Source organism: Ruegeria sp. CDSC002, from assembly GCF_059610905.1.
This window is the reverse complement of sequence record NZ_JBXWOM010000004.1, coordinates 111183-167574: the sequence shown is the minus strand read 5'-3', so window position 1 is coordinate 167574 and position 56392 is coordinate 111183. Positions and strand designations below refer to the sequence as shown.

The window sequence follows — 56392 nt, the reverse complement described above, 5'->3', positions numbered from 1 at the left end:
GCAAGAGTTATTGCGTCGGCTGAACCAGCCGTCTGGTGCGACGCAAGAACTTGTGGCTATGCGCGTTGATCTACTGCGATTTCTCAAATCTGATGCCGAACTCAAGCGAACCGATATTGATTTTGTCCATTTGTTGCGAAGCTGGTTCAATCGAGGCTTTCTTGTTCTCAAGCAAATCAGCTGGGATACGCCTGCCCGCGTTCTGGACAAGATCGTCGCATATGAGGCGGTTCACCAGATCAACGATCTGGACGACTTGAGGCGCAGGCTCTACCCACCTGACCGTCGTTGTTTTGCGTTCTTCCACCCTTCGATGCCCGATGAGCCGCTGATTTTTGTCGAGGTGGCCCTTACAACTGAAATCCCGGGCGCGATCGATACGCTTTTGTCTGAAGCTCGAGAACCGATTGAAGCAGAGCAGGCAAAAGTCGCGGCGTTCTACTCCATTTCAAACTGCCAAAAGGGTTTAGCAGGAATCAGTTTTGGGAACCTGTTGATCAAACAGGTTGTGACAGAACTTTCGCGAGAGCTAAGAGGGCTTGATACCTTTGTGACCTTATCGCCTATACCGGGCCTTAGCCGTTGGCTGGCCGGCGAAACAGAACATCCAGAGCATGGCCATACCGCCGAGGCCGTACTGGCAGCAACGGCCTCAGCGCAGGACGTGTGCGCGATGGCCGCCCGGTATTTGTTGCTTGCGAAGCGCAAAGATGGGATGCCGTTAGATCCCGTGGCCCGCTTTCATCTGGGCAATGGTGCTGAACTTCATGAGCTGCACGCTGACGCAGATCAGTCGCCAAATGGGCGCGCCCAGTCCGGAGGCGTGATGGTCAACTACCTTTACGATTTGAACAAAACCGAACGTCACCACGAAGAATTCGCGACACGTGCCACGATCCAAGCCTCGCGTTCAGTTCGTGCGGCTTCAACTGCGGCGCTTGCGATCAAACCAAGGGAAAATACAGCGTGACCAATACCCTCTACGACAGCTTGTTTGCCCGCCACGAGGGCAACAAGGCTCCATTCCTGCAACTCGATGATGGCAAGGTGGTTTCCTATGACGCGTTTCTGAAGCGCGCCGCACAGATCGCGCATGTTTTGCAGAACAGCGGAGTTTCTCCTGGGGATCGCATCGTAGTGCAGGCCCCCAAGCTGGCTGATACGATTGCGCTCTATGCTGCTTCGGTTCAGGCAGGTGCTGTCTACCTGCCACTTAACACTGCCTACACCATGGCAGAGTTGGACTACTTCATCTCTGATGCTCAACCGGCGATGATCATTTGCGACAGCAACGATGAAGCTAAAATCAAAAAATTGGCAGCCCAATCGGGCGCAAAGCTGCTGACCCTCGGCGGCGATAGTCCAAGCCTAAGCGTAGAGGCTGACGCACAACCCTGCGTATTCGAAACCGTGGATCGCGCACCGGACGACTTTGCGGCTTTGCTATATACATCAGGCACTACGGGCCGTTCGAAGGGTGCAATGCTAAGTCAGCGAAACCTGCTGTCCAATGCCCAAGCTCTTGTGGATTTGTGGGCCATCACCAGCGCCGATCGCCTGCTTCATGCGCTGCCAGTCTTTCACACACATGGGCTTTTCGTGGCGATGAATACGTCATTGCTCGCAGGTGCCAAAGTTCGGCTTATGGAAAAGTTCGACATTGGCATGATCCTGGAAGAGTTGCCCCACTCGACCCTTCTAATGGGTGTCCCCACTTTCTACACCAGATTGCTTGCGGATGACGGTTTCACCAAAGAGGTCACAGAGAGCATGCGTTTATTCATTTCTGGTTCGGCCCCATTGCTAGCCGAGACCCACCTAGCGTTCGAAACGCGCACCGGCCACCGCATCCTTGAGCGCTATGGAATGACCGAGACGAACATGAACACCTCGAACCCCTATGGCGGTGAGCGTCGCGCAGGAACTGTCGGCTTGGCGCTTCCCGGCACCGAGGTGATCGTTACCAATCCCGAAACTGGAGAACCGCTGCCCCGGGGCGAAGTTGGAATGATCGAAGTACGAGGGCCCAATGTGTTCCAAGGCTATTGGCAGATGCCCGAGAAAACCGCCGAAGAGCTGCGGGAAAACGGGTTCTTCATCACCGGAGATCTGGGTCAATGCAGCGAGGATGGTTATCTGTCGATTGTTGGTCGGTCAAAAGACCTGATCATCACTGGTGGTTACAACGTCTATCCCAAAGAAATTGAAGACGTCTTGAACGACATCAACGGCATCCTGGAATCGGCAGTTTTTGGCATTCCCGACACCGAATTTGGAGAAGCTATCATTGCCACTCTGGTTGCCGAGCCTAGCGCGCAACTTGACATGGAACAAATCGCGGTGACCATCAGAGACAAGCTGTCTCGCTTCAAACATCCGCGTCGCTACGAAATCGTCCCGGGCCTGCCGCGCAATACAATGGGAAAGGTCCAAAAGAACGTGCTGCGCGAACAGTACGCGCAAAAAGAACTGCCAATGGGTGTGTCCTAGCAGCCCGCTGAAAAACTCAAACCAACCACGACCCTTTGATCTGACAACCTCTCACTTCGAACTGCCTATTCATCAGGAGATTCACTATGACTCGCATGACGGCAAAGGACTTCGACCAGGAACTTCTGGACCTGTACGACTTTTACGCGCACGGCAAAATCACCAAGCGCCAGTTCCTGGACCGCGCCGGTAAGTTCGCGGTTGGTGGTTTATCTGCGGTCGCGTTGCTGAACATGCTCAGCCCGAATTATGCTTCGGCCGAGCAGGTATCCTTCAACGATCCCGATATCCATGCAGACTACATCACCTATCCTTCACCAAATGGAACCGGCGACGTTCGGGGCTACCTTGTTCGGCCTGCAGGCGTTGAAGAGCCCCTGCCAGCAGTGCTGGTCATCCACGAAAATCGCGGCTTGAATCCCTACATCGAAGATGTGGCGCGCAGATTGGCGAAAGCCGGGTTCATGGCTCTGGCTCCAGACGGCTTGACGTCGGTGGGCGGATACCCAGGCAATGACGCCGATGGGCGCGAGCTGCAAAAGACAGTGGGCCGGGTCGAGTTGATGAACGATTTCTTTAATGGGTTCGAATACTTGTTGAACCGGGATGATTGCACTGGGAAGGTCGGCGCTGTTGGTTTCTGCTACGGCGGCGGTGTGGTCAGCGCAATTGCCGTGGCTTATCCCGAACTGGCCGCTGGTGTCCCGTTCTACGGGCGCCAGCCAGCGGCCGAAGATGTGGCCAAAATTCAGGCGCCGTTGCTTGTTCAAATGGGAGAGCTTGACGAACGCATCAACGCGGGCTGGCCAGATTTTGAGACTGCTCTAAAAGCCAACGATAAGGTTTACGAAGCCTATATCTACGAAAATGCCAACCACGGCTTTCACAATGACAGCACGCCACGTTACGATGAAGAGATGGCAAACCTGGCTTGGGACCGAACCATTGATTGGTTTAATACCTATCTGAAGTAACTGCGGCGGGCTACGAAGCCGACCTTGCGTTGGTATCGCTTTGCGGACGCCCACAGTTCTCCGAGAACAAATCCCGTGAAGTCCGAGCACTCTGACTTTCGTGATTAGAGAAACCGGCCTTTCGCAGCGCTCGCAAGATCGTTCGCCATGCGAATTCACAGATCGCAGACAAACTGCGCGTTCGCTGCAGTTGCGTGAAAGTCAGCTTTCTATTCCGGAACTACCATCAGACCAACCGCGTGGGCGCCGGCGATGATGTTGCTGGCGATGTGATGCCCGAGCGCACGCAGTTCGGCGTCGGGGGCGACGATATCGGGGACCTGCACCGTTATGAGGCCCGCCGCGTGGGCCGCGCGGACGCCGTTGGGCGAATCCTCGAACGCAACGCAGTTTGACGGATCGTGACCCAGACGTGCCGTGGCATGTAGGTAGATATCTGGCGCGGGCTTGCTGGCAGCGACCTGATCACCGCCTACGACGTCGCGAAAAAGCGCGCCGAGACCCGCTCGCTCGAGATGCAAATGCGCCTTTTTCGTCTGGGTGCTGGTGGCAATGATGTAAGGTATATCCCGCTCGCGCAGGTGTTCTGCCATCGCGCGCGCACCCGGTTTGACGGGGATGTAATCCGCCAGCCGTTGCGCGATTTCGGCGTCCCAGACGGCATCAAACTCTTCCAGATTGACGCGCCCCGCTAGCCCTTCGGTCAAAAGTCGACGTCCTAGCACACGGTTCGTGCCGACTAGCCGCCGGAACAGGTCGTCGTCTTGCGGCAATCCGAGTGCGTCAAGCGTGGTGCGGAAGCCTTCGAAGTATACCCGCTCGGTGTCGAGCAACAGGCCATCCATATCGAAGACGACGGCTTGGGGAGTAGGAAGAGGCATGAGGTGTGGCCGTGCTGAGGTTCGAGTGTGCGTAGCTTGAATGAACGTTTTCGGGCGCAGTGGAAAGGCCTTAAGCGGGCATTGCTGCCGCCCACTTAGTGATTTCTAATATCCGATTTGAACTCAAAAGTTAAAATCGCGACGTCGCTTCTTTCTTTTGTACACGTCGTCAAAAATCGTCTCTACTTTTTTCTACGACCTCAACAAAAGCGACCGCCGCAGGGGGTGGCGTTGCGTGCGGATGCATCGCGAGACCAATTTTTCGTGTCCTGACTGAATTCAGCGGTTTGCTGACCCAGCCCTCTTTACCATTCGTTGGCGGCAAGGCCATCTCGGCCACGACCGAGACGCCTTGGTTGCGTGCCACCATGGTCAAAGTACTTAGCATCTGCGATGTCCGATACCGCACATTTGGACTAAGACGGGCCTGCGTGAACAAACGGCGAATGATCCGGGCAGAACCAGATTCCGGCATGATGAATGGCATTTCGCACAGTTGCTCCAATCGGATTGAAGATTGCATGGCCAAAGTACTGTCAGCGGCAACCAAGGCGACAAACTGGTCCTGTGCCACAGGCCAGGTCCGGAAGCGTTCATCTGGTAACACGACAAAACCAAGATCAATGCGCCGGTCTTCGATCCAACGGATAATCTCATCGTCAGCGGCTTCTTCAATCAGCACTTCGATACCAGGATGGGCTGCATGAAATGCTTCGAGAAGGCGCGGCAATATCTGCAATGATGACGTTGCACCAAAAGACCCAATGCGCAGTCTGCCGGTCTGCACTCCACGATATTCCGAGGCCTCCTGATGCATAGCGTCAGCTAGCCCAAGAATTTCGCGTGCGCGGGATAGAAGTCGTTCGCCCAACGGGGTCAGTTCGATTGGGGATACGGTGCGATTAAAAAGCGTGATGCCAAGCTCATCCTCAAGACTCTTGAGGGCATGAGACACTGCGGGCTGACTTATCCCAAGTCGCAATGCAGCAGCCGTAAACCCGCGCGTTTCGGCAAGAGTGACAAAAATATCAAGCTGACCAAAAGTCATAAGTAAATACTCATTTGACTATAACATAGTATAACTGAAATTCGGCATGGGCAATCCGATGTTTTAGGTGTTTCCATGTCCCAAGCCCTGTCATATCCCATAGCGTCGCAGAACGCTTTGCTTTACGTCCGGCTCTCAATGGTGGCCTTCCTGTGGGGCGGCACATTTGTTGCCGGCCGCGTCGTTTCGGGTGAAATGCCCCCTCTGGTCGCGGCAACCGCTCGGTTTGGCCTGGCAACTCTGGTATTGCTTTATCTTGTCTGGAAAGCGGAAGGTGGTTTGCCTCGCCTCACTTGGCGGCAGAGCCTGTTGATGGGGCTTCTCGGACTGTCCGGCGTCTGCCTTTACAACCTGTTCTTCTTTGCCGCTCTGGCTGAGATGCCAGCTTCGCGAACGGCACTGTTTGTTGCCTTCAATCCGATAGCCGTGGCTCTAGTCGGGGTACTGATCGCGCAACGGCTCCTACCGATTGGGCAAGTTGCCGGGATTTGTGTGGCACTAGCCGGGGCCGTGATCGTGATTAGCGGAGGGGACGTTGCCGGACTGATGACTGACGTCCGGCAGAGTTTTGGGCAGGGAGAACTGTTCATGCTGGCAGCGGTGGGTAGTTGGGTGGGCTATACGCTTCTTGGACGCAAAGCTCTAGGAAGCCTCTCGCCACTGGCGGCAACCACTTGGGCTGCGCTGATCGGGTTTTTACTTCTGGCATTGGGGTTGCCGTTGGCCGGTCCCGTGCAAGTGCCTCAGTTGCCCACGTTCACCTGCACCTTGGCCATCATCTACCTGGCCATTGGTGGAACAGTCGTGCCATTTGTTTGGTACTATCGAGGGGTACATTCGCTTGGGCCTGAGCGTGCGGCGGTGTTCACCAATCTCGTCCCCGTCTTCGGGGTAGCCCTTGGGGCTGCTATTTTGCGCGAACCGGTTGAGGTTTCCATGCTGGTGGGCGGTGCGCTAGTGATTGCCGGAGTTTCACTCACCAACCGATGATGATGTCAAATGCCAAGAAACAGTCGGTTGGACAGGTTTTTTGTAGATCGATTGCTGGCTTTCACTGCGGATCGCAACGTGTTCAAAAATCCGCAGCAATAAAGACAGGCCAGTGCTCAGCCGACCTTGGATGCGGCGCAGCAACTCGTGTCCACTGACAAATTGCTCAAACAAAGCCGGCACATAGCGGTCATTCGTTGGGGTCTTGCCATGCTGCGCTTGCAGTCCGCATTGCCGCCATTCGCTGCAAGTGCACCGTTCCAACGTTGCTAGAAGTCAGCAGCGCTGGACAGAGTGTGATTTCGCTACCGCGCCATCAATTTCTGTTTTCAAAACTCAAAGCCGCTCACTTGTTTGAGATCGAATCTTCTATTTGAGGTCGAATCTTCACACCTTCCCAAAGAATTCGCTGGTGACCGACATGAGTGCTTACGAAAGGACTGCCCCTAAAAACGTTTGGATCATTTTGAACAAGTGACCGTCGTCAGCCGCTTTCGCTGCTCCGAAGCGGCTTTGCCAGAGACTATCAACATTCAGCCGATCCCCAACACCGACCTTTCGCGCACGCTAACCTTTGACAACGGCTTCACCTCACCGCATCGTCTCATCATGGCCTACCCCTCCAACAAACCCCAACGAGCGGACGACGCTGCTGCAGGCATCGATGTCACGGACGAATTCGAACGTTTCAACCAACGTAATGACATTTTTACCCGCGCCTTCTGGGATGAGCGTATCCGCAGCAAACAGACCGACGCGCTCTTTGCCTCGTACCGGATGGAGGCCATCCCTCGTCGTGGTGACGGATTCACCCAGCGCGACTTCGCGCTTAGAAACGCCTCTTGGCTAATTTCGGACTTGATCTCGGAAAGGGCTGGCGAATCCGGTAAGCGCGAGGGCTTCCAGGCCCCCATCGACAACGACACACCCGTCGCCCCGACACAGCAACCGATTGACGATCCAGCCGCGATGGCCAAGGAAATCAAACGCATCGCCAAATTCTTTGGTGCCGATCTCTGCGGCATCACTGATCTGGATGACCGTTGGATTTACGCAACCCGCGTTGACACCCGTGATTTCTCCGACGCGCCCAACGACCTGCCAGAAGGCATGACATCTGTCATTGTGTTGGGCCATCAGATGGATGAGAACCTCGTCGCCACTTATCCTTCCGCGCTCGCGGGGGCCGCCACCGGACGTGAATATTCCCACGAGGCCAGCATCGTGATGCAGCTTGCGGCCTATGTCCGAAACCTGGGCTATCAGGCCACAGCCTCTATGAACGACACCGGCCTCGTGATCCCCTATGCGATCAAGGCGGGTCTGGGCGAATATGCCCGCAATCAAATGGTGATAACACCTGAATACGGGCCGCGCTTACGGTTCTCCAAGGTTTTCACCAACCTCCCATTAGTCCATGATCCACCCAAACCCTTAGGCGTGCGTGCGTTCTGTAACATCTGCACCAAATGCGCTGATGCTTGTCCAGTCAAAGCGCTCCCCTACGGCCCGCCTGAGACCTCCGAGGACCCATCGGCCATAAAAGGTGTGCGCAAGTGGACTTCCGACGCAGCCAAGTGCTTCGGATTCTGGGCTAAACTGTCCTCTGATTGTGCCATCTGCATGCGCGTCTGCCCATTTAACCGCGACTTCACGCAATGGCACCACCGTCTTTGGTTGAAGATGGCGTTCTCGCGGTTTCGCAAATTTGCTCTCTGGCTTGACCGGAACCGCGGCAAGCGCGCCAAGCCTACAGATTGGTGGCAAAACCCTTAGTGTCAAACCTGACTGAGGCCACAGGATAGTTCCATGCATGGCAAGGCTGTTGCTTCCTCGGCGAGGCTTGTCTTGATAGGAATTCGCGACAACAGCGAAATCACGCCTATGCAAACTCACACGTCGCAAAAAAGCCCGCTATTCAACTGTCGTTGGTGCTTGGGGGGGTATTCGGCCGAAACATGGGAGTCCATCGCGAAACCCTTGCCTTGTACTGCAAGTTGTCCGTCCAAAGCGTCGTTCCAGCCCCGGCTCTTCTACCAAATTGAAATAAAGTGTGTTGAGGAGAAAGAAGACTATCGCCCAAAGCTGCAGGAGTGGCAACTCGATGCCACTGCTTCCGCCAGTGTCATTCGAATGGCCGATGAAAGCATGGTGTCGCGCACATAGCGATAAGGTCCGCTGACCACAATTCTTTGAGGTGGGTCCCACGGCGCAGGAGTTCCATACCCCTCAAGAACAAACATTTTCATCGTCTTGGCGGCAAAGACAAACACGGGGATCGCCAACATCGGTCCCACAACCCAATGCAAACGGTTTAGCTGCGTGGGACCGTCGGTCAGAGCGCACATCCTGTTAGAATTGGCGACACAGATGCGTGGGGGTTCAAATTCTTTGGGTGAACTAAAGGCTGACCAACGCGATCAAGCGCAACAAATTGGCTCAAATTATTGCGCACTCCCAAGCCCGAACGAAAGAAGGCTTAGAAGGCGGCTTTGCGGAAATATTACAAACGTGACCTTGTCGTTTCATGTAAATGCGTTTTTCGAAATTCCGAAGGTGTCATCCCAGTTTGAGCGCGAAAGGCGCGGTTGAATGGCCCCAGTGAGGAAAATCCCACATCGTAAGCGATGCTCAGGACCGAACGCTCTGCCAACTCGGGCGATGACAACATGGATTGCGCCTCTTGAATGCGGAACGCGTTCACGAAGCTCGCAAAATTCCGGTGCCCCAAGCCTTGATTGATTGCGGACCTAATGCGGTGTTCCTGTGTCCCAAGATGTGCGGCCACTTGGGCAACGGTCAACCTTTCGCATCGCCACAGCCCCTCAGACATCGCGGTTTCAATACGTGTCATGAGCGCGGACTGCGCTGGGTTGGCTTGGTCACCCCGCTTTGGCGGGCGCGGTATCCAGATGTCTGGAACCACGCGAACCGACCACAGCAGGAACGCACTTGCAGACAGGAAAAACGTACTTGCCTGTAGTGCAAATACCCAGACAGGAAGCGCTTTATCCAGATGGGTGATTTCAAATCCGGTAATGAGAATTCCCAAACTGAGGATCCAGATCAGAAACCAACGCCGAAACCGGCGACGGGCCTCGATCAGATCCCCTGCCTGACCTGAAACTACGATCCACAGGCTATGGAAAAAGAAGATCAGTACGCAGATACCGCGAACTACACCGAGTTGCAGCTGTAGTTGAGAAAGCCATGCCAATCCGACTATCAACACAGCGATCAAGATCTGCCAAGGTCGAACAAAAACGTCATCCTGGAACAGCTCAATCACGGCCCAATAGAGCAAGACAGGGATCACACCTGCGATCATCACAAGCACAATCCGAACCGGGCCGTCGGTTAGATCAATGCTTGGCGAGGACACAATCAAGTAGGGGCCAAAACTGAGGCACAGCAAGACTACTGCCATGCTTTTCCGCTGGAATCCCCCGTTTCTCATGAAGACAGCGGCGCATAGCACGAGCGTGCCGATGGCACTGCCGCGCAGGAAGATATCCAAAATCATTGGGTCTGACATCACATGCGCAATCGAAGTCGGATTTACCCCGCCGGTCAACGGTATAGCCATGCTGAAACTGAAAAATCCTCGCCGATTTTGCAAGAAACGGGTCGGCTTTCAAACTCAGCGTGCTCTGATTTGCTTCGCTGGCCACTGTCCGCCACATGTCAATTCGCATTCGGAGCAGACAATGACTCAGTTAGCCACACTCCTGTCCATCTACACGGATGTCTTCGGCGGAGACCTCTTACGCTATATTTTTGGCGCCGGCGGCACGTATCTATTGATCAATATCATGCTGGCACGGCATCTTTTTGCACAGAAAATTCGACTCTCTGCAGTGCCACAAGGTCAAATCCTCCGCGAGATACTGACAAGCCTGCGCACAGTGCTTATTTTTACTGCCGCAGGGACATCCATCGTGCTTGGTGCAAGGGCAGGTGTCATCACAATCTACCAAGACATAGCCGCATTTGGCTGGACCTATTTCGCGTTCAGTATCGCGGTGTTGATTACCCTTCATGATGCGTGGTTCTATTGGACGCACCGTGCCCTGCACTACCCGCCCCTGTTTCGCCGGTTTCACCGCTTGCATCACAAATCACACCAACCAACTCCCTTCACCTCCTACAGCTTTGACGTTGGCGAAGCCGTGGTGAACGCTGTCTACTTGCCTTTGGTTCTGATCATTCTGCCAACACACCCAGTCGCTCTGTTCATCTTTGTGACCCATATGATGCTGCGCAATGCAATCGGGCACTGCGGGATCGAAATCTTCCCCGCCAACGCAAAAGGCAAGCCGGTCTTTGGCTGGCTCACGAGCGTTACTCATCACGATATGCATCATGCGCATGCGCGCTATAACCACGGGCTCTATTTTTCTTGGTGGGATCGGCTTATGAAGACGGAGCATCCAAGATACTTGACCGAATTCGCCCGCGTCGCACCGCGTTTGCCCGTCCGAATTGTCAAAACAGCTTTTTTGGTGATTGTGGTTGGCGTCGGTATGTTGGCCAGCCAAGGACATGCCTTTGACCTTAAAGGCCACTACGCATCCCCCGGGCTCGGCGTGATTGTCGCTTTTGAAGACTGCGCATCGAATGAAGCAATGAAGTGTGGACGTCTTGTTTGGGTTTGGAACAAGGACGATACGCCTCATGCGCAGATTGGTGATATGATCCTGACCGAATTGGTCTTTGACGGCACGGTATGGGAAGGGGCACTACGCGATCCAGAAACAGGACGGACATATCGTGGATCCATCCGGCAATCGGCCAAGCACCAGTTGACACTTAAAGGCTGCGCTGGAGTATTCTGTGCACATCAAACCTGGCATTCGACCCAGTACCTCAAAACTGTGCTCAAACGTCATGAGAATTAGGTACAAGGCCGTCTCCAAAGACGGCTCTGAGCTGCCGTTGACCGGTGCCCATCAATGCTGCGGTTGCACCCGCATTCCAGACACTCGCTGCAACGCAAACTCAGTAGCTAACCGCACTCACAGTATGCGCAAAAAGCCGGTCATTACTTTCTCAACTTCAAATGTCCCCATTGCCCCTGAGCGTCTCAGAAACGCATCTCTAAAATGTTGATCTGTTCAATTAAAACAAAATAGGCTGGCGAAAAACGCCAGCTCTATACAATTGGTGTGAGGATCGTGTGGATTACCCAAGCGGTTTGAATACGACCGCATCAATCTCGACCTTGGCGTCTACCATGATTTGTGAACGGACTGTGGAGCGCGCCGGGCCTCCGTTGGGAAAATAGTCCGCATAGACCCGGTTGAAAGTCCAAAAGTCGCGGGGATCATCCAGCCAGACACCAACTTTTGCTATATCATCCAGGGTGCAGTCAGCCAGTGCAAGAGCTGTTATCAGGTTTTCCATCGTTTTCCGGGTTTGCGCCTCAATACCACCCGCTTCGATTTCGCCGTTTTCTTTCATCGCAACCTGTCCGGAAATGAACACAAAATCTCCGGCTCTTACCGCAGGTGCAAAGGGAAGCGGTTGCCCGCCTGCTCCGGTTCTGTCATCGCCCAAACGCGCGATCTTTTTCTCTGTCATTGAAGTGATTTCCTTCTGTTAGGTTTTTCCGTAAGGAATTGGATCCACGGCGCCATAGCCTGTGGTTGATCGGGCTGCTCCCTGGTTCGCAAGCTCAGCTGATTTCAGGACATCTTTGCTTTTCAGGTAGGCAGACAGAAATATTCCGTTGAAACAATCTCCGGCACCGGTGGCATCAACCGCTTTAACCATCACGCCGGGGATAGTGTGTATGCCTTGCCCTTCAGACACGGATACGCCGTCCGCGCCCAGTGAAAGTGCCACAATATCTGCGCCCAGATTGTGGTAGAAGCTGATGATTTCCCCAGGGCTTTGAAGACCCGTCAACTGGCGGGCATCATCGAGCCCTGGTAACGCAATATTGCACCTCTTCATTACATCGTGGGTAACCTGTCGTGCCTTGTCCAATGGCCAAAGGGCTGTGCGTAAATTGGGATCGAAGGCAAATGGTGTGCCGGACCTATACGCTGTTTGGATTGAATGTAGAGTTGTTGACCGTAGCTCAGGACTTACTCCAAGGCTGATGCCGGAAGTATAGAACATTCTTGCGCCGGAAATCGCATCATCCGGAGACTGATTTGGGAGCATCCGGCTCGCAGCGGAGCCTTTCCTGCGATAGACGAAATGGTGACCGTCATCATTATGAAAAACAAAGTACAGCCCAGTATCTTCGCCAGAGGCCGTTACCACATGTTCGTGGTTTACACCTTCCTTGGACCACAGGCTCCTGAGCTTTTTACCAAATTGATCGCCACCGATGCGGGTGATCAAAGCAACTTTCGTCCCTTGTCTCGCTGCCGCGACGGCGACGTTAGAAACGTCACCACCGAACCCGCCTTTAAACGAACCATCCGGGCAAGCGGTTAACTCGAACAGGGGTTCCCCTAAACATATGAGGTCAGTCATATCGCACCTTGTTGATACCCGTCGCCGTCATCAGTCATTGGCGAAGTCTACGCTGTTTACTGAATCTTGCCCCGTGCTGCGACGGGCACGGACCCCAGCGCGCTGTCTCCGCGAGTGGTTTCGATCTGATCCACCATATTGGTGACTACACAGGCATGGTTTGGAATGATCCGGATACGATCTCCGACCCTCAGATCGATTTTGGCAGCCTTCAGCACACCATGTTCTTCTGATAGGCCCTGGACCAAAATGTCCGGTCTACCTAACACGTGTCCGTGGCCTTCCAATCCCAACAAGTCTGAAGTCAGCACTTTTGATCCCGCATCTATTACGGCACGATTGTCGGCAGGGACTGAGATCACCGTAGCAAGAACGCTCAACGCACAATCCTCCCAGGTACAGATACCCCGTGCCTGTAAGGAACGGTCGTTATAGATGTAGGTACCAATCCGATATTCTGTTGCAATCGGAACATCTTGGGCCTTCCACATGCCCGGTGAACCACCATGGGATACGACGTGTACTGGCAGCCCGATCTCTTCAATTTCATGTTTGGCCTGGGTGAGCCATTCTTGAACCTTCACCTCCTGTCCTACAGGCGGGTAGGTCATGAGACCAAGAAACGAGACGCCCGGCTGGGCATCGATGTAGCGCGCGAGGTCCCTTGCCTGCTCAGGTGTGGTTACGCCACATCGTTCCGCGCCCGTGTCACATTCAACCAACACTCCGAGCGGGTTAGGTGCATCCGCAAAAAACCGTGCTAAGCCGTCAACAATATCGGTGTTGTCCGCTACAACAGACAATCTCACCTTTTCCGAGAGGGCACGCAAACGAGCCAGCTTGGCCTTACCGAAGATGTTAAAGGTGATCAGCACATCATCAATGCCACCTTCGGCAATCATTGCCTCAGCCTCACTAATTTTCTGGCAGGTAATGCCAATGGCACCAGCCTCTAACTGCCGTCGCGCCAGCATGGGAAGTTTGTGTGTTTTGATGTGCGGTCGAACGCTAAGTCCGTGTTTCGCACAATACCCCTGAAAACGGTCGATGTTCGCCTCGGTGATATCCAGATCGACCAGGACAGCCGGTGTGTCGATATCGGGAAAAATCATTCCACAACCTCCTTGTGAGGGTTATTGACGATGGGCCAAATTGGACGTGTCAGGTTTTTGTAGGGTGTTTTGGTGGGATCATTCGGATAGGGGCCTTCGACGGCGGCATAGATAATTTTGGAAGCAACGTCGGAGAACGCGCCGTGGAAGTGGTTTGTGGACTTTACGACCAATATCTTCTTGTCGGTGATGTCGATGCCAAGGTTCGTGAACAGGTCTGGCGAAAATGCCTGACTTCGGTTTGAATTCAGAACAACCTCTATCCCACCCAAACGTATGACAGAGCAGTCCCCCATCGGAACAACGGATGCACCAAAACTCTGAACCGCATTGCGCTGGTTTCGAACCACCGTAACCGTAGCGTCAATTGGCTTCCCCGCCAGAGCTGATGTTTTACCGCCAAAGCGAAGGTCGAACACTGCGCCTTCACCGGCTGCATGGCAAAGGCGAACCGCCATAGGATCCCAAATCGTGCCGAATGCTACGGATGTGAGCTTCTGAGCAATAGCTTCCTCAATAATGAGCGTTGAATCCCCCGCTACGCCTCCGCCGGGATTGTCCCAAACGTCCGCTACGACCACTGGCCCATGTATTGCTTTGTTTGCCTCTCTCAGTGCTGCACTGGGCGACAGGTAATTTGGCTTTGTCTGCCCGCGGAAGGAAAACAGTTCAGCCCCCAGTTTCTGAGCCAAGCAATCCGCCTTGGGCTGGTCATCGTCGGTCAGAACGACAATCTTAGCGCCAAGGTCCGGAGAATCTCCGGCCATAAATCCATGAATGACGGAAGCAGAGAGAACCTCGCCATTTGCTTCCATCTGCTTCAGTTGATCGACAAACCCGCGCATAGGTTCCTGACTGGTCGGCAGAATATCCAACATGCGCACGTCAAAAACCGAAGTGACGGGCCGGATTTCGCCCTTGATAGTTCGCAACGTCAGGTCGACACAGGCTTCTCCTGCTTCAACAAAATCAGTATGTGGAAACTCTTTAAACACAGTGATCACGTCAGCATTGGTTACTCGTCTGTCGCTGAGGTGGCTGTGAGGATCGAAGCTCGCTCCGATAACAGATTCCGGCCCGACAATTGCTCGAATTGCTTCGATCAAATCGCCTTCGCAATCCAGACAATCCTCGGAGATCATCGCCCCATGCAGACCTAGAACAACACCATCCAGAGGCATTGCGGCTGTCACCTGGTCCAGCACCTCTTGTTTCAAGCGTGCCCATGTCTCGCGATTCAACAATCCGCCTGGCTCTGCCCATGTGGCGGTTCCCTCAATCAACTCCAGCTCATTCGACTGCGCCCTTTTCCTCAATGCAGGAAATACGGCACTGCAAAGCGTTGGGGTTTCGGGGTGCTTGCCGGGAGGTGCATAAAAGCTCTGCTCAAAATCGGAAAAGTCCGTGCGCAGGGGAGAAAAAGTGTTCGTTTCGGTTGCGAGGGACGCACAGAAGACCCGCATGTTCAATCCAATTTGTTGCTTGGGTCGGAGACCAAAAGTTGGCCTCCGACGAGTTGTGCTGCCAGTTGGTTCTAGCAGTCAGGGAGGATCAATCGAGGTAGGACGCGTTGTTGGCGTTCTCCACCGCAGCTTTGAAGCTTGTCAGTAGCTCTGCCGCCTTTTCATCCAGGTTCTCCTGAACATGTGCTTCAAATGCAGGCTGCGTTGCAGCTGCCATGGAGCTTCTCTGTTCGTCAGTTAGAGCAGTGACCTCAATCTGATCCATCAAACCCGCAAGGCCGCGATCTGACGCCTCAATGATACGCGACAAGCCACGGCTGGCCGTCACGCAGTTTTCGGCGGCTGTGCGGATCGTCGCTTGCTCTGCCTCTGACAGGCTTTCATAGAAGGCACGATTTATCATGAAGGTGTAGGGTGAGAACAAGTGATTGGTCAGCGTCATGTATTGCTGAACCTCTGCAAAATTAGCGAACGAAATGATCGGTACAGGATTCATCTGACCGTCAATCACTCCGGTTTGCAGCCCGGAATACACTTCACCCCAAGACAGTGGATAGGCTTCCGCACCCAACGCCTGAATAATCTTCTGATGTGACGGCAAGGTCATTGTGCGAATGCGAATGCCATCAAAATCCTTCAGGTCCGCGATGGGGCGTTGCGAGTTGGTTACCGCAAAGAAACCACCGGTGTCCGGGAAGCCCAGAACCACAACATCGCCCATCTCTGCCTCGATATCAGCGGCCAGCGCCTCACCGAATTCGCCATCAAAGACCTCGTAAGTTGATGCGTTGCCGTTAAAGGCAAAGGGCAGGTTTAGCACATCGATACGCGGGTAGTAGCTGGCCAACGCACCAGTTGAGGTCAAGGTTGCTTGAATGATCCCGTCCCGCATCTGTTGAACGTGTTCTGCTGCGGAGCCTAATTGGTTGGACCCGAAGACCTCAACCGAAACACTGCCATTGGTGCCTGAGTTAACAAGATTTGCAAATACTGCCGTGCAGGCATGAGCTGGGTTTTCAAACGGGTCAGTTTTGTTGTCGTGGCCAAATTTTATCACCCCATCTTCGGCCAATGCGCTGCCAGCAAGCATGGTCGCGGTCAGCGCCGCACCTGTCAGAATTTTTTTCATAATAGTTCTCCTGTTGGTTTGGTTTTTGTGGCGAAACTACTGGGCAAAGCCCAACATCCGGGGAAGCCAAAGCGCTGCGTTCTCCCAGAAAGCAAAGACGAAAAGGATCGCAATTTCTGCTATTAGAAACGGGAACAGTTTGATTGAAATCCGTTCCAGCTTTTCGCCGGTCACGGAGGACAGAACAAACAGGCAAGCACCCACCGGTGGCGTCATCAGTGAGATGTTCAGAGCCAGCACAAATATGATGCCGGCGTGGATCGGCTCCAGTCCGACTTGCTCTGTCAGCGGCACTAGGACAGGTGCAAGGATGATCAGAATGGCTGTGATGTCCATCACCATGCCGACAATCAGAAGCAAACCAATGATGATCGCGATTACGGCATACCGGTTGTCAGAAAGCCCAAGAACGGTTTCGGCAATCAGTTGCGGAATGCGTTCAAAGCTCATCCACCAACCAAGGATTCCGGCAAAGGCGATTATTACGAAGATTACCCCGGTGATACGCGCGGTACGCACAAGCATCGCGTAGAAACTTTTGAAGGTCAGGGAACGATAGACGAAAACCCCGATGAACATGGCATAGGCCACGGCAATCGATGCTGCCTCCGTCGGGGTGACGATACCGCCCAGGATGCCACCCAGAATGATCACAGGCATCGCCAGGGCGGTCAGAGAGGAAACGAACGTTTCCCAGATCTCGCGCGGGGTCGCTCCGCGCAACGCTTTGGGTAGGTTTTCCCGTTTGCCGCCAATTGCGATCACCGCCATGCAGACCATGCAGATCACCAGGCCTGGCAGAACTCCGGCCGCGAACAGGCCGGCAATGGAAACGCCCATTAGAGACCCGTAGACAACCATTAGCCCCGATGGCGGAATGGTCGGGCCGATGATGGACCCCGCGGCCGTGACCGCGCAGGCATAGTCGCGCTTGTAGCCCTCTTTCACCATTGCTGGCACAAGCGTCCGGCCAAAGGCCGCCGCGTCCGCTGTCGCCGAGCCTGTTAATCCGGCAAAGAACACTGACGCCAACATGTTAGTATGGGCCAGCCCACCCCGAAACCGTCCGACCAAAACCTGCGCAAGTTTCACCAAACGACTGGTGATCCCGATATCATTCATGATCTCACTGGCCAAAATGAAGAACGGCATGGCGAGAAAGGGAAAGATGTTGAGGCCGTTGAATATCTTACTGGGACCAATCGCAAGAAACTGCGTTCCTCCCATATCGATCAACCCAACAACGCCAGCAAGGCCAATAGCAAAACCAATAGGCATTCCAAACAGGATGAGTGCAACAAATACGATTGCGACAATCACAGTGTTTCCTCCGCCTTTACAGCAAAGGGCGGTTCGTCAATGTGCGTACCCAAGTCACGAAACAGGACAAGCATCAGCTGCACAGATGACAAGGCCGCTGCGACGGGAATGGCTGCGTAGAACGGAGCAAGGCTTGCCCCAAATATCATTGCCTGCCTTGGCGCTCCGCTTTCCACGAAACTGATACCAAAGAACGCAACATATAAAAATAGAGCCAACGCCAATACATCCATCGCGATAAGAAGAGTTCGCCGCAAGCGAATTGGGAGCATCATGACGAATGCCGTGAGACCGATGTGATCTCTGCGCGCAATACCAGATGAGACCGCGAGCAACGCGGCCCAGATCATCAGATAGCGGGCCAACACTTCTGGCCACGGAAGTTGCCAGTGAAAATAATAACGGTCAATTACGCCAAGCCAGACATCCAGAACCAGAGACAGCATCAAAGCTGCGACAATGCCTTCAACGACTGAATTTATCCTTGAACTTGCGCTGGCGAACCAGTCCGACATTCGTATTCCTCCCCAGGATCCGAATCTGTAACTTGGTTACACAATGCGTGATGTTTGATGAGATATCAACGAAAAAATGTAACTTAGTTTCGTTAAGCGCCGCGAAGAGGGGATCTCACGACGAATTTCTTGCCCACATACATCAATGCATGTAACTAAGTTTCATGACCAGTCATAAGGAATCTACCGGCTTGCCGAACGAATCTCGCCCCATATCAGATGGTAGTGCCCCTCCACTTAAGGGCAGAATTGGAGCAGTCGATTTGATTCCGGCACTGCACAATTCAGAAACCAAACTGGCAGTTCAGGAGCAGAAGGTCGCCGATTATGTAAAGGACCACCTCAACGAAATCAGCGCCATGACCATCGGGGATCTCGCGCAACGCTGCTCGGTCAGCAAGCCAACCGTGGTTCGATTCTGCCGCAGCCTCGGCTGCGAAGGATTTCGAGATTTCAAACTCCGCCTAGCCCAGAACGTCGCTGTCAGCGCACAATATCTGTATAGAAACGCCGATGACGAAAGCCCTGACGCAGATACCGCGATTGACCAAGTTCTTGGGGCTTTGTTTGCGACCCTGGATGTTATGCGCGGTCAAATCGATACGGCGAAACTCGAAGAAGCGAAGAACGCTTGCCTGGGTCGACGACAAATCCTGTTCTCAGGAATAGGCGGGGGCTCTTCGCTCGTCGCCCAGGAAGCTTCCAACCGGTTTTTTAGACTTGGGATTCCGTCATTCTTTGTAAATGACAGCTATGCTCTACAAATGCGTGCTGCCGCGCTCGGAACCGAAGACGTACTCTTCCTTGTTTCGGCGAGTGGTGAGGCCGACGCTATCGTAAGTGCGACCGAAGTCGCTAATGGTTATGGCGCGACCACAATCTGTATCACAAAGCCCAATACAAGGCTGTCCGACATATCTAAAATTGCTCTTCTCACGGAGTTGCCTGAGGACAGTGACATCTACAAGCCTACAGCCTCGCGATATGCCCACCTCGCCATTGTTGACGCATTAGCCATGACCGTGGCGCAAGAGATGACCGACGAAACGAAAGAGAATCTCCGGCGAATTCGCGCATCATTGACGGCTTACCACGGCAGAACCGGCCCACAGCCATTGGGCGATTAATCTATGTACGAATAGACGAGTACCCGACATTGCGCGATTGTTGAGAGCAAGGGCAGCGAACTGCCCCTGCTCGGTCGGCTGTTCAGAATGGCGCCCGGTGGTGCGAAGGCGGAGGGCGTTCAATCTGTGGCGGGAGGCCGACGTCCTCCCTAAGGTAATCCGGCAATTCAGCTAACTTGCGCAGAACCGGCCGTTCCCTGCCGGATTGCAAGGCAAATACAGCATCCAGCCGTAGCAAGAGGCCACGCGACCGTTTGAGGGGGATATATAGTGATAAGGTTGGCATTGTTCTCTCCATGAATGATGGAAAGCCGCCACGTGAAAAAACACAAAAAAGGCCGCTCACGAGGCGGCCTTCAGATCGGAAACCTGTCAGACCGCTTTAACGGGCTACTGCGCCTTCCGCGCGAAGCATTGAAGTCTGACGATTCAGCATATCTGATCTCTCCTTTGTCAGGGTTTCCAGTCCCGCAAGCTACCAGACGGGTAGCTTCGGTTCAACAACCTTTAAATGTTCTGGTCGAATTTCGCCGGATTTCGAACTAACGCTTATTTGCGTTGAAAAAGCGCTTTGTCCTGGTTGCCTCCATTTGCCACCCCAATGCGGCACGTCCGGCTGCTACGCTGTCGTTAGCCCGATTTGAGCCCTTACCTGCCGTTTCAGAGCTATGTGATCGCTACGTCTGCATTCGTCAGGTTCGGATCTCATTGCAGACATTTGACGCCCTTTTTGAGCTAGAACCACCGTTTGCGTCGGTTGAATTTGCAACAGGACGACCATCAGAAGTGAGTTTCACAAATGAGCCCTAGGCTCAATTGGAATTGGTGAACACAACCTTCAACCTAACAAAAACTCCCTGGCTATTTTCGAAAGGTTAGAGCTTCACCGGTAAAGATCTCCGCATAGATGATGCCAAGTTTGTCCGGCAACAGAAGTTACCGTTCAAAGAAATGGATGCCGGGTCCGAGACAAATATGGAATTGGTTTTTCGTCATTGGCTTCGAAGTCGCACAAGTCAAATAGCGAAAAAGGCTGCAAAATATTGTGGATCGGGTATCTATATGTTGTTCGACACACCAGTATTCCTTCAGTGCTCGCAATGCCGACATCTTAGTAGGGAGAGTTCAATGTCCATGACGGCCCGCCGTGCAAACACTGCTGCGCATTCCATCCAGAAAGTCGAAGCCTTCTTTACAACCTACAATGCTGCGGTGAAGGAAACGCCAGCTGTCGCAGATTTCACGTTTGGCAATCCCCACGAAATGCCTTTGCCCAGTGTCGTCGATGCGCTGAAAACCCACGCCGAACCTCAGAGTGTGGATTGGTTTGCGTATAAGACCAACGAAGCGGACCCCTGCGCGTTTCTGGCAGATGCCTTATCCAAAGAGTTGGGGCTTCCATTCGAGGCGGATGACATTGCGCTGACCAAAGGCGCTTTTGGGGCCATCAAGATGTGTTTCACCATGCTTCTTGAGCCCGGAGACGAATGCATCGTGCCGCTGCCGGGCTGGTTCTGCTATGGGCCAATGCTAGCCGCAGCCGATGCCAAAGAGGTTCAGGTGCCTCTGGATCCAGACAATTTTGACCTTGACCTGGAGGCTATTGCCAGCGCCATAACCCCTCGCACCAAAATCGTGGTTGTTAATACGCCGCACAACCCGACTGGTCGCATATACTCGCGTTCTGATCTGCAACAGCTTGCCGACCTGCTCGAGGCTAAGTCAGCTGAGATCGGCCATCGAATTTGGATATTGTCTGACGAACCCTACCGCCGCATTCGGTTCGACGGCATTGGCTTTACGACACCAGCAGCCGTCTATCCGCACACACTGATCGACTATTCTTACGGGAAAATTCTCCTCGCGCCCGGCCTGCGCCTTGGCTACCTTGCGATCTCACCAACCTTGCCTGCAGCGGAACGAAAAGAACTTCAGACTCTGCGGTTTGCCGTGCAGATGGCGGATGGTTGGAATGTCCCGGATGCTCCGTTGATCTATGCGCTGCCGGACCTTGAAAACGTCTCAATCGACATTGCCGCCCTGGCTCGCCGACGCGAACGAATGCTTGGTGCTTTGGGTCAGTGGGGATACAGGATGACAAGACCAGAAGGCACCTTTTATCTATGGGGGAGAGCCCCGGGCGGTGATAGCGATGCCTTTGCTGAATGTCTTCAAAAGCAAGGCGTTTATGTGATGCCAGGAACAGTTTTCGACCGCCCAACGGATTTTCGTATTTGCCTTACAGCTACTGACGAAATGATAGAAAACGCAATGCCTGCATTTCAGGCGGCCGCAAACCAAATGCTGAAATGAAGGCTGGCATCAGATCGAGTTAAAGGCATCTCGATTGTGTGACAGCTTTGTTGCGCATACCCGAAACCAAACGCTCCTTAGTGTTGACTTCGAATATACGCTACGAGTCCAGAGACGACTTAGGTGATGAGCGCAGCATTTGTCGTTCAGGGCGGCTTCCCGTATTGAGTGGGCGCACTCTAGCTTCCGGTAGACAGCGAGAGTGCAATTGGGTCGAGGAACCAGTGAATCGACCACACAGGGCACTTCAAACCCGCCCCGAGCAGCGTTAGTCTCCGATCCGAGCAACGCTGAAAGGAGCCGGTCCATGTCACTCTTCTCAAAACTCTTCGGCGGCGGAAAAAAGTCGGATCCTGAGCCGGTCGCATACAAAGGGTTCGACATCTTCCCCGACCTGATTGCCGAGGGTGGAAAGTACCGCCTTTCGGCACGTATCGAAAAGACAATCGATGGAGAGCGCAAAACTCATGCGATGGTCCGGGCGGATGTCTTTGACAGCCGGGATCAGGCCGAGAGCTTCAGCCTCACGAAGGCAAAGCAGGTGATTGATGAGCAAGGCGAATTCATTTTCGATTCAGGAAACCGGTAGCAGTTTAGACTACGACAAATTTAAGTTAGGTCAGGAAGCGAGTTTTAATGTGCGCTTCAACCGAAAAGGTCCAGTTGCTGAAAACAAAAAAGACGACGTGACAAAGACCCACGATCCAATGTTTCTGCGCGTGAGTTCTTCTGAGCTCACGCACACTAGTTCTCAATAATTTCGTTATCAGCGTGCTTTCGAAATACCGGTTGCTGCGTCATGCCCCTATTCTTAAGAGGAGTTCTCTGACGAGGTATCACCTTGGAACAGTTTTTCTTGTGTATGAGCCATTCTAGCTATGGCGGGTAGCTGGCTGATACCGCCAATTTCTTCAATCAAATCAGAGTGTCGGGCGATACATAGTTTTACCACTCACGCTCAACTAAGCTATTGGTTTCGTTTTATCTTCCATTTCAATAGTGCACACGTTTTTCCATTTGCGTCTCAAAGGTTTTCCGTCGTGTCGGCTGAACTCCACGAGAGTTTCCATTCGCCTAGAGTGCGGAATACAACGAGAGAAAACCCAATGCAAAAAACGCTTGCAGAAAGCGATGTCATTCCGTTTGCACTCTAAAAGTGTTCTTTTATCGACTGCCTCCGCCACTACCGCAGTTGTAAAATGTCCGGAACGCAGAGTTTTCTTTTGGCAGGCATTTTGTCCGCACCATCTGATCGTTTAAGTCGCTTCGGACCGTCTTTGACTTTGATCTTCGGCTTTGCTATTGGGCCCTTCAAGGTCACGGGCCAGGGGCTCTTCGAAAGAGGTTCGCCAATCTTGCGGGGCTGTAGATTTAAATCCAAAACCTTGCCCGCTACATTAACACCGCCAAAGACGACGACTTGGACATGATCTGTCTCCAATGTGGTTTGTTTCGTCGAAATACTTCCATTGGAAATACTAATCGGCGCACGCAAACATACGATTGGAGCAACCTTTTGCTTCTCTTTGGTAAACACCCAAGGTAGCACCCCTAGTCCTGCCAGATCTAAGAGCTGGGTCTCGATCGAGCCATCACGCAATGAAACTGTGGCGTTGCCACTCATGCTTTTGGCAAAGTGTTTGGGTGAATCGGTTCCTCCGGTCACCGAAAAATCTGCATAGATCGTACCGCTTGCGCCTTTTTTGAAGTTCAGACTGTGAAGAATTTCATCCAGCTGCCAGCCGCCTGCCTTGCCGGTCAGCGTGAGCAGATGCGCGTCGTTCGATAAATCCATTTGCCCGGTGACGTCGAAATGAGCGCCTCCGTATTCAAATTTCAAAGGCCCAGCCTTAAGCTCATTCTTGTTGAGCGTCAGTTCGCTTTGCAAACTGCTGATGCCTTTGGCACCCTCTATGTGCCGAAGGTCAATGTCGACATCCATATCCATACCGGACAAGAGAACTGAACGCCCAATAGGTTTAAGCGTCACATCAGTTAAAGGGCCAGTGTCACTTGCTTCTTGATTGACGTCTTCCTCGTTGGGCTCCGCACCGCCTAGCTTCCGCAACTGTGCAGCGGCCTGAATGATAGTTCGAATATGATCTATCTTTATTAGGTCACTCTCAATGGAACCCTTCAGCACAGGGTCACTTGTTGCATCATCAAGATCGGCGACAATTTCCAGGACAGATTCAGCAACTTCGACATTCGCATTCGCGTTCCAGTCGGTGCCTTCGCTAACGAGGTTGATTTCAAGGCGAGCCTGCCCGGTTTCCACACGTTCAAGCGATAGCGCCTCCAAAAGGTCCGCTCCGGATGGGACTGTGACATCAATTGCTAAATCCAGATCCTCGAATTTGAGTACATTCTTGACAGTGCCATGCACCTCAAGGTTCCAGACGTCCGTATCGCTTGTCTTTCCATCCAAGTTCGTCAGCGAAAGCTGATTGATGTCACCGTTCAAATGGAAGTCACCGGCAAACCTGCCAAGCTGGTCGTCTGGTCCCGCCAATTCTGGCGAGATCAAACTGCTTGCCGGTATATCCATTAGGCCTTCTGCTGATATGCCTTGCAACTGAAGCGCGTCATAGACCGAACCGTTCAAAATGACAAACGGATCGGCGGGGTTCCCAATTCTCAGGTTGATGCTTCCGACCCTTAAAGCGCCTTCTGGTGTCCTGGAAAGCTCGGAGAACTTAATCGGGGGCGGGCCTTCGCCGGACGTGTCCAACGTGAAACCGTTGGTCTTAATGACCATTTGTCGCTGCGGTACCTGCCCGGGCACGCTGTCGATAACCATGTCGACCGCGATAAGTTTAAGATCATACCGCGAGGCGGCTGGGGCTGGTTCAGCGTCTTCAGGGTACAACCGAATGCGGGTTGTCAATGATACGTCTTCCGGATTTCCCAATTCCCCGATCTGCCCCGTCAACGAAAGGCTTTGTCCGCCTTCCAATTCAGCCAATACAGATAGGTCGTCAATTCGTGCTACACCGTCGACTGATGTGAACGTTGCACCAATATTCCCTGTACCTTCCAAAACGCGATTGAGCTTCAAGATATCGAGAAGCTGGCCAAGTTCGGCAATCTCCACGGTCGTTGCCACTTGCAGACCGTTTTCTTGAGGGACTTCCTCGGCGACAATAGAAATCTGTTCAAAGTTTACCGCCACTTGAAACGGGTCTTCCGCGGGGAATGTCGCGTTCAGATCAAACCTCTCTCCGTTCAGCGAACCGGCCCCGACTGCCGTCGCGACGTCGGTTTCCGTATCGCGCTTTAAAAGCAGCTCAGGAAGCTGCAGATCCAACTCAAGTCCGTTTAACTCGTTCTGATAAAGAATGGCGATATCAGTCAGATCAATTTTGCGGTCCGTAAGAATTCCAGCTAACAGCGGCGTCGGGGAATTTTCAGGTTTCCCGGCTTCGGCTTCCGTTTGGGAAATGGACTGCCAGTTTCCGAAGCCGTCTTTGTCTGTGATTAGGTTCAGATGAACACCTGAGAGCGAAAGACCACTCAGTGACAGTTTACTGTTCCAAAGGTCGCGCGCGGAAACCTCAAACTCGATCTCATCTATTGCTGCAAGTTTCACATCAGCATTCGGAGAACCAGGTAGTTCCAGCCCTGCCGCTGACACCTGCAATTGCCGACCAAACCCCAGACGCACTTCATCTTCAATTCTAACCTCTTGGCCAAGTTTCTTAGAGATCAGGTTTTCGACGAAAGTAGTCCTGACCGAGGAAAACAACGCAGAAGACAGGAAAAGCCAAGCTGCTAACACAGCGACAAACGCGACAGCGCAACAAATCAATATACCTTTTGCAACGTATCGCACGTTCTTCTCCTAAAATTCCGATTCATCCAATGGGCAGCCTAGACCATTTAATCATCAAGTTAATGGAATATATGGTCGGTAAATGATCTGAAATCTGAATTACCTTGACCAAATTGCTGAATTTCTCGCCTATTTAGTCGAACCGCTAAGAAGCGGGTAAATGACAAACGTTCGGCTAGTGCTGCACGCCCGGTTACTAAACAGCTGGCTCGAAGAGAGTTTTACCAGCCAAAACGGATGCGCTGCATGAGCTTTGAACATGGCGGAACGACGTAAGCTTCAATCGACAGGCTGCCAAGTTCCTCCGATTTTCCATATTTATCTAATTACTGCTATGTGTGAATTCATCAAACGATGAGGACATGATGAATTCACTAACCAGAATAACACGTGGGATAGGCGTCGCTTTCAAAGACGGTAGAGTGAAAGGCATTCTTGCCTTCACAGTCGGAATGATTTTATGGGCCTCGGTCTTTTACCACTTTGTCGAAGGTTGGAGTTGGCTCGACTCAATCTACTTTTCTGTCGTGACGATTTCGACTGTGGGGTTTGGTGACTTCTCACCTGAAACCGCGGCAGGGAAGATCTTCACAATGATTTACATCGTCGTGGGCCTCGGTGTCTTCGTGACCGCGGCGACCACAGTGGCGGATACAATCTTGTCCCAGGACGACAAAAAAGCGGACAAGTAGATTATCCCAATTTGGCCAAATCGAGTTCATGCCCAGGCATTGGTTTGACTGGGCCCATCAAGCCGTGGCCCGGATTCATTTGTGTCTTCAAGCTGATAGATGATCACTAAAATTCAAAAAAATATACATATTATGTTTTTTGAGTGTAACATTCGAAAAACACATGGAGGGATGGAATGGAAAAGACTCAGGACGCGAAGATTGTCGATCTGGCAATACGATTGCTCTTTCTCGGACTATTCCTCTATAGCGCCCTTGTCATGGTGGCCCCGCTTGCAAGTGTGGTTATCTGGGCAACGATCCTCTGTGTGGCGCTTTACCCGGCATTTGATTGGCTTCAGTCCAAGCTGGGAGGGCGGAAAAAACTTGCCACGACGATCTTGGTTTTGCTGGGCCTTGTTCTGACCCTCGGGCCAGTCGCTACCGCGGTGTCTGGTGCCGCAGAACTTGGGTCTGAATTCGCGGAACAAGCAGACAAAGGTGACTTGAAAGTCCCACCTGCGCCAGAGGGTCTCAAGGAGTTGCCCTTGGTGGGAGACAAAATAGCCGATGTCTGGGGAATGTTTGAGCGCAATCTTGACGGCGCGCTTGCAAAATATGGCACGCAAATCCTTGAGATCACCAAATCGCTTTTTGGGAAGGTGCTGGGCATCGGAATCGGGCTTCTTGGCTTAGCTCTGTCCGTATTGATTATGGGGGCTTTGTTCAGCCCCGGGCCAAGTTTGGTCCAGGGTCTTCAGCGCTTTGCCAACCGTGTTTTCGCACCACGCGGCGGTGAATTCGTAACACTGGCAGGCGCAACGATCCGGAACGTGACAAAAGGCGTAATTGGCGTAGCAGCCATTCAGGCGGTCTTCGTTTGGATACTGTTGGCTTTGTTCGGGATTTCTTCGGCCGCTACTCTGGCATTTATCTGCCTGATACTCTCGATTATCCAAATCGGGCCCGGATTGGTTCTAATACCGGTTATTATCTACGCATGGAGTTCCATGTCCGGCGGAACTGCTTTGATCTTCACCATATTGGCCGTTCCCGTCATGATAATGGACAGTTTCCTAAGACCCGTGTTCATTTCAAAAGGCCTTGAGACTCCGATGTTGGTCATCCTCATCGGTGTTCTCGGAGGTATGATGGCGTACGGTTTAATCGGCGTCTTTATGGGCCCCGTTCTCTTCGCTGTTTTCTATGAGCTTTTCAAGGTTTGGATTGATACCTCGCCCGAAGCCGAAGGCACTGCTGAAGGTGCGGCGAAATGAGGAAGACAATATGGACAACCCTGGCCGTCATTCTGATTTTTCTTGTTTGGTACCTGGTCGCTGATCGGAAAACGCCATTTACTGGGAACGCCAGAGTAAAAGCCGTGGCGACCCAAATCGTCCCGCAGGTAACCGGCACTGTGACTGAAGTCTTGGTCGAAAATGGTGAGATTGTCTCGGCCGGAGATGTCCTTGTCCGGATCGACCCCCGACCCTACGAGATTCAGCGCGACAAGGCTGAAGCTGATCTCGAAGCAGCCACTCAAGAAGTGGGTGCATCTTCGGCAGAGGTGAGAGCGGCACAGGCTAAACTAGCAAGGGCGCAAAGCGATCTGGATACGATGCGTATTCAGACGGAACGCGTATTTGCGCTCGAAAAGAAAGGGTTGATTGCCGTCACAAAGGCCGATGATGCGCGAGGGCAACTGGCAGAGTCTGAGGCAAACTATGAGAACGCAAAAGCGGATCTGGAAAAAGCAAAACAGAGGCTTGGTGAAGATGGGATTGAAAACCCGAAAATCCAGCGCGCGTTGGCCGCCTTGGCAGATGCAGAGCTAAACCTTGAGTGGACTGTACTACGTGCTCCGGCGACGGGTGTCATTTCTAACTTGCTTATAGCCCCCGGAACATATGCGCGGTCCGGCCAGGATCTATTGACGTTTCTGGACGCAACTGACGTCTGGATCGAGGCGTATTTTACCGAGAACAACCTAGGAAGAGCCTCGATAGGTTCTCCGGTTGACGTGGTGTTGGATATGCATCCAGGTCAGATTATTCCGGGCGTCATTGAGAGCTTTAGTGCGGCTGTTTCCCTAAGTGGCGGTGATGTGCCCGGGCAATTGGCGAGCCCGCCAAGCACTAAAGGTTTTTTGCGGGAGCCTGAGAGATTCCCGGTCAGGATCGTTTTACCTGGCTATGAAGCAGGAAGCACCGAAGATGACCTTCGCTTCCAGCTGAATGGGCAAGCCGATGTGATCATGTACCTAAGTGACAACTCGTTGCTGAACCTTGTAGGTCGAACCTACATCCGCGTGGTTTCAATTCTGTCCTATGCGTACTGAGGACCAACGCTCTGTCACCCGGCTTGCGCTGGGTGTTACCGGCGTCTTTTCATTGGGCCTGTTTCTTGGCTGGCCACTCGCCGTCATTGGGGCGGTGTTCGCCGCTCTTTTCCTACAAGCACCTGCCGCATTGCCTCTGGCAGCATTTGCTAAGCTGTTTGTTTTCTCTATTGGATTGATGTTCATTTCGTTCCTGTTGTCGTCAATCTTCTCACCATATCCGCTTGTGTTTTTAATTTTGGTGGCAATTGGAATAATCTTGTCTTTCATATGGTCAGTTTCAGGCGCCGGAGTTTTACCGGGTGTCATAGCTCTTATGGGGGCATTGATGATTCCGAACCTGGTTCTGCAATCACAGGACCTGGCTTTGGTACTCGTGTATTGGATACCGTTGAACCTTCTATTCGCAGGCTTCGTATCGACGTTGATGTTTGTGTTGATACCCGCTGAACCACAAACGGCGGCTCAAAAAAAAGCTGCGGCGCAGGCGAATTTCGATCCACATCGCCGAATTGTCCGGATGTCGCTTGTCACAGTGCCTTTTGCTATGGCGTTTTTTATTTCTGGCGCGTCTGCGTTGTTGGTTCTGTTCTTTGTCGCGCTACTAAGCCAGCAACTTGCGGCAATGCCCGCTGCAGGCAAAACAGTTGCAAAAGCAATGCTGACGGCAAACCTTCTTGGGGCGGCAGTATCCATCATTTGTTATGAAATAAACGTAATAGCTCCGGTTATTCTCACCCCCATTTTGCTGTGTTTTTTCTTCTGCTTGACACTCGGAGCACTCGGAAAATCTCAAGTTCCGCTCGCTGCCGCCGCCGGCTCCGCTATTACAACGGCTCTGATTGTATACGGCGGGTCGGTTGCACCGTTTTCAGACGAGGCTGACGTCAAAAGCATCACTCGAGTTTTGCAAGTTGCCAGCGCCGCTTTTTTTGTAATCATCGCATATGTCGTGGTGGATGAATTCTGGCCGGAAAAAGAGCGCCAGACGGCTCAATGAAGTCAATTGCGATGTGGCATGGTTCTGAAAGAAGTAAAGTTTCCAGCGTGACCACATTTATTTGATTTATCCGGTCCGAAAGAAATCAGCTTTGTCCGCGTTGCGCTTGTCGCGGAAAGGCATCTCGAATGGCAGATTTCGGGACCGCCGCATGAATTGCAGCGTCATAACAAACCACGAACGTCGCTGAAGCGGTTTAATGTGAAGCGATTTCTGGTTGAGTGATGGCCGTTCAATGGTACGAGTACGAAAGGCTGCCTCGCGGACAAAGCCGACTTTCGCGGCAACCGCGCTAAGGGCTGCTAAGCATTCACTCGTTTCAATGTCAGACGGACACGAACGTTAACTGAGTTTCACCACTCTTCTCTTACGCCAGACTGTTGCGAAGTCTTTCTGCAAACAATTCCGCAAACTGTTTCGTCGCAGCTGATCGGAACTGCGTGGGGGGGTAGACAGCATAGATACCTCCTGTTGGAAGCGCCCAGTCCGGTACAAGCCGGATCAGTCCACCGTTTTCGATTTCTCTCTTAGCAAAAAAATCCGGCAGAATAGAGATCCCGGCCCCTTCGACTGCCATTACCTTGATCGCTGGTGTTACGTCTGCTCGCAACGCGGGGTTCATTTTTACGTCACAGGTTTCACCGGTAGCTTTACTAAACTTCCAACTCAGTGGGTTTGGCAGGGCTCTGTGTTCGACGAACGGAAACGCTGCCAATCGTTCCGGATGGTTTGGCTGTCCAAGTTGCTCAACCAAATCAGGCGACGCCACTACGATTTGCTGAAAGTCGGCCAACTTGCGCGCAACGTTGGCGGAATCGGCAAGCCAGCCTACCCGATATGCAATGTCAAATCGTGCCTCGACCGGATCGAACCGCGTATCACTTAGCGTCAAGTCAATCGTGACAGCCGGATAGGCGATGCGAAACTCGGCCACGACCGGTGAAACGTATGTTACGCCCATATCGAGAGGGGCGGTGATGCGCAGGTTTCCAGTCGGTTCTGCGCGCCCTTGCTTTGCCATTTCATAAGCTTCTTCGGCCTGCGCCACTGATGCACGTGCGGCCTCATAGAAGGATTGTCCGGTTTCCGTGAGATTTAGATGGCGAGAGTTGCGAATAACAAGAGTTGCACCAAGCTCTTCCTCCAAAAGCTGAAGCTGCTTGCTGACGACCGCCTTGCTAATACGCATGCGATCAGCGGCCGCTGTAATCGTTCCTTCTTCCGCGATGGCAACAAAATACTCCAGGCGATTTAAGTTCGATTTTTTCATCATTCGTCACTTTTTAACTGACATTGTGTCTACAGATATTGCCTTTAGTCAACATTAGCGGCGCACTACTTGTGGTTTACCAAAACGGAGACTGCAATGACGCGCTTCACCTATATCTATGATACCTATTGCGGCTGGTGCTATGGTGCCGCCCCGGTGATTGATGCGCTGATAGAGAGCGGTGCTGAAGTTACCGTCATGCATCGCCATTTGTTCCAGGGCGCACATGCATATCGAATGGGCGATGGCTTTGGTCGAATGGCTTTGGAATACGATCGGCGTATCGAACAGCTAACCGGCCAAGCGTTCAGTGATGCTTATGTGCAGAACATTCTGGGAAACCCGGACGAAATGCTGGATTCCAGCCTGACCGCATACGCCGCAGCTTTGGTTCATGATCAGGGCGCTAGCGCTGAGATGAAGCTGGCAAATGTTTTGCAACGGGCGCGTTATGTCGCCGGTGTTTCCGCAGGTAACAGCGAAGCGGTTCGTAGTGCCCTGATTGAATTCAGCGTGAACCGTTCGTTGGACGAAGGCAGAAGCCTCGCCCGGCAGATCAGTACGGACGCTGCAAATTTGCAATCACGGTTCGGGTCGCAAGGTGTCCCGACTCTGGTGATGCAAATCGACGGCGGAACAACCCAAGTCGACGTCTCAACCTACTACCACTTTCCTGAAGAGATCGCGGCATTGGCCGCATAAATGCAAGGAGCATCCCTATGAAGACGATCCTCACTTCTGCAGCAGTCATGCTGCTGTCCACCGCAGCCTTTGCGGCTGATCTCACCATCACGGCCTTCAGCCCGAATGAAGGCAGCCTGTTCCCGGTCTCATCGAACCTGATCGAAGGTCCGAATGAGGTGATCCTGGTGGACGCCCAGTTTGAAAAGGACGATGCCCAGCAACTGGTTGATATGATCAATGCGACGGGTAAATCCCTGACGACCGTCTTTATCAGCCACAAGGATCCTGACTTCTATTTCGGGTTGGATACGATCCGTGCAGCTTACCCGGATGTCAAAATCGTCGCGACACCTGAGACCGTCAAAGGCATCGAGAAAACCATCCAGCTCAAATACGATTTCTGGGGCCCGATCTTGGACGCGAACGCCCCATCCGAATTGATTGTACCTGAGGTTCTGGAAGGCGACAGCCTGACGGTCGATGGTGAAACCGTGCAGGTGATCGGCCTCGATGGGCACGATCCGGTTCATACATTCCTGTGGGTGCCTTCGGAAAAAACTGTGCTGGGCGGCGTTGTCCTTTATGAAAACGTGCATGTCTGGATGGCCGACAACCAAACCCCGGAAAGCCGCGACAGCTGGCGTGCAACGTTGGATCAGCTTCTTGCGCTGAACCCCGAACGGATCATCCCGGGTCATGTCATTGGGGGCAGCGCAGAAAACGCAAGCATCGTTGACTTCACCAAAGAATATATTGCCGCGTTCGAGGCGGCCGCGGACAAGGCGGGAGATTCCGCAGAATTGATCGCCGCGATGCAGGCTGCCTATCCCGACTTTGAGAACGTGAGCGATCTGGAGCTAAGCGCCCAGGTTATCGAAGGAGAGCATTCCTGGCCGTAAGTCTAAACCGGCATCAGAGGCCGTCCAATTCGGTCTCTGTATTACGAAAGGGGCGCTGGCCCACCAAATCCGGCGCCCAATCACCAACAGTTCAAAACTCAGTTTGCTGTGAACTACACCGCATTTGCCGCGACGAAGAGAAGAAATTTCATGTCTTGCAAGTTCACGAATACCAAGATTACGCAATACGGCATCATTGGTGCTGTCCTGTTTGCGTTCGTTTCGGCGACAACATTTGCCGTCAATGCTCAGGAGCAAAACATGACTCCATTGGAAATTGTCAAAAGCACCTATGAGGGCGAAACCTCCGAAGATAACGGTCGCAACCTTCAGGCGCATTTGGCTCCTGATGCCAAATGGACCGAGGCAGCGGGTTTTCCCTAGCCACCATTCATTCACGTTGCGGCTAAGGTCTGTTGTGAGCCCAAACTAACGGATGCTGCTACACGCACGAAAGGCGGCTTACAAGCGCGGTATGCGATGCGATTAATAACTCTGATCAATAGGTCAAAGAGACAACATGATCGATCAAGAGCAATGAAAAAGAGTCTCGCTACTTATGAAAAGCTGATTAACCAGCGAGGGTTGCCGGGTGTATTTGTGAAACCCGTACGCGCGGATTGGTGTGGTCACGAAATGGCGGATCGTGACAAAAAAATCGCCCTATTGATCATCAAGGAGCTTCGGATGAGATTTGCAGCGTCACATCTTCACGAACCAAAGATCCTGATACAGGGGTGCGGTGCAAAGATTTATCCCGGTGAAGCCATAGAACGGACCTCTAGTCTGACTGATCAGTCATAGATTTCTACCGACAGCGCATCCATCGCATATGAGGTTTCGATATTTGCCTGGCCGTCCACGTAATTGAGTGACTGGGACCTGCTCAGTGCCCGCATTTCCCCGCTTATCCAGACAGGCTTATATAACTCGTCGATTTCGAAGCCTTGTTCGTATCGCACATAAACCATCTGATTGGCTGGAGGTGGTGGTGTGTGAATGCAGGCTCCAACTGTAGGAACCAGAAGGAATTCGACCGCCTTCTGGTCGACAATATCCAGGGGAAGGAGATAGCCGGGAAGACGCACGTTCTCGCCCAAAAGGTCAAGGTTCGGTTCGCGCGCGGCAATCAACCGTTGGTTCATCACAATTTCGCGTTGTTCAAACAACCAATCTGGGTCAAGGCCTTGAGATACGAGGTCTTCGCGGATCTGAAACGCTTCGGCGCGCTTCTCGTCATCCGCAGTGTCCGCATGCAGAATCTCAATCCGATAAAGCATGGCCAACGCATTGACCTGAGAATATTCTAGGGTGGCAAAAGGATCGTGGTAAGGCCGCTCTTCAGGAAGGAGATCCTGCCAACTTATGTTGCGCGGATCCGCTGCTAGAAGAGGCCCCGCAATCGCAAAGGCGAATAAGATATTCAGAAAATGCGCAATGGTCTTCATTTCAGCGGATCCTTTTATTCAAAGCCGCACCGACAGTCCGTCTGATAGCGTCATACGGTACACCCTTAACGCAGGTATAATACTGGCAAGAAGACCAGAGCAGAAAACTAGGGCTATGAGAAGAACCTCGCGAAAACTCGGCAGGCCAACACCGATGCGAAGCCCAAAATTTGCGGCAAGAAGCGGATCTATCACGAGCGTGAGAGCGCTGAGCGCGATTACTCCAAGCACGATGCCGGCCGACAACAATAAAACGGCTTCAAGCAAGATCAGGGAAAAGACGCCGGCTGGTGCTGCGCCCACGGATCGAAGGATCGTAAATTCACGCCGCCGGTTGTCGAGTGAAGCAGACAACATGACCACCATGCCGATCATTCCAGCCACTGCCACAGCGCCTGCCATCAGACGCAGAGCAGTCTCGGCCGTACTGGTAATCGACCAAAGCTGCAACAGCGCAACATTAGGAAGAACAGCGGTCAGTGCCTCGTCGCGATGATCTGCCAGTTGCCGTTGAATTGAAAGCACCGCCGTCTTCTCCTCAAGTCCGGCAAAAATCGCGTTGATGGTCCCTGGTTCATGATCATGGCCACCGTGATCGTGCCCGCCAGAGGTCCTGGCAGCTTCCGCCTCGTCTTCATGGTCGCTTTCATGGACATCACTGTCGTCATGATCCTGATGCCCTTCTTCGTGCTCGTCAGGCTCGCCGTGCTCCGCATAGTCATCGTCTTGTCCATGGCCGTCGCCGTGATCCACATGCCCGTCCGCAAATTCGCTGTCTGCGTGATCTTCGCTAGGGGAATGCTCGGTGTCATGGCCTTCGTGTTCTTCGGCGACTTCAGGTGCATCGACCAAAACAAACGGGTCCGCACCCTCTGATGCAGGTTCTTCGTGTAAGGCGTCAAAACCCTCGAGCGAGACAAAAACCATTCGGTCAACGGCCGTCCCGGTATGCCCCAGCACGCCGGTCACTGTGAAAGGCGCTTCGTCGTGAACATCAAAGGCGACTTCCCCTGAGCCATGGGCATTCACGATTTCAGTACCTGACGTGTACCCGAAAGCCTGAGCAACTTTTGCTCCAATCACTGCGCCATCTGGAGACTTAAACGGAACACCTTCAGCAAATATCAGCTGCTGGCCGCCACTATGACGAAAGTGGTCAAAATATTGCTCGGACGTTCCGATCACGGGATATCCACGGTGGTTGTCACCCATCATGATCGGCACTGTCCAGCTTACCTGGGGCAGATCTTCGATCATCTCGTAGCTGTCCCAGCTGATACCAGCGCCTGTTGTGCCTACACCAAAAACCGTTGCCATCAGGATCTGCACATCGTTTCCGCGTGCCGCAATGATCAGGTCGATACCTGATGCAGAGTTGGCAAAACCCGCTCGTGCCTCTGTTCGCAGTCGTTCAACGCCAACAATCAAAGCCACGCTCAAGGCAATGCTAAGAACAGTCAACGCAGCGATAAAGCGGCGATTGAGAAGGCTTTTATAACAAAGATTGAACATCACGTTTTACCTGCGTTCAGCATCGGCAAGTCAACGCTCCGATCGAAGTGTTTTTCCAGGCTGCGATCATGGCTGACAAATAACAAACTCGCCCCTGATGCTTTGCATTCCTTCAACAACAACTGGACAAACGTGTCTTTCGCTTCCTCATCCAAAGCCGAGGTGGGTTCATCCGCCAAAACTACTTCAGGCGCCCCTATCAGAGCACGCGCCGCCGCAACGCGTTGTTGCTGCCCAACACTCAGTGCGCTGGCAGGTCGATTGATCAGCTCAGCATCCTCGAGACCCAGCTCACTTAGCAACCGTGTTGCGGTAGCTTTGGGGTCTGGCCCCGACCGATTGCGCCGTTGCGCTGAAAACCGGCAGGGCAGCAACGTGTTTTCAAGCGCACTGAGCCAAGGCAAGAGATTAAAGACCTGGAAAACAATCCCCAAATGATCCACGCGAAAACGGTCACGATCACCTCCGGCCAAAGCCCCGACATCCGTGCCTGCAACGCGAACCGCGCTTTGCGGTACATCGATCACGCCAGCAATTGCCGAGAGCAACGTGGTCTTACCGCTGCCACTGGGGCCTCTCATAAACACGCTTTCCCCAGCCTCAAGATCGAAGCTATCGACTGAGAGAACCGGGTCAGGTTGACCGGGCCACCGAAACACCAAGGATTTGAGTTCGACAGTTTTCATTGATGACACAGATGCTTTGGCTTGGTTTTTCAAAGATAATTGAGCTTTTTAGTGATCCAGAAAAGGATCTCTGCCAAAACACCAATGGCTCCGGCTTTGTCTGTCTTGACCAAAGCTGTTCCTGACGTTCCAAATTGCAAGGAATTACTTTCTGCATCTGCAGGTAGTTCAACCAATACGATGTAGCTGGATATCCCGGCTAGTTCGCGCAATGAGGGAAGACCTGATCTTAGATCAACAGTACCTTCGACAGTTCCGACCGGAAAATCGGAAATACGGCCGGTAATTTCTCCACCGGGTTCCGTTCTAAAAGCAAGCCGGATTTCATCACCGACCGAAACATTAGCGCGACTAGATTGGGGCAGAGTAGCAATTACTGCATAGTCCCCAGGTTTGACAAAAGTTATTGCCCCTTGTAGCGGAGTGGCGCGGTTACCTGGCCGTAGTGATACAGCCGTGACAACGCCGTTTCCCGGCGCTTTTACAACTGTTTGCTCTAAATCCCAAAGAGCTTGCGCAAGTGTCTGCTCGGCCTCCACGACACCTGCGTCACGCCCGTCGATCTTCGCGGCGATACGCCGCTCAAGGCTTGTCTTCCGGGCTTCTGCTGCGCGGATATTCGCGGTCAACTGGTCGATGGTTGAGACAGCTTCTTGCAGTTGGAACGTGGTTGATGCCCCGCGTTCTTCCAAAAGGATGATGTCATCACGACGCTGAATTCCGAAAGTCAACTGAGCAGTCAAGGATTCAATCTCGGCCTCGGCAGCTGATAAATCTGATACCAGTTGGTCGGCAGATGACTTTGCAGTTTCCAAGACAGCTTCGAGCCGGGAAACCTCGGCTTTGAAAACCTCATTATCTATCCGAAATAGGGTCTCGCCCTTTGCGACTTCCTGGTTTGGCTCCACAACGACTTCTGTAATCGTGCCCGCCACGTTCGGAGCAATATTCGTTGAAACACCCTGAATGGATACCGGGCCAGTCGGAGTTGTGTGGTTCAGCGCACCGATGACCACCAGAGCGATAACAGCGGCTACACCGTAAACTAGAGTTTTCCAGAATCCATTCCAGGGGAGAAGGTGAAACTTGGAAAAGACCAGCCAGACTATTCCAAAGTAGAGGCCAAGTACGATTAACAAGACTTCATTCCTTCGTGATGTTTCCAGAAAAGCTCGAACGACCACCCGAACTTACGAGTGATCGCCCTGTTTGTCATGATGACTTAGTTGTCACCTTGCTCTTCCAACACTTTGCGGTTGGCTTCACGATGGCGCCACGCCGCGCCCATACTCTCCTTCAGGTTTTCGGGAAGCGCTTCCAGAGGAACAACAAGATCGTCATCAACTGGCCACTCGGTCAGCAGCTCAGGATGATATCCCTCGGGATAGTACAGCTTAGGATCGATCTCCATATTGCGCACGTAGGGTTCTTGAATGTCTTCGCGCCGATGGGGTGGCTTCGGCACGATCAATTGACCATTGCTAAAGTCAAACTGCGGCGCACGTGAGTTTGGAAACTCGGGCAATATGCCTTCGCGAACCCATATCTGATCTTTGGTCACATTCACTACGATGCCGTCTGGCGCGCCAAAGTGATAGGGACCCTTCCAGTGCTCGCGGATTTCCGCGACGGTTTCTTCAATCTGATAGGGGTCATAGCTCATGTGCGTATTCATCAAAAGCCGGGGTTGCACCAGATTGGCAATGTAGCCAGCAGCATAGCTGGGTGTGTGATGAGTATCGACTGTGTAACGCCCCAGAAATGGCGGCACGCCCTGAACACCAGATGAGATTTCGATGATTTCCTGCTGCTGTTCCGTGACGAAGACATCACAGCCTTTGGCAAAAGGAATATCGATCATGTTGGGTCGACCGTCACCTGTCCAGATGAAGCACATGCCATTCCAATCCATCCGGTATCCAGACGCACCGTCCTTGGCATGGCTTCTTTGCCAGTGTGTGACTTTGACCCCGTCTTCATCATAGATCACGCCGCCATTGTCACGGAAATCAAATTCGTTGACTTCTATGTCCCAACCTTTGCCAACGGGAAAGACGCTGAACGCATCCCGGTGCCAGCCGGTCATCATTTTCATGCCTTCTACCATCGTTGCAGTGCCGTACTCCTTGGTGCGGCCGGATGGGCCATGGACCGTCAACTGCTCGTGCCATCCACCTGCCCAGGTTCCGAACATCCACAGATACGGCAGCCCACCAAAGTGGTCTACGTGCAGGTGCGTGATGAATACATCGGTAATTTCATTCAGTGCATATCCACTGGCAATGATGTTCGCTGGTGAGCCCTCACCAATGTCAAACATGAAAATCTTACCGTTACCCAGCTCAACAAGAATCGCCGTGTTCATTTGCCCAGGGCGAATGAACGGAGCAGATCCCATGAAGATAATTCTCATCTCGTTGGGCTGTACATCTTCGGTGCGTGGGAACCAGTTTGCCGCACTTTTCAACCACGGTTGAGGAGAGATGCCCTCAAAGGTCAGACCCTCTTTCCAACGTCCCATTGGGACGCCGCCAGTCAGTGCGGCCTCAATATCTTCTTGGGATGAGGGCTCCTGTACCGGAGGAGCCTGACCGAACGCATTTGTGGCGAACAATGTCGCTGCGACGGCGAGTGCGCTGAGTGACTTAATTGACTTCCTCTGTCTGTTTTGCAGCATATTTTCAGTCCTTTGTTCGAGCCTGGGTGAATATGGGAACCACTTCTGAAATGGCTTTCGGGACAATCTCTGAATTGGTAAATCGAGAGAGATGCTCGGCGATTTCCTCGGCTAGCCCGTCTAGGCTTTCGGTGACAGGATCGATCAGACATGGTGACGTCTGCTCATTGACCTTCCGGGCCCTCTCCAACTCGGTTGAGAGCAACTCGAAGTCACCGCAAAGTGCCTCGAATCCATGATGGTTCTTTCGCATGACTCGGATGCGGCTGATTTGGTCCGGAAAAGCGAGCTCTAGTAAGTTGATGTCCGTCATTGCCCTGGCGCCTAGTCCATCTCTAGGCACCAGGCTGAGGGCACATCGCGCAGCGCGGAAGGGTTACACCGTGAAATTAGGGTGACATTCAAATATTCATTTGACAGTATGGAGTTGAAAATACAGAGAAACTTGAAGTTTCAGATGCCCGACAGAGAATTGACCCTTGATCCGGAACGTCACGCGACCCGTGTGAAGTACGCGCTGGACCAGGTATTGGCGAGTGACATGTTTGGCAAGGCGGAACGCCTTCGGAATTTTCTGAGCTACGTTGTCGAAGAGGCCATTGCGGGTAGATCCGAGGCTATTCTTGGCAAAACAATCGCTCAGGATGTTTACTTCAAGAGTTTTGCCAGTGATGACGGCCACATTAACGTTGTTCGTGTGGATGCGGGGCGGTTACGGCGGAAACTTCAGCAGTACTATGAAACGGCAGGTGCTGAAGACGATCTGCGCATTCACATTGATAGCGGCGGCTACGCGCCTTGGTTCGAGGACCGCTCTGGTACAATTCAGAGCAATGTCGATCACACGCCATTCAGGCCAGGATTACCCTGGCTGATTGGCATCCCTGCTGTCACCATAGCGATCATTGCTCTTGCTTACATCTTGGGCGGGCGCATGGAACAGATTGTTGATCTAAACCCAAAGACATCCGCGCGCTCACTTGAGCGACAGGCTCTATCCGCTAAATCACCCGCTGCAGTACAGGCGTCAAACTACTGCGATCAAGCTCGGGGCCTGCTCTTTCCAATCGCAACTATCGATAACCAGATCCTGGCCAGCGACATATTTAGAATGGCAATAAATGAGGCTCCCGATTTTTACTGTGGATATGCCGGATTGGCCCATAGTCTGGGAACCCAGGCTCTACTAACGCGAAGCGAGGAAGAGCGTGACGCGCTGATACTGAATTCAGGACAAATGGCACAGAAAGCTGTGGACATTGCGCCCTCAAACGGCTGGAGCCAATCGGCAATGGCATGGGTATCTTATGTTTCTCGCGACTATGACAGAGCTTTGGAGTATTCAGCACTCGCCCAGTCGCTTCGACCCAATGACGGAAACGTTCTGGACTTTCGCGGCGTGATACTACTGGTTATGGGTCGCTTTGAAGAAGCGTATGACGTCAGCGACCCAAGCCACCCCAGAGAGATAGGAAGTCATCGGTTTGCCCACAGGAACATTCACGCGGTTGCAAGTTTTCACATCGGTGAGTTTAGGGAAGCAATCGCATCTTTGAAATTTGCGAGTGACAATGGTGACCCCGTCAGTGCACTGTCTTTGGTATTTTTGGCGGCTTCCTATCAAAGGTTGGGCGCGTCCAAAGAGGCACATGCAACCTTGAATAAACTGAAACAGTCGTGGCCAGAGTTCAGGCCAGATCTTGTTCTAGCAGCATTTTATTCCAGTCCAAATCTATCGGACGAAGTGATTTCAGCCTTAACAGATGCGGGATGGCGGTTTTAAGATATTCCTTTTCGAGCCATGGTTGGAGACAGGCCCACGTACGTAAAGTGTGTTTTACCGCCAACACAAGCGAACATACCTTGGTAGTGTTATTGAACGCTGAAAGCGGTCATTGGAATTTGTTGTAGCTAACGGCGGAATTGTCCGCATTGCGGTCTTCGTCGATCCGGATTTCGACTGACGGGTTTCGCGAGCGCTGCATGAATTGCAGCGTCATAACAAACCGCGTACGTCGCAGTATGGGTGTTATGTGAAGCGATCTCTGGTTGAATCTTTACCCACCCTGGCTCTCATCACTCCAACGACCCAAATCATAGTTTCCGTGTTTCTTCATACGACGTATGAAAACAAGGTAGTTTCTGCGTTCGCCACGTGGCAGATTAGCGGCAACAGGCAGCTTCGCTGTCTGACCTGCAAATCAGCTCTGATTTTCCGAAAGGGAAGTCAGATCAAACCAAACTGTCTGCGGGAGTATGAAATGGTGCGGCGTGTTAGTTGATGACGCAAAGATCAAATTCAACTGATGTCCAACTTTGGGGGCGCCATCCGATGTCGAAAGTTCACTGCTTTTCTGGTCCAACTGTGGCGGTTGGGTCTGGTTCGTGCGACGTTCAACAGATATGTGGAACATCACTGATCTTTGACTCAATCGGCCGCCAAAACCTCAAGAAACGAACAAATCGCGTCATTCAATTCTAACCCAAACGTCAAGCATTTCTGACCCAGCACGAAGAGCGGCCACTCATCAACGCTGCGGCTTAGGCCTCAATTGAGCCCAAAGTGCAACTTGCTGCACTGTGCATCAATCTCGGCAGTGCACAGAAAGCTGACCTTTCAAACCTCGGCGGACGATCATAGCAAACATTTGCCGAGACCTTTTGGAGCAATCGCTATTAGGAACTGGCTGGACAAGCTATTGATCACAATTTGCTGTTCTGCCGAAATCTCGCGCCTGTTGCGGGTCGCTTTGATTGCAAAGTCAGGCGATGGTCACTGTCCCGAATTGGTTTTCGCGATACTGCAAAGCAGATCAACATGTCGATCCAACCAATCCTCGTTCAGTGCTTCGTGACGTATGAGTTTGCGGAAATAAGGTGCAGCCACTGCTAGTTCTATAAGCTGATCAACCGGAACGTCGGCGGTGATCTCACCGCGACCTATTGCGGCTGCAAATACTGCTTCAACACTTGCGAACCTGTCTTTCATAAATTCAGTGATCACCAACCGCGCTTCTGCATCGGTGGACGCAGCAGCGACCACCTGTGGCGCGATTTGGCCCCATGGTGTGTCATTCAAAGCTCCCATCAGTATTCCGAGTAACCAGCGCAGGTCAGATCGCAGCGGGCCATCGGTTTTGGGCGGTATGTTCGGCGGTGTTGCGATGCGCCTGAATGCTGCATCACGCAGACTGCGCGCATCTGGCCAGTGCCTGTAAAGTGTGCTGCGCGAAATGCCCGTTGCCTTTGAAACTGCGCCATGAGTTACGTGCAGCACGCCTTCATCCATCAGTATCTTTTGCGCCGCATCAAGTGCGGCCTGTCGTGTGGCGATCAGCCTGGGATCTTCTTTCAATCGCCCCTCCTATAGAACATATTGTTGCATAGTAGAACATTTTGTACTAAAAGTATGGCCAGCTAAAAACTAAAGCTCAATACTCAATTCCGCGAACTCGTCTTGTCAAAATGGGAGCGTATCAATGTTCAAAGTGGCAGCAACCCCGCTGGCGGTACTCTTATCGATGGGCGCGACAACCGCGTTGTCCGAGAGTGGTACTTACGAGCTGGATCCTGGACACAGTCAGGTCTTGTTCAGCTACAACCACATCGGGTTCTCAGAAACATTTGGAATGTTCTCAGGTTTTAGCGGCGAGATTGAGTTCAATGAAGACGATCCGTCTGCGTCATCTGTCACAGTGTCTATGCCTGTAAAATCCATGATCACGGGCTGGGATGCCCGTTTGCAACACTTCATGTCCGATGACTTTTTTAGCGCGAGTGACGGTGACGTGGTCACATTCGCCTCAACCAGCATTGAAGTGACCGGGGACAATTCCGCGAATATTTCTGGCGACCTGACCATGAATGGCGTCACCAAACCTGTTGTTCTGGAAACAACGCTTAACAAGTCAGCGCCATACCCTTTTGGCGAAAAGGAGGGCACGCCGACCGTGGGGCTGGCAGCGACGGCGACTATCGTGCGGTCTGAATTCGGACTTGGGGCCTTTGCACCAGCGGTCAGCGACGAAATAGAGCTCTTGATCAATATCGAAGCGTTAAAAGCTGAATGATGTGTGCAGGGGCACCGATACGGCGCTGAGCACTCAATCTTTACTTTTGACGGGCTGACAACAAAATGAATGTGTTCCTGAGGCAACTGGCGGTTGCAACGACAGCACTGGCTTTAACGTGCCCTTTGGCATACGCGCAAGAGCGCTCCTTACCGGAGCGCACCTCGCCCCGTCCTGAAACAACAAGCGGCGTACCGCATACTCAGATTGGTGTCGAAATTGATGCCGATTTGTCCCGGCTATTGCTGGAGCGTGTTGCGCAATTCCCAGGGGTCACACTTGGCCCAACACGCATATCATTACCTGGCGCGATTGGCTTTCAGCTTGATCCTGACATGTTGTTGTCTCAACCGAACTCTATCGTCGGTGGGTTTGAGTTTGCGCATATGCATCCTGATGGCAGCTTGCACGCTTCGCTGCACCCCGCAATGGCGCGGCAGGCAATTGAGGCTGGTTGGGCCGCTGCACACCCTTGGGCCAAGCAACGTCCTGGGTGGAGCGGCTTTGTGATGATATACACACCGACCACACCAGAAGAGTTGGATGTCGTCATCGATCTGGTCGAAAGTTCGTACACCTTCGTCACCGGCAACACCTTGGGTTAAGCCTGTTTTGCCCGAAAGTTTGCGGTGACGCCTGCTTCCTTTAAGAGTGCTGTTTCAGCCGCCTTGCTATTAGCGGTCAAATTCTCTCGTACATTGTCGCCGTGACGAAGCGCTCGATACGTTCAAGCCATTCGCATCAATGGTAGCTCCCGTCCCGCGCAGTTGAATTAGCAAAGCTCAGCGTCGAAGGTCCGCTTCGGGCTGTTCTGCTGACCTACGGACTAAAAATGCGAATGGCCGCAAAGTTTGCGTCTTGCTTGTTCATGCGGCGTTCAGCGAAAGTCGATCCATATCAGACCCACCCTTGGCGCAGATCGCGGCGAAGGTGCCAGGAGAGCCCTGAATACCTCATGCTGCGCAAGCGCTGAATGACGGGTTTCTCGCGATCATTTACCGGGGCTGCAGTTGGGCAAATTGTCGAAATTCTCTGGTGACAAGTTCACCTAGCGAGCAACACGACACACTATCCGCAGCAGCCATCGCCCAGCTGAATTGGTGGGCAGGGAATGGTGGCAAAGGAACAGTAGACACAACAGTCGCCTTCCAACGGCTTCAAGACTGTTCTGCATGACTTGCATTCATAGAACCACTGGCAGGCATCCGTAGGCATTTCTTCAGTTTCGCTGTGCCCACATTTTGGGCAAGTCAGCGTGCTTTCAAGCACAACAGTTTGTTCCGTCATTGTCTCACATCTGCATAATCAGAAAATCGTTGATCCGAGCCTCATAGAATACGACGACCCAAGCCCAGCCGGTCATCACGGTCGTCCCCAAAAGCCACCATTTCAACTGCTTTTGGGAACCGTGTTGGTAAGATACCAGCCAAGATACCGCGACGAGCGCGGTCGAAATTGCCAACACGTAGTAGCTAGCCGCTGCGAATTTCCCAAAGATTGCCAGCCAACTGCCGCCCAATCCCAGCAGCATCATCGTCATGGGTAATACACAGCAAGTCGCCACGCCAAGTGCTGACAACGATCCTATATAACTAAGTTTGAGCACCCTCTGCATTTTCGTTTTCAACGGTCCTTTTGCGCGGAGTTGTCTAAGCTACCCTGTCTCGTATAACTTCTGTAGCCACTACAGGATCAAGGTGGGAAGTCTCACATGTTTGCGATTGGGGAAGCATCCCGGCAAAGCGGTGTCGGCATTGAAACGATCCGCTACTACGAACGCGAAGGGATCGTTCCTAAACCGGAACGCGCTTCAAATAATCGGCGGATGTACTCCAGGCAGGATATTGGACGGCTTCGGTTCCTAAAGAAATGCCGTGAACTGGGCTTTCCGCTTGCCGATGCGAGGACGCTCCTCGAGCTATCTGAAAGCGATGGCGATGATTGCCAATCTGTCAAGGACTTGGCTGAACAGCACGTCCTGAATGTGCGTGAAAAGATAAAGGAACTTGAGCGTTTGGAAGCGGCGTTGACTGAACTCACAGCCAATTGCGACAGCGGGAATGTTTCCTGCCCTTTGCTTTCTCAATTGCGTACCGGGTAGTGGAACATCGGGTGTTGCGCGACCCTTTGGTACGCTCGTTGTGTTCGCTCAGCATCCGGGGTAGCCTCGCCACGTGACGTACCTTCGGCCAATAACCACGACACTTCTTACGGTTTGCCTGATCCTTGTTATGGGGCTTGGGAACGTCGCGCATGCTCTAGCTAGTGAGTGCGTTGGCGGGCATTGTATTGATCACATGGCCACAAGTGTTGAGGTGCAACACGCTAACCACGAGTTGGTCGCTCCTAGCGAAGACAGACAGCATGAACCGGACAGCGCAGCACATGAAGGATGCAATCCTTTCCTGTGCAATGTTCTCGCGCTCACGGCGCAGGATTTCCAAACCACACCCAACCGATCCGTGATTGTAGCGGTATGGCAGGCCTCAAACCTCTCCACGCTTAATGAACCGGGCAACCCGGACAGACCACCTAACTCTTGAAACAGGTTTCCGACGTTGTTCATGGCAGTGAACACGTTCCGGTGTGCTGCGATTTGTTTGCGGCACCACTCTGTTACATAAGGTTAGGACCAGTATATGAACCGAAAATATCTCCTGATTGGCACATGCGCCGTGGTAGCCATCGCTGCCTATATCACCCTACGTCCCGCCCCTGTTGAGGACGCAGCGCAATCGGCACCTACCGAGGCCAATGCAATGGTGACAATTCAGATGCCGCCTATCGAAGGAAATGCGGCCATCGGGCAGCGCATATTCGAAAACGCGTGTTCCGCATGCCACGGCAGCAACGCGGTAGGCGTTGAAGGCGCAGGGCCACCGCTGATCCATGTTATCTATGAACCCAGCCATCATGCAGACGAGTCCTTTCAACGCGCGGTCGCAATGGGCGTCAGAAGCCACCACTGGCAGTTTGGCAACATGCCTCCGGTTGAAGGCTTAACCCGCGGTGACGTGGCTATGGTCATCGACTATATCCGCGAAATCCAGCGCGCTAATGGAATAAACTGAGGAATACCCCAATGAAAACGCTCAGCATAGTTGCATTGATCTCCACACTTGTCACAAGCGCTTTTGCCCATTCGAGCGTGGACACCACCACACCCGAAAACGGCGCGACAGTTGCCGAAGTGCCCTCTGAGATCAGTTTCAATTTCGCGGATGATATTCGCCTGACAAAAGTCAACATGATCCACCAGGAGGCACATACCGTCACACTCGATCTTGGAGGCCAGACAAGTTTTGGCCGCGCATTCGCGCTCCCGCTTCAAGGCATGGGCGAAGGCACGTATCGCATTGAATGGCGGGGCTTGGGTGCGGATGGGCACGCCATGCAGGGCGAATTCACCTTCACAGTGGACTGAGCATGCCCGATATCTGGGGAATAGGCGCGATTTTGTCCAAGCTGATGCTGTATGTCGGCATTAGTGGTGCGACTGGTCTTTTGATCATTCGGGCTGCTTTTGCCGACTTGGTGTCGCCTCTGGGCGATAGGATGCGTAGTCAGATTGCTCTGTTGGCGGGGCTTGCGCTTGCGGGCTGTTTCCTGGGGTTCATGCTGCGCGGTGCAGCCTTGACGGGCGGAGCTGATGGTATGACCGATCCAGAAATGCTCGGTCTGCTGTGGCAGACCTCGGTTGGCGACGTTCTCGTCTACCGGGTTGTCGGGACGGTATTGATGATCTTCGGGATATTCATACCCCTAGTCGGCCAATGGATCGCGCTTGCTGGTGGAATGATCGCCCTGTGGTCATTCGCCCAGATCGGGCATGTCCCCGAGTTGGAGATAACTGGCGTCCGTTTGCTATTGCTCTTGCACCTTCTGGGAGTTGCGTTTTGGGTCGGTATCCTTGGACCGTTGCGTACCCTGTCGCAACAGCCAGAGTATTTAAACAACGCGGCCATGTTGGGGCATCGGTTTGGACAGGCAGCTTCGATCATTGTCCCTGCGTTGATTTTGGCGGGACTGCTGATGGCTTGGATGTTGCTGGGCGATATGCGGGCGTTAATGACAACGGGTTATGGGCAAACCCTGCTGATCAAACTTGCACTTGTGGGCGTGGTCCTGATGTTGGCAGCCGCAAACAAGCTCCGCTTCGTTCCGGCCATGCAGTCCGGGGATGATAATGCCGCCCGCCACTTGGCGCGCTCCATTGAAATCGAAACTGTGATCATTCTGATGGTCCTTGCAGCAACCGCAACACTCACCAGCGTTTTGACACTACCTAACTGAGGTATCCCATGAACGTGCGGGACTTTTTGATCATCCCATTTTTCAGCTTCGCAACGGGTGTAACTGCTGGTCACGAAATGGACGACCGGGATTTGACCAATGGGGAGACCCTCTACGCCGAACAATGCGCTTCTTGTCATGGCGTCAATCTCGAAGGGCAGCCGGATTGGCAGACGCCTGACAACAACGGCATTCTGCCTGCGCCGCCCCATGACGAGACTGGGCATACATGGCACCACGACAACCAGCTTCTGTTCGAGTACACCCGGCTGGGTGGCGAGGCGGCGCTGGCAGCGCGTGGCGTCGACGGCTTTGCAAGTGGCATGCCCGGATTTAGTGATACCCTCACCGATGACGATATTTGGGATATTCTTGCCTATATCCGTTCCACTTGGCCTGAACGTGTTCAGGAAATTCAAGCAGGCCGCAACCCAGCGCATGACTAAGAAAGGCAACTTCGCCACCTGGCGTTAAGGACATAGCCCCCATGTCGGGTTTTCATGAAAAAGCTTTGCGCGCACGTCTTTGAGTGAAGGTCGGTGATGCGAGATGCAATCGAAAGCGATACTGACAAGACCACTAACCTGCACATCTGGCAGGTCGGCCCGGGATATTTTTCAATCATCGTCTAGGTCGCTTCAATAGTTCCAAGATCACCAGACGAATGCAAGAGCCTGATAGGTGGAATTGACCGCGTGGCAAACACTACGGTAGAAGTCAACAAATTCGTGGCAGCCGCATAAAGGCTGTAATCACCGGGCTGACAGATGTGATGAAACAGGCTTACGTGCACATTCAGAGAGTTGGCTTGGCCGCCCTCTTTCTGGCGTTGGTCGTTTGGTCCGTAACACCATCATTCTCGCATGCACCGGCGATTATTGAGACGATCCAAGACCATGTTGAAATGGTCGAGGATCATGGCCATTCGCACGGGTTCGAAAAAGACCTCTTTTGGGCGATGCACGGCCATAGCCACGACGTGGCGGATCATGACCACAAGCAGCCGTTTCTCGCCAGTGTTTCAGGCACCGCACCTGAATGGCACAGGGACGAGGCATGGCGAAGGCTTACCTCAGACCGCGGCCCTAATCGTCAGTTCCGAATAGATCGACCTCCGCGAACTTGATCGGCACCGCGCGGCTCACGCGCATCACCGATCAATCCAAATATTTAGCGGAGTTACTCCATGAGAACCTTCCATAAAGGCGTCAGACGCAATTCTAAACGTCTCGCGTTCTTCGTCCTGTCCATGTTGCTGCTATCGCCCAGCGCAGCATTGGCGCATGATGTTACGCCCGGCGATGCTGGATACATCCAAGAAATCTGGGGCGTGCACATCATCCCCTTCATGTATCTCGGGGCTAAACATATGGTCACGGGCTACGACCACATCTTGTTCCTCCTTGGTGTCGTCTTCTTCCTCTATCGGTCGAAAGACGTTGCAGTCTACGTGAGCCTCTTTGCTATTGGCCACTCTATAACGATGCTCGCGGGAGTATGGTTCGGCTGGGGCATCAGCTCCTACATTGTGGATGCCATCATCGGGCTGTCCGTTGTCTACAAGGCGCTCGACAACCTAGGGGCCTATCAACGGTGGTTCGGCTTCCAGCCTAACACCAAGGCAGCGACTTTCATCTTCGGCCTGTTTCACGGCACCGGCTTAGCCACGAAAATACTGGACTACCAGATCGCACCAGACGGGCTGCTACCCAACCTCCTGGCATTCAATGTTGGCGTCGAGATCGGCCAACTTCTGGCACTCGCAGCGATCCTCATCGTCATGGGGTACTGGCGAAAGAGCGCCAAATTTTTCGAACAAGCCTACACCGTCAATGTCGTCATGATGACCATCGGTTTTGTGCTGATGGGATACCAACTGACCGGCTATTTCGTGGCCGCATAAGGAAAACCTCAAATGTTTAACGCAAAGAAACCGAGCCTCGAAGAATTACCGAGCTCAGCCCAGCTTCTTCGATCCACGATAATCGCTGCTATCAGCGCCGTGGCGATACTCGTTGTGGTCGTTTTGCCTGCTGAATACGGGATTGACCCAACGGGCGCAGGCCGCGTGCTTGGCCTGACTGAGATGGGCGAAATCAAGCAGGAACTGGCAGATGAAGCAGAGCAGGATCAGCAAGTTCACGGGGCGGATCAGTCATCGAACTTACTCGATGACATCTTCGGTCTGTTCGTTGGCACAGCACACGCTCAGGAGGCGTGGCAGGATACAATCACGTTCATGCTCGAACCGGGTGAGTTCACCGAGATCAAGGCAACCATGGAAGAGGGGGCGACCCTATTCTACGCGTGGGTGGCCGAAGGTGGTCGGGTCAACTTCGACCTCCATGCACACGCGGGCGACCAAAACGTGACCTATGAGAAAGGGCGCGGTCAAACCGAAGGCGAAGGTAGTCTTGAAACTCCTTTCGCCGGAGATCACGGCTGGTTCTGGCGCAACAGGGACGATGAGGCGGTAACGGTGACGCTTCAATTGCGCGGCGACTACAGTGCTATAGTCCGGTAGGATTAGGTCGGAGAACTGGGCGCGCCTAAAACTCTAGGCGCGCCGGTGAAAGCCGACCTTGGCGCAAGCGCAGCGAATTGGTGCTTTGTCCGCATTGCGGTCTTCGTCGATCCGGATTTTGATTGGCGGGTTTCGCGAGCGCCGCATGAATTGCAGCGTCATAACAAACCGCGTACGTCGCAGTAGGGGTGTTATGTGAAGCGATCTCTGGTTGTATTATCGCCCATCTGAGTCCTCATCACTCCAGTGCCCCAATTCATAAATGCCCTGTTTTTTCATACGACGTATAAAAGCAAGGTAGTTTATCATCCGGTCGACCTCATCCATGTCTCCAGTGGCATAGGCGACTGCAATCATCTTGAACTGAGCTTCAGAATCCTCCGCTACTTTTTCGTCACACCGATCCGCACTATTTTCAGTCCCAAATGAAGCGGTCCGTGCTTTGTACACTTCACCCCTCATCTCATTGAGGTAGGCCTTCTTACTGAGTTCGGGGGTGTTCTCGCCCAACTTAACCACGGCCTCCCAAATTGGATTGAGGCGTTCAAAAAGATCATTTCGACCATCAGTCATGTCTCTTCACCTCGCAGTTTAACAATTGCTTGTAGTTGGCCTTTAGGAAAAACTGACAGCGGCCTCCCGCGTTCGCCACGTGGCAGATCAGCAGGAACGGGCGCCTTCGGCTTCTGATCTGCAAGTCAGCCCTGATTTTCCCAATAGGGAAGTCAGGATCATTGAAATCGGTCTAGGTGCTTGGTGAAGGAAGTGAGGCAAAAATGGCAAGGTTCTGTAGCTGGTGGCAGAACTATGTGTCGCTTCACAAAAGCACTGTGGAACGTCACTGATCTTTGACTCTATCGACAGCCAAAACCTCAATAAATCGGTCAATCACGTCATTCAATTCTGACCCAAACATCAAGCATTTCTGTCCCAGCTATAACGGCATCCATCGATGGACGATACCGACAAGAACAATGACAGGCATAATTTACTACCGCTACGCTTACAAACCAGTGCTAGTTATTGGATTGATATTCCCGGCATAATGTTTCCAATTTTTAGGCGCTTGATGCGAAACTATTTTGGAAACTATCGATTGTTTCCAACGGCTATTATTAGGTCATCTGGTCGTCTACGGCGTTGCGAAACCGTCGCGCCAGATAGTCTACGAACGCTCGAGTTTTCGGCGCTAAATTGCGCCTTTCGGCAAACATTACGACAATATCTGTGCTGGGTGGCGCGTATTTCGGCATGACATGGATGAGTTCCCCGGATTCGAACTTCCGGTTTGCAATGTAGCTAGGTAGTCGCGCGATACCGATGCCAGCCAGTGCCGCTCGAAAAACGACATCAGTGCTGTTCCCCTCAAAACTTCCCGTTGCTTCAAATTTTTCGCCCACACTCGGTTTGATGCTGTTCCAAGCGTTCCGTTGGCTTCTCCCGGCAACCCGCAAGCAATTGTGCTCAGCCAATTCGGTAAAATTCGACGGTGTTCCAGAACGCTCAAGGTATTCAGGTGAGGCACATAGCACCCTTCGACTCTGCATAATTCGCCTGATGACCATATCTGGGTTTTTGCGTTGTTCAGCAAAGCAGATCGCCACGTCAAACCCTTCACTGCGAAGATCAATCTCCCGGTCGGTTAAATCCAACGATACTTGAACTTCAGGATTCTCCTCCATGAATTCAGGCAAGGCGGGGATCAGCTGTGACTTTCCAAAGGCAACCGTGGATGCGACTCTGAGCACTCCGCGCGGGACACCATCAAAGCTAAGGATCATCGCCTCGGCTTCTTTGAATTTGTCAGCCATCGCTTTGCATTTTTCGTAGAATGCTAGGCCTTCCAGTGTTGGAGAGATACCCGTTCTGGTGCGATTCAGAAGGCGGTAGTGAACCTGATCTTCAAGCAACCCGATCTGCTTGCTCACAGCCGACGGGGTTTGCCCCATTGATCGTGCAGCCGCAGATATGCTTCCTTGCTCGACCACTGTCGCAAAAATTAACATTTGCGCAGAAATATCCATGTCATGACCCTTGCTGTTCCAATCTGGCATGGGGCCTATGCCAGATTGCCAAATTGTGAGCGCTACCAAACAGACGTATCTCTGCATTGCAGCATAAATACTGCACTGCAGCAACGGACGAGGCAATATCATGGCAATTACACGATCAAACAGCGCGCTGGATGTCGTATTCGAAGCTGGCCGCACATTCTTTCATCAAAAACTGGACGCGATGCGAAAGGCACAGGCCAAACGCAGGGTTTATCGCGCAACGTATTATGAGCTCTCGGTGCTATCTGACCGCGACCTAACAGATCTGGGCATTCCGCGCAGTAGCATCAAAAGACTTGCTATGGAGACTGCATATGGCTGCTAACGCCCAAACGGCTGGTACAGATCGTGTTCACGCCATCGCCCTATCAATCAGCTTCCTGGCGAGGATCGGAGCCACGGCAAATGCGGCCTTTAAGGCGTTTCAAACGGCCCGGATGCTCTCCACACTTTCGAATATGAACGACCATCAGCTCGCTCAGATCGGAATCTCGCGATCCGATATCCCAGAATATGCCGCAAAATTGATGGCTACCGAATAGAGAAATAGACCCTCAGAACAAACGATTGAACGGAATTTGCTGGTCCTCGCTCCTCCCAGAGTAAGCCAGCAAGAGCGGCGGCGAAAAAGCCAACAGGGAGCGCCAACGCAAAGGGCCAGCATTTTCATCTCCTCCCGAAAATGCTGGCCCAAACCAATCTGCCAAGCAGGAGCTCCGAAAAATGAGAGGTAGGAGAGACATCATAACAGTCTGGATTACCGTCACCATCGAGATGAAGATGTGAAGCTGGAATGCGTATGTGACGCCGCAAAAGATCCCGCTGCGTGCCCACAATTTGTTGAATTCAGTGGTTGTCTCGAGGCAGTGACTTGCGCGCGATGTCGCGATAGGCGTCAGCATTGCGTAGGTTCATACCCTTGTGAAAAGGTTGCACGAGATCACGGAAATACTGTTGCCAAGGAGATTGGCTTTCGGGCACGGGATATCCGCCGTTTTGGATTAATTGGTCTTTGCGCCGTTCAAGTTCCGCGTCGGAAATCAGAATGTTGACTGTGCAGGTGTTAAGATCAACGCGGATCCGATCCCCTGTTTGCAGAACTGCTAGGCCACCATTGTCGGCAGCCTCTGGCGCAGCGTTCAGGATTGATGGCGAGCCAGAAGTGCCAGATTGGCGCCCATCACCTATGCAGGGTAATTCCTGAACTCCTTGCTTCAAGAGATAGGATGGCGCACGCATATTCACGACTTCTGCTCCGCCGGGATACCCTTTGGGACCGGTTCCGCGCATAACGAGAATACAACGGGTGTCGATATCCTGAGATGGGTCATCAATGCGCTTGTGAAAATCTTCAGGTCCATCAAAAACAACTGCGCGACCCTCAAACGCGTTGGGATCATCGGGATTGGTAAGATAGGCTTTTGCAAATTCTGAACCGATGACACTGGTTTTCATCAACGCGCTGTCAAATAGATTGCCCTTTAGGTTGATGAACCCTGCCTTGTCTTTCAGCGGGGCATCAACAGATTTAATGACGTTGGAATTTGTGCTGCGCCGGCGCGTGCAGTTGTTGGCTATGCTGTGCCCGTTGACAGTTTTGGCCTCTGCATGAGGTAGGCGACCAGCTGCAATCAGCTCTGCGATCACGGCAGGAACACCGCCAGCGCGGTGGTAATCTTCGCCGAGATATTCGCCTGCGGGCTGTAGATTGACCAAAAGTGGCACATTGTGCCCCAAAGCCTGCCAGTCATCATTGTCAAGCGGCACACCTAGATGGCGCGCAATAGCATTTAGGTGAATAGGCGCATTGGTGGATCCACCAATGGCGGAGTTAACCACGATAGCATTCTCAAAAGCCGCGCGCGTCATGATGTCAGACGGGCGCAGATCCTCCCACACCATTTCAATGATGCGTTTTCCGGTCTCATAGCTGATCTGACCGCGTTCGCGGTACGGGGCCGGAATGGCCGCCGCGCCTGGTAGCTGCATGCCGAGTGCTTCGGCCAAGCTGTTCATCGTGGTGGCGGTTCCCATGGTGTTGCAGTACCCCACCGAAGGAGCAGAGGCTGCGGCGATTTCCATGAATTCATCAGAAGAGATTTCTCCGGCAGCGAGGCGTTCGCGGGCTTTCCAAATAACAGTGCCGGACCCTGCCCGCTTTCCCTCGTACCAACCATTCAGCATAGGTCCTACAGAAAGAGCAATGGCTGGAATGTTGACTGAAGAAGCTGCCATCAGAAGCGCAGGTGTGGTCTTGTCGCAGCCAATCATCAACACTACGCCATCTATCGGGTAGCCATAAAGCGATTCAACCAAACTGAGATACGCCAGATTGCGGTCGAGCATGGCGGTGGGGCGTTTGCCGGTTTCCTGAATGGGATGGACCGGCACTTCGATGGCTGTGCCTCCTGCTGCGATTATGCCGTCACGTACCCGTTTGGCAAGTTCCAGGTGGTGGCGGTTGCAGGGGCTTAGGTCGCTGCCCGTCTGTGCAATTGCGATGATCGGTTTACCGGATTGCAGTTCTTCGCGCGTGAGCCCGTAGTTTAGATAACGTTCCAAGTAGAGCGCGGTCATTTCCGGATCATCCGGATTTGCGAACCAATGCCGCGATCTGAGGTCTTCGGGCTTCATACGTGGCATACGTGCCTCCTAAGTCTTGGTCTTGTGCCGACTAGAACTTTCGACCCGTGATCATACCAAACATCGCGAAAAGCGTATTCTCATAGTTAAACAGCTTGCCAACCCAAGCTTGGCTGCCTTGAAGCATTGAAAACGCGCCTCCCAAAATTCACCACTAACAAACTATGGCAGGCCATCGCGCACCTGAGACAAAGCGTCCTTTGAGGCAGCTGCCATCAAGCGGGCGTCCGAAGCGATTGTGACAAACTGGAATCCCATTTCAATGCGTTTCAAGGCGTATTGCGGTGTCCCGTTATGGCAACCTGCGAATTTTCCATATTCTTTTGCCTTAGCGGCTATCATTTCAATGGCCTCGGCAACAGGAGCTTCGACCTCATCGAATGACGGTCGACAACCCAGTGCTAGGGAAAGATCGGAAGGTCCAATGTAGACGGCGTCAAGACCCGGAACCGACAGTATTTCTTCAAGGTTGTCGAGACCTTCCAGCGTCTCGATCATTGCGAAGACGACGATCGTGTCATTGGCATGCTCTGGGTAGTCTGAACCACCGTACAAGAGGCCCCGGATCGGCCCAAAGCTCCTTGTTCCTTTGGGAGGGTAGTGCGTCCAGGCCACAAGGTTCTCAGCATCTTCGCGGCTATTGATCATTGGACAAATAACACCGTACGCTCCGGCATCTAGCACTTTCATCAAAATACCGGGCTCGAGCCACGGTACGCGCGTTACTGGGACGGTATCGGTTGTCGAAATCGCAGTGAACATCTCGACCGCCTTCTGGTAGTCGATTACGCCATGTTGGATATCAACAGTAAGTGTGTCCCATCCTTGATGCGCCATGGTTTCGGCTGAGAAACCGCTTGGGATCGACAGCCATCCGTTGACTACAGGCCGCCCAGCGGCCCAATGCTCTCTAATTTTGTTTGGTCGCATCGGTTTACCTTTTCAGAGTATCCACACATATGGCCTGATCGTATTTGTTCTATTCCTCAAGAATGCCCTGACCACAAAAATCCCCGCCCTGATAAACTACGGATACGTCGTCGATTGCAGGTTGGATGCATTCGGCATCGATACGGGCGCGAAACGCCTCAGAGTTGTCTTTTGGCTTCCATCCCAAAAAGCCTGTCTCACGATTGTCCCACCAGGATGCGTCGTTGTTCGAGGCACCGTAGATAATCGGGCATCCCAAACGCGGAATCGTGAAAACACTCTCGATAAGAGATTTCAGATCATCGTAACTCAACCACGTTGCAAGCATGCGATGGTTCTTTGGTTCCGGAAACGATGAACCAATGCGGACAATTGCTGTCTCTATATTGAATTTCTCGAAGTAAAGCCGTGCGAGAGCTTCTCCGAAGACTTTTGACACTCCATAAAGACTATCGGGCCTTACCTGTGCATTGGCATCAAGCCGCGTTGTCTGTTCATGAAAGCCAATCGCGTGATTTGAACTGGCAAAAAATATCCTTGGTGTAACCGACGATTTTCGGGCCGCTTCATAGAGATTGAATACACCGTCGATATTGGATTGTTTTATAGTTTCCCAGGGCGCTTCGATCGATTGCCCCCCCATGTGAACAATCCCATCGCACCCTTCAACCATGGCCTCAACCGCATCTTTGTCGCCCAAGTCACAATACACAATTTCTTCATTTTCACCGGCAGGGCCCACATCCTCGCGCGCGCCAAGGCGAATGGTGGTGGCGAGGCCGTGCAAGCGAGACCGACAAACCGCCCCAAGGTTGCCATCAGCACCCGTTATCAAAAGTTTGTTTAGCATTTTGTATATCTCACTTTTTGCAGGCAGCGTTTAATTCGCTATAGATTGGAAGCCGTAGAGTTTTTCGGCGTTTTCTACGAGAGCGAGGTGACGCGCGCGGTCATCAGGAAACCAGTTTAGAACAGTATCGAGCAATGCGGCGTCGTTGGGGTAGTCTGTGGTT

57 protein-coding genes (2 of these 57 only partly in view) are annotated in these 56392 nt (G+C 52.7%); 30 read left to right on the top strand and 27 right to left on the bottom strand.

The window, feature by feature from the left end:
- The 3 genes from AC2FJE_RS09230 to yghX form a co-directional block, all read left to right on the top strand.
- Positions 1–970 carry the 3' portion of a malonyl-CoA decarboxylase gene (locus AC2FJE_RS09230; RefSeq protein ID WP_496755621.1) on the top strand. Its footprint begins 329 nt before the window's first position, so the window shows 970 of its 1299 coding nt (coding positions 330–1299); its start codon lies off the left edge, out of view; its stop codon occupies positions 968–970.
- Entirely contained in the window at positions 967–2490 is a 1524-nt protein-coding gene (locus AC2FJE_RS09225) for a malonate--CoA ligase (RefSeq protein WP_496755622.1), read from the top strand. Before AC2FJE_RS09230 ends, AC2FJE_RS09225 begins: the two co-directional genes overlap by 4 nt.
- Before the next feature lie 86 nt (positions 2491–2576).
- Positions 2577–3464 (top strand): YghX family hydrolase, encoded by an 888-nt coding sequence (gene yghX, locus AC2FJE_RS09220; protein WP_496755623.1) that lies wholly within the window; start codon positions 2577–2579, stop codon positions 3462–3464.
- Between the two features lie 209 nt (positions 3465–3673).
- Here the strand turns inward: yghX and AC2FJE_RS09215 are convergent, their stop codons facing one another.
- Together AC2FJE_RS09215 and AC2FJE_RS09210 are read right to left on the bottom strand one after the other, a co-directional pair.
- A complete protein-coding gene (locus tag AC2FJE_RS09215) occupies positions 3674–4345 on the bottom strand; it encodes an HAD family hydrolase (protein ID WP_496698367.1) in 672 nt (223 codons plus the stop codon).
- A gap of 169 nt (positions 4346–4514) precedes the next feature.
- Positions 4515–5393 (bottom strand): LysR family transcriptional regulator, encoded by an 879-nt coding sequence (locus AC2FJE_RS09210; protein ID WP_496755624.1) that lies wholly within the window; start codon positions 5391–5393, stop codon positions 4515–4517.
- A gap of 75 nt (positions 5394–5468) precedes the next feature.
- Here AC2FJE_RS09210 and AC2FJE_RS09205 point away from each other — a divergent pair, with 75 nt between their 5' ends.
- The 3 genes from AC2FJE_RS09205 to AC2FJE_RS09195 all read left to right on the top strand — a co-directional run bounded on the left by AC2FJE_RS09205 (position 5469) and on the right by AC2FJE_RS09195 (position 8549).
- A complete protein-coding gene (locus AC2FJE_RS09205; protein WP_496760883.1) occupies positions 5469–6383 on the top strand; it encodes a DMT family transporter in 915 nt (304 codons plus the stop codon).
- 609 nt (positions 6384–6992) lie between these two features.
- Entirely contained in the window at positions 6993–8159 is a 1167-nt protein-coding gene (locus AC2FJE_RS09200; protein WP_496760924.1) for a reductive dehalogenase, read from the top strand.
- 33 nt (positions 8160–8192) lie between these two features.
- A complete protein-coding gene (locus AC2FJE_RS09195) occupies positions 8193–8549 on the top strand; it encodes a hypothetical protein (RefSeq protein ID WP_496755625.1) in 357 nt (118 codons plus the stop codon).
- A 337-nt stretch (positions 8550–8886) separates the two neighbouring features.
- On the opposite strand, the gene AC2FJE_RS09190 is transcribed toward AC2FJE_RS09195, so the two are convergent.
- The gene (locus AC2FJE_RS09190) at positions 8887–9810 is read right to left on the bottom strand and encodes a helix-turn-helix transcriptional regulator (protein ID WP_496760882.1); all 924 of its coding nucleotides are present in this window, start codon (positions 9808–9810) and stop codon (positions 8887–8889) included.
- A gap of 61 nt (positions 9811–9871) precedes the next feature.
- On the opposite strand from AC2FJE_RS09190, the gene AC2FJE_RS09185 reads away from it, so the two are divergent.
- Positions 9872–11281, top strand: a complete 1410-nt coding sequence (locus AC2FJE_RS09185; RefSeq protein WP_496760881.1) for a sterol desaturase family protein — start codon at positions 9872–9874, stop codon at positions 11279–11281.
- 283 nt (positions 11282–11564) lie between these two features.
- On the opposite strand, the gene AC2FJE_RS09180 is transcribed toward AC2FJE_RS09185, so the two are convergent.
- The 7 genes from AC2FJE_RS09180 to AC2FJE_RS09150 all read right to left on the bottom strand — a co-directional run bounded on the left by AC2FJE_RS09180 (position 11565) and on the right by AC2FJE_RS09150 (position 18408).
- A complete protein-coding gene (locus AC2FJE_RS09180; protein ID WP_496755627.1) occupies positions 11565–11963 on the bottom strand; it encodes a RidA family protein in 399 nt (132 codons plus the stop codon).
- Between the two features lie 18 nt (positions 11964–11981).
- Positions 11982–12869, bottom strand: coding sequence for a sugar kinase (locus tag AC2FJE_RS09175; protein ID WP_496755628.1), 888 nt, complete (start codon positions 12867–12869; stop codon positions 11982–11984).
- Between the two features lie 56 nt (positions 12870–12925).
- Positions 12926–13981, bottom strand: a complete 1056-nt coding sequence (locus tag AC2FJE_RS09170) for a D-TA family PLP-dependent enzyme (protein WP_496755629.1) — start codon at positions 13979–13981, stop codon at positions 12926–12928.
- Positions 13978–15444, bottom strand: coding sequence for a M81 family metallopeptidase (locus AC2FJE_RS09165; protein WP_496704930.1), 1467 nt, complete (start codon positions 15442–15444; stop codon positions 13978–13980). Before AC2FJE_RS09165 ends, AC2FJE_RS09170 begins: the two co-directional genes overlap by 4 nt.
- 88 nt (positions 15445–15532) lie before the next feature.
- The gene (locus tag AC2FJE_RS09160; protein ID WP_496755631.1) at positions 15533–16573 is read right to left on the bottom strand and encodes a TRAP transporter substrate-binding protein; all 1041 of its coding nucleotides are present in this window, start codon (positions 16571–16573) and stop codon (positions 15533–15535) included.
- A 36-nt stretch (positions 16574–16609) separates the two neighbouring features.
- The gene (locus AC2FJE_RS09155) at positions 16610–17893 is read right to left on the bottom strand and encodes a TRAP transporter large permease (protein ID WP_496760880.1); all 1284 of its coding nucleotides are present in this window, start codon (positions 17891–17893) and stop codon (positions 16610–16612) included.
- On the bottom strand, positions 17890–18408 hold the full coding sequence (locus AC2FJE_RS09150; protein ID WP_496698346.1) for a TRAP transporter small permease: 519 nt from the start codon (positions 18406–18408) through the stop codon (positions 17890–17892). The genes AC2FJE_RS09155 and AC2FJE_RS09150 overlap by 4 nt, the downstream gene beginning before the upstream one ends.
- A gap of 263 nt (positions 18409–18671) precedes the next feature.
- On the opposite strand from AC2FJE_RS09150, the gene AC2FJE_RS09145 reads away from it, so the two are divergent.
- From AC2FJE_RS09145 to AC2FJE_RS09135, 3 genes are all read left to right on the top strand, one after another.
- The gene (locus AC2FJE_RS09145; RefSeq protein ID WP_496704932.1) at positions 18672–19535 is read left to right on the top strand and encodes a MurR/RpiR family transcriptional regulator; all 864 of its coding nucleotides are present in this window, start codon (positions 18672–18674) and stop codon (positions 19533–19535) included.
- A 1128-nt stretch (positions 19536–20663) separates the two neighbouring features.
- The gene (locus tag AC2FJE_RS09140; RefSeq protein ID WP_282170039.1) at positions 20664–21848 is read left to right on the top strand and encodes an aminotransferase class I/II-fold pyridoxal phosphate-dependent enzyme; all 1185 of its coding nucleotides are present in this window, start codon (positions 20664–20666) and stop codon (positions 21846–21848) included.
- 307 nt (positions 21849–22155) lie between these two features.
- Positions 22156–22437: an HlyU family transcriptional regulator gene (locus AC2FJE_RS09135; RefSeq protein WP_282170040.1), complete on the top strand. Its 282-nt coding sequence runs from the start codon at positions 22156–22158 to the stop codon at positions 22435–22437.
- A 594-nt stretch (positions 22438–23031) separates the two neighbouring features.
- Here the strand turns inward: AC2FJE_RS09135 and AC2FJE_RS09130 are convergent.
- Positions 23032–25680, bottom strand: a complete 2649-nt coding sequence (locus AC2FJE_RS09130) for an AsmA family protein (protein ID WP_496760879.1) — start codon at positions 25678–25680, stop codon at positions 23032–23034.
- Positions 25681–26102: 422 nt separating this feature from the next.
- Here AC2FJE_RS09130 and AC2FJE_RS09125 point away from each other — a divergent pair, with 422 nt between their 5' ends.
- The 4 genes from AC2FJE_RS09125 to AC2FJE_RS09110 all read left to right on the top strand — a co-directional run bounded on the left by AC2FJE_RS09125 (position 26103) and on the right by AC2FJE_RS09110 (position 29689).
- Positions 26103–26372, top strand: a complete 270-nt coding sequence (locus AC2FJE_RS09125) for a potassium channel family protein (protein ID WP_234416729.1) — start codon at positions 26103–26105, stop codon at positions 26370–26372.
- A gap of 176 nt (positions 26373–26548) precedes the next feature.
- Positions 26549–27628: an AI-2E family transporter gene (locus AC2FJE_RS09120; protein ID WP_496760878.1), complete on the top strand. Its 1080-nt coding sequence runs from the start codon at positions 26549–26551 to the stop codon at positions 27626–27628.
- A complete protein-coding gene (locus AC2FJE_RS09115) occupies positions 27625–28689 on the top strand; it encodes an HlyD family secretion protein (protein WP_496755635.1) in 1065 nt (354 codons plus the stop codon). Before AC2FJE_RS09120 ends, AC2FJE_RS09115 begins: the two co-directional genes overlap by 4 nt.
- Positions 28679–29689, top strand: coding sequence for a DUF2955 domain-containing protein (locus AC2FJE_RS09110; RefSeq protein ID WP_496755636.1), 1011 nt, complete (start codon positions 28679–28681; stop codon positions 29687–29689). The genes AC2FJE_RS09115 and AC2FJE_RS09110 overlap by 11 nt, the downstream gene beginning before the upstream one ends.
- 367 nt (positions 29690–30056) lie before the next feature.
- Here the strand turns inward: AC2FJE_RS09110 and AC2FJE_RS09105 are convergent, their stop codons facing one another.
- Entirely contained in the window at positions 30057–30959 is a 903-nt protein-coding gene (locus tag AC2FJE_RS09105; RefSeq protein ID WP_496760877.1) for a LysR family transcriptional regulator, read from the bottom strand.
- A 96-nt stretch (positions 30960–31055) separates the two neighbouring features.
- On the opposite strand from AC2FJE_RS09105, the gene AC2FJE_RS09100 reads away from it, so the two are divergent.
- The 3 genes from AC2FJE_RS09100 (at position 31056) to AC2FJE_RS09090 (ending at position 32926) form a co-directional block, all read left to right on the top strand.
- Entirely contained in the window at positions 31056–31661 is a 606-nt protein-coding gene (locus tag AC2FJE_RS09100) for a DsbA family protein (protein ID WP_496755638.1), read from the top strand.
- A 17-nt stretch (positions 31662–31678) separates the two neighbouring features.
- The gene (locus AC2FJE_RS09095) at positions 31679–32542 is read left to right on the top strand and encodes an MBL fold metallo-hydrolase (RefSeq protein WP_496755639.1); all 864 of its coding nucleotides are present in this window, start codon (positions 31679–31681) and stop codon (positions 32540–32542) included.
- 108 nt (positions 32543–32650) lie between these two features.
- Positions 32651–32926 carry a hypothetical protein gene (locus tag AC2FJE_RS09090; protein WP_496755640.1) on the top strand — a complete coding sequence of 92 codons (276 nt, stop codon included), beginning with the start codon at positions 32651–32653 and terminating at the stop codon, positions 32924–32926.
- Between the two features lie 410 nt (positions 32927–33336).
- Here AC2FJE_RS09090 and AC2FJE_RS09085 read toward each other — a convergent pair whose 3' ends face one another.
- The 6 genes from AC2FJE_RS09085 to AC2FJE_RS09060 all read right to left on the bottom strand — a co-directional run bounded on the left by AC2FJE_RS09085 (position 33337) and on the right by AC2FJE_RS09060 (position 39178).
- The gene (locus AC2FJE_RS09085) at positions 33337–33990 is read right to left on the bottom strand and encodes a DUF3299 domain-containing protein (RefSeq protein WP_271950326.1); all 654 of its coding nucleotides are present in this window, start codon (positions 33988–33990) and stop codon (positions 33337–33339) included.
- Positions 33991–34008: 18 nt separating this feature from the next.
- On the bottom strand, positions 34009–35502 hold the full coding sequence (locus AC2FJE_RS09080; RefSeq protein ID WP_496760876.1) for an ABC transporter permease: 1494 nt from the start codon (positions 35500–35502) through the stop codon (positions 34009–34011).
- Positions 35502–36188 (bottom strand): ABC transporter ATP-binding protein, encoded by a 687-nt coding sequence (locus AC2FJE_RS09075; RefSeq protein ID WP_058274488.1) that lies wholly within the window; start codon positions 36186–36188, stop codon positions 35502–35504. The genes AC2FJE_RS09080 and AC2FJE_RS09075 overlap by 1 nt, the downstream gene beginning before the upstream one ends.
- A 29-nt stretch (positions 36189–36217) precedes the next feature.
- Positions 36218–37327 (bottom strand): HlyD family secretion protein, encoded by a 1110-nt coding sequence (locus AC2FJE_RS09070; protein ID WP_496755642.1) that lies wholly within the window; start codon positions 37325–37327, stop codon positions 36218–36220.
- An 83-nt stretch (positions 37328–37410) separates the two neighbouring features.
- On the bottom strand, positions 37411–38865 hold the full coding sequence (gntH, locus tag AC2FJE_RS09065) for a guanitoxin biosynthesis MBL fold metallo-hydrolase GntH (RefSeq protein ID WP_496760875.1): 1455 nt from the start codon (positions 38863–38865) through the stop codon (positions 37411–37413).
- A gap of 4 nt (positions 38866–38869) precedes the next feature.
- Positions 38870–39178 carry a hypothetical protein gene (locus AC2FJE_RS09060; protein WP_282170053.1) on the bottom strand — a complete coding sequence of 103 codons (309 nt, stop codon included), beginning with the start codon at positions 39176–39178 and terminating at the stop codon, positions 38870–38872.
- Between the two features lie 81 nt (positions 39179–39259).
- Here AC2FJE_RS09060 and AC2FJE_RS09055 point away from each other — a divergent pair, with 81 nt between their 5' ends.
- Complete coding sequence (locus tag AC2FJE_RS09055) at positions 39260–40648, top strand: tetratricopeptide repeat protein (RefSeq protein ID WP_496760874.1); 1389 nt, start codon at positions 39260–39262, stop codon at positions 40646–40648.
- A gap of 990 nt (positions 40649–41638) precedes the next feature.
- On the opposite strand, the gene AC2FJE_RS09050 is transcribed toward AC2FJE_RS09055, so the two are convergent.
- On the bottom strand, positions 41639–42220 hold the full coding sequence (locus AC2FJE_RS09050) for a TetR/AcrR family transcriptional regulator (protein ID WP_496755644.1): 582 nt from the start codon (positions 42218–42220) through the stop codon (positions 41639–41641).
- Between the two features lie 124 nt (positions 42221–42344).
- Between AC2FJE_RS09050 and AC2FJE_RS09045 the strand changes: the two genes are divergently transcribed.
- Both AC2FJE_RS09045 and AC2FJE_RS09040 read left to right on the top strand, forming a co-directional pair.
- Positions 42345–42935, top strand: a complete 591-nt coding sequence (locus tag AC2FJE_RS09045) for a YceI family protein (protein WP_496755645.1) — start codon at positions 42345–42347, stop codon at positions 42933–42935.
- 65 nt (positions 42936–43000) lie between these two features.
- Complete coding sequence (locus tag AC2FJE_RS09040) at positions 43001–43540, top strand: luciferase domain-containing protein (protein WP_496755646.1); 540 nt, start codon at positions 43001–43003, stop codon at positions 43538–43540.
- Positions 43541–44003: 463 nt separating this feature from the next.
- Here the strand turns inward: AC2FJE_RS09040 and AC2FJE_RS09035 are convergent, their stop codons facing one another.
- Together AC2FJE_RS09035 and AC2FJE_RS09030 are read right to left on the bottom strand one after the other, a co-directional pair.
- The gene (locus tag AC2FJE_RS09035) at positions 44004–44222 is read right to left on the bottom strand and encodes a GDCCVxC domain-containing (seleno)protein (RefSeq protein ID WP_496760873.1); all 219 of its coding nucleotides are present in this window, start codon (positions 44220–44222) and stop codon (positions 44004–44006) included.
- 4 nt (positions 44223–44226) lie between these two features.
- On the bottom strand, positions 44227–44475 hold the full coding sequence (locus tag AC2FJE_RS09030; RefSeq protein ID WP_496755648.1) for a hypothetical protein: 249 nt from the start codon (positions 44473–44475) through the stop codon (positions 44227–44229).
- A 171-nt stretch (positions 44476–44646) separates the two neighbouring features.
- Here AC2FJE_RS09030 and AC2FJE_RS09025 point away from each other — a divergent pair, with 171 nt between their 5' ends.
- From AC2FJE_RS09025 to AC2FJE_RS08990, 8 genes are all read left to right on the top strand, one after another.
- Positions 44647–45036 carry a MerR family transcriptional regulator gene (locus tag AC2FJE_RS09025; protein WP_282120584.1) on the top strand — a complete coding sequence of 130 codons (390 nt, stop codon included), beginning with the start codon at positions 44647–44649 and terminating at the stop codon, positions 45034–45036.
- Between the two features lie 538 nt (positions 45037–45574).
- Entirely contained in the window at positions 45575–46006 is a 432-nt protein-coding gene (locus tag AC2FJE_RS09020; RefSeq protein ID WP_496755649.1) for a c-type cytochrome, read from the top strand.
- Positions 46007–46017: 11 nt separating this feature from the next.
- Positions 46018–46359 carry a copper resistance CopC family protein gene (locus tag AC2FJE_RS09015; protein ID WP_496755650.1) on the top strand — a complete coding sequence of 114 codons (342 nt, stop codon included), beginning with the start codon at positions 46018–46020 and terminating at the stop codon, positions 46357–46359.
- 2 nt (positions 46360–46361) lie between these two features.
- Positions 46362–47228, top strand: a complete 867-nt coding sequence (locus AC2FJE_RS09010; RefSeq protein ID WP_282170062.1) for a CopD family protein — start codon at positions 46362–46364, stop codon at positions 47226–47228.
- Between the two features lie 77 nt (positions 47229–47305).
- The gene (locus AC2FJE_RS09005; RefSeq protein ID WP_282170087.1) at positions 47306–47674 is read left to right on the top strand and encodes a c-type cytochrome; all 369 of its coding nucleotides are present in this window, start codon (positions 47306–47308) and stop codon (positions 47672–47674) included.
- Between the two features lie 326 nt (positions 47675–48000).
- Complete coding sequence (locus tag AC2FJE_RS09000; protein ID WP_282170063.1) at positions 48001–48354, top strand: hypothetical protein; 354 nt, start codon at positions 48001–48003, stop codon at positions 48352–48354.
- A 123-nt stretch (positions 48355–48477) separates the two neighbouring features.
- Positions 48478–49131 carry a HupE/UreJ family protein gene (locus tag AC2FJE_RS08995; RefSeq protein WP_282120657.1) on the top strand — a complete coding sequence of 218 codons (654 nt, stop codon included), beginning with the start codon at positions 48478–48480 and terminating at the stop codon, positions 49129–49131.
- Positions 49132–49143: 12 nt separating this feature from the next.
- The gene (locus AC2FJE_RS08990; RefSeq protein ID WP_282170064.1) at positions 49144–49752 is read left to right on the top strand and encodes a transmembrane anchor protein; all 609 of its coding nucleotides are present in this window, start codon (positions 49144–49146) and stop codon (positions 49750–49752) included.
- 216 nt (positions 49753–49968) lie between these two features.
- On the opposite strand, the gene AC2FJE_RS08985 is transcribed toward AC2FJE_RS08990, so the two are convergent.
- Both AC2FJE_RS08985 and AC2FJE_RS08980 read right to left on the bottom strand, forming a co-directional pair.
- Positions 49969–50325, bottom strand: a complete 357-nt coding sequence (locus AC2FJE_RS08985) for a hypothetical protein (protein ID WP_496760872.1) — start codon at positions 50323–50325, stop codon at positions 49969–49971.
- Positions 50326–50867: 542 nt separating this feature from the next.
- Positions 50868–51776: a LysR family transcriptional regulator gene (locus AC2FJE_RS08980; RefSeq protein ID WP_496760871.1), complete on the bottom strand. Its 909-nt coding sequence runs from the start codon at positions 51774–51776 to the stop codon at positions 50868–50870.
- Positions 51777–51906: 130 nt separating this feature from the next.
- On the opposite strand from AC2FJE_RS08980, the gene AC2FJE_RS08975 reads away from it, so the two are divergent.
- Positions 51907–52131, top strand: a complete 225-nt coding sequence (locus AC2FJE_RS08975) for a DUF1127 domain-containing protein (protein WP_282170067.1) — start codon at positions 51907–51909, stop codon at positions 52129–52131.
- Complete coding sequence (locus AC2FJE_RS08970; protein WP_496755654.1) at positions 52121–52348, top strand: DUF1127 domain-containing protein; 228 nt, start codon at positions 52121–52123, stop codon at positions 52346–52348. The genes AC2FJE_RS08975 and AC2FJE_RS08970 overlap by 11 nt, the downstream gene beginning before the upstream one ends.
- A gap of 304 nt (positions 52349–52652) precedes the next feature.
- Here the strand turns inward: AC2FJE_RS08970 and AC2FJE_RS08965 are convergent, their stop codons facing one another.
- The 4 genes from AC2FJE_RS08965 to AC2FJE_RS08950 form a co-directional block, all read right to left on the bottom strand.
- Positions 52653–54449, bottom strand: coding sequence for an IlvD/Edd family dehydratase (locus AC2FJE_RS08965; protein ID WP_496760870.1), 1797 nt, complete (start codon positions 54447–54449; stop codon positions 52653–52655).
- 162 nt (positions 54450–54611) lie between these two features.
- Positions 54612–55379, bottom strand: a complete 768-nt coding sequence (locus AC2FJE_RS08960) for an HpcH/HpaI aldolase family protein (protein WP_282170070.1) — start codon at positions 55377–55379, stop codon at positions 54612–54614.
- 49 nt (positions 55380–55428) lie between these two features.
- On the bottom strand, positions 55429–56229 hold the full coding sequence (locus AC2FJE_RS08955; protein WP_496755656.1) for an NAD-dependent epimerase/dehydratase family protein: 801 nt from the start codon (positions 56227–56229) through the stop codon (positions 55429–55431).
- A gap of 30 nt (positions 56230–56259) precedes the next feature.
- Positions 56260–56392: the 3' portion of an amidohydrolase family protein gene (locus tag AC2FJE_RS08950; protein ID WP_496755657.1), read on the bottom strand. Its footprint extends 737 nt past the window's final position; the window shows 133 of its 870 coding nt (coding positions 738–870); the start codon falls outside the window, past its right edge — the gene reads right to left on this strand; its stop codon occupies positions 56260–56262.

What these genes read in the sequence shown, in the direction of transcription:
- AC2FJE_RS09205 (WP_496760883.1), top strand. Translation starts at nt 5,469, where the DNA reads ATGTCCCAAGCCCTGTCATATCCCATAGCGTCGCAGAACGCTTTGCTT.
- AC2FJE_RS08970 (WP_496755654.1), top strand. Translation starts at nt 52,121, where the DNA reads ATGGCTGCTAACGCCCAAACGGCTGGTACAGATCGTGTTCACGCCATC.
- AC2FJE_RS09215 (WP_496698367.1), bottom strand. Translation starts at nt 4,345, where the DNA reads ATGCCTCTTCCTACTCCCCAAGCCGTCGTCTTCGATATGGATGGCCTG.
- AC2FJE_RS09110 (WP_496755636.1), top strand. Translation starts at nt 28,679, where the DNA reads ATGCGTACTGAGGACCAACGCTCTGTCACCCGGCTTGCGCTGGGTGTT.
- AC2FJE_RS09175 (WP_496755628.1), bottom strand. Translation starts at nt 12,869, where the DNA reads ATGACTGACCTCATATGTTTAGGGGAACCCCTGTTCGAGTTAACCGCT.
- AC2FJE_RS08955 (WP_496755656.1), bottom strand. Translation starts at nt 56,229, where the DNA reads ATGCTAAACAAACTTTTGATAACGGGTGCTGATGGCAACCTTGGGGCG.
- AC2FJE_RS08975 (WP_282170067.1), top strand. Translation starts at nt 51,907, where the DNA reads ATGGCAATTACACGATCAAACAGCGCGCTGGATGTCGTATTCGAAGCT.
- gntH (WP_496760875.1), bottom strand. Translation starts at nt 38,865, where the DNA reads ATGCTGCAAAACAGACAGAGGAAGTCAATTAAGTCACTCAGCGCACTC.
- AC2FJE_RS09120 (WP_496760878.1), top strand. Translation starts at nt 26,549, where the DNA reads ATGGAAAAGACTCAGGACGCGAAGATTGTCGATCTGGCAATACGATTG.
- AC2FJE_RS09200 (WP_496760924.1), top strand. Translation starts at nt 6,993, where the DNA reads ATGGCCTACCCCTCCAACAAACCCCAACGAGCGGACGACGCTGCTGCA.
- AC2FJE_RS08985 (WP_496760872.1), bottom strand. Translation starts at nt 50,325, where the DNA reads ATGACTGATGGTCGAAATGATCTTTTTGAACGCCTCAATCCAATTTGG.
- AC2FJE_RS09165 (WP_496704930.1), bottom strand. Translation starts at nt 15,444, where the DNA reads ATGCGGGTCTTCTGTGCGTCCCTCGCAACCGAAACGAACACTTTTTCT.
- AC2FJE_RS09020 (WP_496755649.1), top strand. Translation starts at nt 45,575, where the DNA reads ATGAACCGAAAATATCTCCTGATTGGCACATGCGCCGTGGTAGCCATC.
- AC2FJE_RS08960 (WP_282170070.1), bottom strand. Translation starts at nt 55,379, where the DNA reads ATGCGACCAAACAAAATTAGAGAGCATTGGGCCGCTGGGCGGCCTGTA.
- AC2FJE_RS09170 (WP_496755629.1), bottom strand. Translation starts at nt 13,981, where the DNA reads ATGATTTTTCCCGATATCGACACACCGGCTGTCCTGGTCGATCTGGAT.
- AC2FJE_RS09085 (WP_271950326.1), bottom strand. Translation starts at nt 33,990, where the DNA reads ATGAAGACCATTGCGCATTTTCTGAATATCTTATTCGCCTTTGCGATT.
- AC2FJE_RS09135 (WP_282170040.1), top strand. Translation starts at nt 22,156, where the DNA reads ATGTCACTCTTCTCAAAACTCTTCGGCGGCGGAAAAAAGTCGGATCCT.
- AC2FJE_RS09080 (WP_496760876.1), bottom strand. Translation starts at nt 35,502, where the DNA reads ATGTTCAATCTTTGTTATAAAAGCCTTCTCAATCGCCGCTTTATCGCT.
- AC2FJE_RS09045 (WP_496755645.1), top strand. Translation starts at nt 42,345, where the DNA reads ATGTTCAAAGTGGCAGCAACCCCGCTGGCGGTACTCTTATCGATGGGC.
- AC2FJE_RS08965 (WP_496760870.1), bottom strand. Translation starts at nt 54,449, where the DNA reads ATGCCACGTATGAAGCCCGAAGACCTCAGATCGCGGCATTGGTTCGCA.
- AC2FJE_RS09210 (WP_496755624.1), bottom strand. Translation starts at nt 5,393, where the DNA reads ATGACTTTTGGTCAGCTTGATATTTTTGTCACTCTTGCCGAAACGCGC.
- AC2FJE_RS09035 (WP_496760873.1), bottom strand. Translation starts at nt 44,222, where the DNA reads ATGACGGAACAAACTGTTGTGCTTGAAAGCACGCTGACTTGCCCAAAA.
- AC2FJE_RS08980 (WP_496760871.1), bottom strand. Translation starts at nt 51,776, where the DNA reads ATGGATATTTCTGCGCAAATGTTAATTTTTGCGACAGTGGTCGAGCAA.
- AC2FJE_RS09195 (WP_496755625.1), top strand. Translation starts at nt 8,193, where the DNA reads ATGCATGGCAAGGCTGTTGCTTCCTCGGCGAGGCTTGTCTTGATAGGA.
- AC2FJE_RS09075 (WP_058274488.1), bottom strand. Translation starts at nt 36,188, where the DNA reads ATGAAAACTGTCGAACTCAAATCCTTGGTGTTTCGGTGGCCCGGTCAA.
- AC2FJE_RS09180 (WP_496755627.1), bottom strand. Translation starts at nt 11,963, where the DNA reads ATGACAGAGAAAAAGATCGCGCGTTTGGGCGATGACAGAACCGGAGCA.
- AC2FJE_RS09000 (WP_282170063.1), top strand. Translation starts at nt 48,001, where the DNA reads ATGAAACAGGCTTACGTGCACATTCAGAGAGTTGGCTTGGCCGCCCTC.
- AC2FJE_RS09160 (WP_496755631.1), bottom strand. Translation starts at nt 16,573, where the DNA reads ATGAAAAAAATTCTGACAGGTGCGGCGCTGACCGCGACCATGCTTGCT.
- AC2FJE_RS09095 (WP_496755639.1), top strand. Translation starts at nt 31,679, where the DNA reads ATGAAGACGATCCTCACTTCTGCAGCAGTCATGCTGCTGTCCACCGCA.
- AC2FJE_RS09015 (WP_496755650.1), top strand. Translation starts at nt 46,018, where the DNA reads ATGAAAACGCTCAGCATAGTTGCATTGATCTCCACACTTGTCACAAGC.
- AC2FJE_RS09040 (WP_496755646.1), top strand. Translation starts at nt 43,001, where the DNA reads ATGAATGTGTTCCTGAGGCAACTGGCGGTTGCAACGACAGCACTGGCT.
- AC2FJE_RS09060 (WP_282170053.1), bottom strand. Translation starts at nt 39,178, where the DNA reads ATGACGGACATCAACTTACTAGAGCTCGCTTTTCCGGACCAAATCAGC.
- AC2FJE_RS09010 (WP_282170062.1), top strand. Translation starts at nt 46,362, where the DNA reads ATGCCCGATATCTGGGGAATAGGCGCGATTTTGTCCAAGCTGATGCTG.
- AC2FJE_RS09100 (WP_496755638.1), top strand. Translation starts at nt 31,056, where the DNA reads ATGACGCGCTTCACCTATATCTATGATACCTATTGCGGCTGGTGCTAT.
- AC2FJE_RS09025 (WP_282120584.1), top strand. Translation starts at nt 44,647, where the DNA reads ATGTTTGCGATTGGGGAAGCATCCCGGCAAAGCGGTGTCGGCATTGAA.
- AC2FJE_RS08995 (WP_282120657.1), top strand. Translation starts at nt 48,478, where the DNA reads ATGTTGCTGCTATCGCCCAGCGCAGCATTGGCGCATGATGTTACGCCC.
- AC2FJE_RS09005 (WP_282170087.1), top strand. Translation starts at nt 47,306, where the DNA reads ATGGACGACCGGGATTTGACCAATGGGGAGACCCTCTACGCCGAACAA.
- AC2FJE_RS09190 (WP_496760882.1), bottom strand. Translation starts at nt 9,810, where the DNA reads ATGGCAGTAGTCTTGCTGTGCCTCAGTTTTGGCCCCTACTTGATTGTG.
- AC2FJE_RS09105 (WP_496760877.1), bottom strand. Translation starts at nt 30,959, where the DNA reads ATGAAAAAATCGAACTTAAATCGCCTGGAGTATTTTGTTGCCATCGCG.
- AC2FJE_RS09185 (WP_496760881.1), top strand. Translation starts at nt 9,872, where the DNA reads ATGGCACTGCCGCGCAGGAAGATATCCAAAATCATTGGGTCTGACATC.
- AC2FJE_RS09115 (WP_496755635.1), top strand. Translation starts at nt 27,625, where the DNA reads ATGAGGAAGACAATATGGACAACCCTGGCCGTCATTCTGATTTTTCTT.
- AC2FJE_RS09140 (WP_282170039.1), top strand. Translation starts at nt 20,664, where the DNA reads ATGTCCATGACGGCCCGCCGTGCAAACACTGCTGCGCATTCCATCCAG.
- yghX (WP_496755623.1), top strand. Translation starts at nt 2,577, where the DNA reads ATGACTCGCATGACGGCAAAGGACTTCGACCAGGAACTTCTGGACCTG.
- AC2FJE_RS08990 (WP_282170064.1), top strand. Translation starts at nt 49,144, where the DNA reads ATGTTTAACGCAAAGAAACCGAGCCTCGAAGAATTACCGAGCTCAGCC.
- AC2FJE_RS09030 (WP_496755648.1), bottom strand. Translation starts at nt 44,475, where the DNA reads ATGACGATGATGCTGCTGGGATTGGGCGGCAGTTGGCTGGCAATCTTT.
- AC2FJE_RS09150 (WP_496698346.1), bottom strand. Translation starts at nt 18,408, where the DNA reads ATGTCGGACTGGTTCGCCAGCGCAAGTTCAAGGATAAATTCAGTCGTT.